The organism is Telluria sp. AZSoR62 (assembly GCF_058111565.1).
In genome coordinates this window covers 1-57,671 of the sequence record NZ_JBYTST010000007.1, presented here as the reverse complement: position 1 = coordinate 57,671, position 57,671 = coordinate 1, and the positions used below count along the sequence as shown (strand labels likewise).

Annotated in this window: 37 protein-coding genes; 21 read left to right on the top strand and 16 right to left on the bottom strand. The window is 65.7% G+C overall.

Going from position 1 to position 57,671, the window contains the following annotated elements:
* Window positions 1–93: 93 nt before the first annotated feature.
* Together AC3XQU_RS12470 and AC3XQU_RS12465 are read right to left on the bottom strand one after the other, a co-directional pair.
* Entirely contained in the window at window positions 94–369 is a 276-nt protein-coding gene (locus AC3XQU_RS12470) for a protealysin inhibitor emfourin (protein WP_489874473.1), read from the bottom strand.
* Window positions 366–1,871, bottom strand: coding sequence for a hypothetical protein (locus AC3XQU_RS12465; protein ID WP_489874472.1), 1,506 nt, complete (start codon window positions 1,869–1,871; stop codon window positions 366–368). The genes AC3XQU_RS12470 and AC3XQU_RS12465 overlap by 4 nt, the downstream gene beginning before the upstream one ends.
* 172 nt (window positions 1,872–2,043) lie before the next feature.
* On the opposite strand from AC3XQU_RS12465, the gene AC3XQU_RS12460 reads away from it, so the two are divergent.
* Complete coding sequence (locus tag AC3XQU_RS12460; RefSeq protein ID WP_489874471.1) at window positions 2,044–2,325, top strand: polyhydroxyalkanoic acid system family protein; 282 nt, start codon at window positions 2,044–2,046, stop codon at window positions 2,323–2,325.
* 54 nt (window positions 2,326–2,379) lie between these two features.
* On the opposite strand, the gene AC3XQU_RS12455 is transcribed toward AC3XQU_RS12460, so the two are convergent.
* Window positions 2,380–2,634, bottom strand: a complete 255-nt coding sequence (locus tag AC3XQU_RS12455) for an acyl-CoA-binding protein (RefSeq protein WP_489874470.1) — start codon at window positions 2,632–2,634, stop codon at window positions 2,380–2,382.
* A 141-nt stretch (window positions 2,635–2,775) separates the two neighbouring features.
* Complete coding sequence (locus AC3XQU_RS12450; RefSeq protein ID WP_489874469.1) at window positions 2,776–3,132, bottom strand: FKBP-type peptidyl-prolyl cis-trans isomerase; 357 nt, start codon at window positions 3,130–3,132, stop codon at window positions 2,776–2,778.
* Between the two features lie 172 nt (window positions 3,133–3,304).
* On the opposite strand from AC3XQU_RS12450, the gene AC3XQU_RS12445 reads away from it, so the two are divergent.
* From AC3XQU_RS12445 to AC3XQU_RS12435, 3 genes are all read left to right on the top strand, one after another.
* Window positions 3,305–4,126, top strand: a complete 822-nt coding sequence (locus tag AC3XQU_RS12445; protein WP_489874468.1) for an EI24 domain-containing protein — start codon at window positions 3,305–3,307, stop codon at window positions 4,124–4,126.
* A gap of 402 nt (window positions 4,127–4,528) precedes the next feature.
* Window positions 4,529–7,714 (top strand): transglycosylase domain-containing protein, encoded by a 3,186-nt coding sequence (locus tag AC3XQU_RS12440; protein WP_489874467.1) that lies wholly within the window; start codon window positions 4,529–4,531, stop codon window positions 7,712–7,714.
* A gap of 38 nt (window positions 7,715–7,752) precedes the next feature.
* Complete coding sequence (locus tag AC3XQU_RS12435) at window positions 7,753–9,114, top strand: TAXI family TRAP transporter solute-binding subunit (RefSeq protein ID WP_489874673.1); 1,362 nt, start codon at window positions 7,753–7,755, stop codon at window positions 9,112–9,114.
* Between the two features lie 4 nt (window positions 9,115–9,118).
* Here AC3XQU_RS12435 and AC3XQU_RS12430 read toward each other — a convergent pair whose 3' ends face one another.
* Window positions 9,119–10,030 carry a LysR family transcriptional regulator gene (locus AC3XQU_RS12430; protein ID WP_489874466.1) on the bottom strand — a complete coding sequence of 304 codons (912 nt, stop codon included), beginning with the start codon at window positions 10,028–10,030 and terminating at the stop codon, window positions 9,119–9,121.
* A 121-nt stretch (window positions 10,031–10,151) separates the two neighbouring features.
* Between AC3XQU_RS12430 and AC3XQU_RS12425 the strand changes: the two genes are divergently transcribed.
* From AC3XQU_RS12425 to AC3XQU_RS12415, 3 genes are all read left to right on the top strand, one after another.
* On the top strand, window positions 10,152–10,898 hold the full coding sequence (locus AC3XQU_RS12425; RefSeq protein ID WP_489874465.1) for an SDR family oxidoreductase: 747 nt from the start codon (window positions 10,152–10,154) through the stop codon (window positions 10,896–10,898).
* Window positions 10,899–10,939: 41 nt separating this feature from the next.
* Window positions 10,940–11,794 (top strand): pirin family protein, encoded by an 855-nt coding sequence (locus AC3XQU_RS12420; protein WP_489874464.1) that lies wholly within the window; start codon window positions 10,940–10,942, stop codon window positions 11,792–11,794.
* 138 nt (window positions 11,795–11,932) lie between these two features.
* On the top strand, window positions 11,933–13,900 hold the full coding sequence (locus AC3XQU_RS12415) for a CocE/NonD family hydrolase (protein ID WP_489874463.1): 1,968 nt from the start codon (window positions 11,933–11,935) through the stop codon (window positions 13,898–13,900).
* A gap of 1 nt (window position 13,901) precedes the next feature.
* On the opposite strand, the gene AC3XQU_RS12410 is transcribed toward AC3XQU_RS12415, so the two are convergent.
* From AC3XQU_RS12410 to AC3XQU_RS12400, 3 genes are all read right to left on the bottom strand, one after another.
* Window positions 13,902–14,582, bottom strand: a complete 681-nt coding sequence (locus AC3XQU_RS12410; protein WP_489874462.1) for a hypothetical protein — start codon at window positions 14,580–14,582, stop codon at window positions 13,902–13,904.
* A gap of 2 nt (window positions 14,583–14,584) precedes the next feature.
* Window positions 14,585–15,043: a rhodanese-like domain-containing protein gene (locus tag AC3XQU_RS12405; RefSeq protein ID WP_489874461.1), complete on the bottom strand. Its 459-nt coding sequence runs from the start codon at window positions 15,041–15,043 to the stop codon at window positions 14,585–14,587.
* A gap of 188 nt (window positions 15,044–15,231) precedes the next feature.
* Entirely contained in the window at window positions 15,232–15,432 is a 201-nt protein-coding gene (locus tag AC3XQU_RS12400; protein WP_489874676.1) for a hypothetical protein, read from the bottom strand.
* On the opposite strand from AC3XQU_RS12400, the gene glnA reads away from it, so the two are divergent.
* The 6 genes from glnA to AC3XQU_RS12370 all read left to right on the top strand — a co-directional run bounded on the left by glnA (window position 15,334) and on the right by AC3XQU_RS12370 (window position 22,398).
* Entirely contained in the window at window positions 15,334–16,749 is a 1,416-nt protein-coding gene (gene glnA / locus AC3XQU_RS12395) for a type I glutamate--ammonia ligase (RefSeq protein ID WP_489874460.1), read from the top strand. The genes AC3XQU_RS12400 and glnA overlap by 99 nt on opposite strands.
* Window positions 16,750–16,906: 157 nt before the next feature.
* Complete coding sequence (locus AC3XQU_RS12390) at window positions 16,907–17,446, top strand: DUF4124 domain-containing protein (RefSeq protein WP_489874459.1); 540 nt, start codon at window positions 16,907–16,909, stop codon at window positions 17,444–17,446.
* Entirely contained in the window at window positions 17,443–18,537 is a 1,095-nt protein-coding gene (gene glnL / locus AC3XQU_RS12385; protein WP_489874458.1) for a nitrogen regulation protein NR(II), read from the top strand. Before AC3XQU_RS12390 ends, glnL begins: the two co-directional genes overlap by 4 nt.
* A 72-nt stretch (window positions 18,538–18,609) precedes the next feature.
* Window positions 18,610–20,082 carry a nitrogen regulation protein NR(I) gene (gene ntrC, locus AC3XQU_RS12380; RefSeq protein ID WP_489874457.1) on the top strand — a complete coding sequence of 491 codons (1,473 nt, stop codon included), beginning with the start codon at window positions 18,610–18,612 and terminating at the stop codon, window positions 20,080–20,082.
* Window positions 20,083–20,149: 67 nt separating this feature from the next.
* Window positions 20,150–21,118, top strand: coding sequence for a magnesium/cobalt transporter CorA (gene corA / locus AC3XQU_RS12375; protein WP_489874456.1), 969 nt, complete (start codon window positions 20,150–20,152; stop codon window positions 21,116–21,118).
* 299 nt (window positions 21,119–21,417) lie between these two features.
* Window positions 21,418–22,398: a hypothetical protein gene (locus AC3XQU_RS12370; protein WP_489874455.1), complete on the top strand. Its 981-nt coding sequence runs from the start codon at window positions 21,418–21,420 to the stop codon at window positions 22,396–22,398.
* Between the two features lie 88 nt (window positions 22,399–22,486).
* Here AC3XQU_RS12370 and AC3XQU_RS12365 read toward each other — a convergent pair whose 3' ends face one another.
* Window positions 22,487–23,356 (bottom strand): EamA family transporter, encoded by an 870-nt coding sequence (locus tag AC3XQU_RS12365; RefSeq protein ID WP_489874454.1) that lies wholly within the window; start codon window positions 23,354–23,356, stop codon window positions 22,487–22,489.
* Window positions 23,353–24,969: an NAD(P)/FAD-dependent oxidoreductase gene (locus AC3XQU_RS12360; RefSeq protein WP_489874453.1), complete on the bottom strand. Its 1,617-nt coding sequence runs from the start codon at window positions 24,967–24,969 to the stop codon at window positions 23,353–23,355. Before AC3XQU_RS12360 ends, AC3XQU_RS12365 begins: the two co-directional genes overlap by 4 nt.
* Window positions 24,970–25,751: 782 nt before the next feature.
* On the opposite strand from AC3XQU_RS12360, the gene AC3XQU_RS12355 reads away from it, so the two are divergent.
* Window positions 25,752–28,664 carry a TonB-dependent receptor gene (locus AC3XQU_RS12355; RefSeq protein WP_489874452.1) on the top strand — a complete coding sequence of 971 codons (2,913 nt, stop codon included), beginning with the start codon at window positions 25,752–25,754 and terminating at the stop codon, window positions 28,662–28,664.
* Window positions 28,665–28,935: 271 nt separating this feature from the next.
* On the opposite strand, the gene AC3XQU_RS12350 is transcribed toward AC3XQU_RS12355, so the two are convergent.
* Window positions 28,936–29,667, bottom strand: a complete 732-nt coding sequence (locus AC3XQU_RS12350; RefSeq protein WP_489874451.1) for a 16S rRNA (uracil(1498)-N(3))-methyltransferase — start codon at window positions 29,665–29,667, stop codon at window positions 28,936–28,938.
* 125 nt (window positions 29,668–29,792) lie between these two features.
* Between AC3XQU_RS12350 and tkt the strand changes: the two genes are divergently transcribed.
* The 3 genes from tkt (at window position 29,793) to AC3XQU_RS12335 (ending at window position 36,081) form a co-directional block, all read left to right on the top strand.
* Window positions 29,793–31,790 carry a transketolase gene (gene tkt, locus AC3XQU_RS12345; RefSeq protein WP_489874450.1) on the top strand — a complete coding sequence of 666 codons (1,998 nt, stop codon included), beginning with the start codon at window positions 29,793–29,795 and terminating at the stop codon, window positions 31,788–31,790.
* An 82-nt stretch (window positions 31,791–31,872) separates the two neighbouring features.
* Window positions 31,873–32,883: a type I glyceraldehyde-3-phosphate dehydrogenase gene (gene gap, locus AC3XQU_RS12340; RefSeq protein ID WP_489874449.1), complete on the top strand. Its 1,011-nt coding sequence runs from the start codon at window positions 31,873–31,875 to the stop codon at window positions 32,881–32,883.
* A gap of 300 nt (window positions 32,884–33,183) precedes the next feature.
* Window positions 33,184–36,081, top strand: a complete 2,898-nt coding sequence (locus AC3XQU_RS12335) for a TonB-dependent receptor plug domain-containing protein (RefSeq protein WP_489874448.1) — start codon at window positions 33,184–33,186, stop codon at window positions 36,079–36,081.
* A gap of 83 nt (window positions 36,082–36,164) precedes the next feature.
* Here the strand turns inward: AC3XQU_RS12335 and map are convergent, their stop codons facing one another.
* The 4 genes from map to glnE all read right to left on the bottom strand — a co-directional run bounded on the left by map (window position 36,165) and on the right by glnE (window position 46,258).
* Window positions 36,165–36,929, bottom strand: a complete 765-nt coding sequence (gene map / locus AC3XQU_RS12330) for a type I methionyl aminopeptidase (protein ID WP_489874447.1) — start codon at window positions 36,927–36,929, stop codon at window positions 36,165–36,167.
* 141 nt (window positions 36,930–37,070) lie between these two features.
* A complete protein-coding gene (locus AC3XQU_RS12325; protein ID WP_489874446.1) occupies window positions 37,071–39,974 on the bottom strand; it encodes a TonB-dependent receptor domain-containing protein in 2,904 nt (967 codons plus the stop codon).
* 302 nt (window positions 39,975–40,276) lie between these two features.
* Complete coding sequence (locus AC3XQU_RS12320) at window positions 40,277–43,180, bottom strand: TonB-dependent receptor domain-containing protein (RefSeq protein WP_489874445.1); 2,904 nt, start codon at window positions 43,178–43,180, stop codon at window positions 40,277–40,279.
* A gap of 324 nt (window positions 43,181–43,504) precedes the next feature.
* Window positions 43,505–46,258, bottom strand: a complete 2,754-nt coding sequence (gene glnE / locus AC3XQU_RS12315) for a bifunctional [glutamate--ammonia ligase]-adenylyl-L-tyrosine phosphorylase/[glutamate--ammonia-ligase] adenylyltransferase (RefSeq protein ID WP_489874444.1) — start codon at window positions 46,256–46,258, stop codon at window positions 43,505–43,507.
* 176 nt (window positions 46,259–46,434) lie between these two features.
* Here glnE and AC3XQU_RS12310 point away from each other — a divergent pair, with 176 nt between their 5' ends.
* The 3 genes from AC3XQU_RS12310 (at window position 46,435) to tldD (ending at window position 53,106) form a co-directional block, all read left to right on the top strand.
* The gene (locus tag AC3XQU_RS12310; protein ID WP_489874443.1) at window positions 46,435–50,610 is read left to right on the top strand and encodes a YhdP family protein; all 4,176 of its coding nucleotides are present in this window, start codon (window positions 46,435–46,437) and stop codon (window positions 50,608–50,610) included.
* Between the two features lies 1 nt (window position 50,611).
* On the top strand, window positions 50,612–51,415 hold the full coding sequence (locus tag AC3XQU_RS12305) for a carbon-nitrogen hydrolase family protein (RefSeq protein WP_489874442.1): 804 nt from the start codon (window positions 50,612–50,614) through the stop codon (window positions 51,413–51,415).
* Window positions 51,416–51,645: 230 nt separating this feature from the next.
* Entirely contained in the window at window positions 51,646–53,106 is a 1,461-nt protein-coding gene (gene tldD / locus AC3XQU_RS12300; RefSeq protein ID WP_489874441.1) for a metalloprotease TldD, read from the top strand.
* 197 nt (window positions 53,107–53,303) lie between these two features.
* Here tldD and AC3XQU_RS12295 read toward each other — a convergent pair whose 3' ends face one another.
* Entirely contained in the window at window positions 53,304–55,979 is a 2,676-nt protein-coding gene (locus AC3XQU_RS12295; protein WP_489874440.1) for a TonB-dependent receptor, read from the bottom strand.
* Window positions 55,980–56,501: 522 nt separating this feature from the next.
* On the opposite strand from AC3XQU_RS12295, the gene aroG reads away from it, so the two are divergent.
* Entirely contained in the window at window positions 56,502–57,560 is a 1,059-nt protein-coding gene (aroG, locus tag AC3XQU_RS12290) for a 3-deoxy-7-phosphoheptulonate synthase AroG (protein ID WP_489874439.1), read from the top strand.
* The last annotated feature ends 111 nt before the right edge of the window (window positions 57,561–57,671 follow it).

Here is a 57,671-nt window from a genome sequence, read left to right as displayed (position 1 = left end):
CGCTTTCCGACAAATTGGCCTTATACACAATATATATAAGCAAATGTTGGCCATGACGGCGCACAGCAGGGCGTCAAGACACTGAAAACCGCCTCAGGCGGCGCTGCGCAGGCGCTCCAGCAAGGCCTGCCAGTCGCCGCCGCTGCCGTCCTCGCGCACGAAGACCGTATGGCAGCGCGGTCCGTCCTCGACCGTGATTTCCCAGCGCGGCATGTCGGCCCCGACCGGGCAGCTTGGGGCGGCCGAAAAGAAGTCGAGCCGCCCCAGCAGGTTTTCCAGCTCGCCGCCGGCCGGATGCCGGGCGGTGTCGAGGTCGTAGGCGTGGGCCAGCCCCGCGAAGCCGCCGCACGAACGCGCGCTGATCTTCATGATGGGTCCGCCACCGCGGCCACCGGCACGGCGGCCGGCGCCACGCATTCGCCCATGCGACCGTTGGCGGCGCACCAGCGCGCCAGCGCCCGCGCTTCGCCGTCCAGCACCTTGTCCACCTTGTGGTATTCGGGCAGGTTCATGGTGCCGCAGCAGGCGCGCCGGTCCTGGCGCGCGCCGGGGGCGTCGCACACCTTGGGCGCCAGCTTCTCGCCGCCGATGGAGGCCGCCGAGCCTTCCGGCGGCTGCTCGACGACATCGCGGCGCGCGAACTGGTTGCGGATGAAGGCGGCGTAGCTGGCGGGCTTGCCGTCTTCCCCGACGATGCGCAGCATCTCGTTGACCACGTCGACATAGGTGGCGGCGCGGTCCGGCGCGGCAATCAGTGCGCGCAGCAGCACGCCGCGCAGGTAGGCCGCTACCCGGTGCAGCACGGCGGCGCAGTCGTCGAACTGCGGGTTGCGCTCGTAGGCGAACATGTCGGCCAGCACGTCGTACATGGCGCCGGTGAAGACCTGCGAGATCGCATGCACCTGGGTGCCGGCCTGGCCCAGGGTCAGGTCGTTGTCGGCGTTGCGCAGGCCGGTGGCACCGCCCAGCGCCAGGCCGAACTGCTCGGCGATGTCGGCCAGGTAGGTCTTGTCGTGCAGGTGGGCCTTGGTCTGGGCCACCACGGCTTCGCACTGGTCCAGCTGCGACAGCGCCAGGAAGATCGCGGTCAGGTCGCCGAAGGCTTCGTGCAGGCCGCCGGTCTGGGGCGGGGCGTCGGCCAGCAGCCATTGCGGCTTGAGGCCGTCGAGCACCGCGTGGGCGGTCTCGTGGGCGACGATGTCGAAGGAGCGGCAGGTGTAGATGCGCGCCTCCTCGCCGGTGGCGCCGTTCGGGATGAAATCGCCGAACTTCAGGCAGCCCTGGCTGCGGCTGTAGAAGGCGTTCATCACGTTAGGCAGGCCGTAGGGGAAGACCGCCAGCGGGCGCGTGTCCATGCTGGTGTTCCACTGCCAGGGCAGGGGCATGTCCAGGCCGGCGCCAAGCAGGGCGCGCTGGTACATGGTCAGGGTCTGGCGCACCACCGAGAAGGTATGCACCGCGTCGAATTGCGGGGTGTCGGGCTGGGTGACGAAGTCGCCGAAGGCGTTCGGCTCGACCGGGTCGATGCCGGGGCTGCCGGGCGCGATCCGGGCGTCGCGCGGACCGGCCAGGACCGGGCCGGGCAGGTAGGCGCGGCGGGTGCCGATCTCGCCGACCGAGGGGTCCTGCTTCCACATCAGCACGCGCGCACCAAAGGCATGGGGCAGGGGCGGGGCTTCGGCCGACACCTCGTCCTCCACCGTATCGTGCAAGGCGTCCGGAGGGGATTCGGGCGCCGCCGGCTGCTCGAGCAGCCGCGCGGCGCGGTGCTCGCGCTGGTAGGGAGCGCTGGGCGTGGGGATGAAGCGGGCCGGCGGCTGGTCACGGTCGAGCGTGGCCAACGCATCCGGCAAGGGGGCACCTGGTTCCATGACGGCTCCTTGCGAAATGTCGGGCGGCTCGACCATGTTCGCGCGCTGAGCAATGCGGATATTGACCGCTATCAATTGATCTGGAACGGAGGCGGTGCAGTGTGGCGGACTGGCCGAGTTCGCTTCCAACTGGCATCATGGCGGACTGTCTCGCAATGAAAGAAAGTCCAGCATGTCGGAAATCAGCATCGTCCAGGAACACAGCCTCAGCCCGGAACAGGCGCGCGCAGCGGCCCAGCAGGTGGCGCAGCGCATCTCGACCGAATACGGCCTGGAGTGCAAGTGGGAAGGCGACGTCCTGCGCTTCGAGCGCAGCGGTGTGGAAGGTGTCCTGACCCTGGACGGCGGGCGCGCCGCCATGCGCATCCGCCTGGGTTTCTTCATGAGCGCGTTTGCCGCGGCCATCGAGGCCAAGGTGGCGGAGAAGATGCGCAAGGTCTTCGTACCGGCTTGATGCATTTGTTGCCCGCCATGGCGGGCAACATGTGGAGACTTGGGCGGCCCTGCTTCAGCCCTTGAGTTCTTCGATCAGGTCGATGTACTGCTGCATCGCTTCGTCCTGCGAGGTGCCCTTCAGGGCGGCCCAGGCGTCGAACTTGGCGCGGTTGACGAAATCGGTCATGCCCGGACGCTCGCCGGTGGCGTCGCCGCTCGAACCCTGCTTGTAGAGCGCGTAAATCTTCAGCAAGGTCATGTTGTCCGGACGTTCCGGCAGATTCTTGGATTCGGCCTGGGCCTGGGCGAACTGTTCTTGCAAGCTCATGAATACTCCTGTGGTGGTTGCGTTGGCAATATGGAAATGCCGGGGCATCTTAGCGCAGGAGGAGCGTGTTCACGCCCGAATGGGGCGAACTTTAGAGGGGATGCTCGGGCAGCGCCCGGGGCGGGCGCTGCCGGACAGGTCTTAGACGGCGAGCAGTTCGACGTCGAAGATCAGGGTCGCGTTCGGCGGGATCACGCCGCCGGCGCCGCGTGCGCCGTAGCCGAGGCTGGCCGGGATGGTCAGGCGGCGCTGGCCGCCGACCTTCATGCCCTGCACGCCTTCGTCCCAGCCGCGGATCACATGGCCGGCGCCCAGCGAGAACTGGAAGGGGTCGTTGCGGTCCTTGCTCGAATCGAACTTGGCGCCGGCGGTGCCGTCGTCGTTGCGCAGCCAGCCGGTGTAGTGGACGGTGACGTGCTGGCCGGCTTTCGCCTCGGCGCCGTCGCCGACGACGGTGTCTTCGTATTGCAGGCCGGAATCAGTGGTATTGGTGGACATGGTCTTCCCTGTTGTTCAAGTTGAACGGCGATTGTAGTGCATCGCCGGAAGGCCTGCCAATGGCGGGGCCGTCGCCTGCAGCGGCCGGCGATGTGCGTAGAATGATAATCATGCAAACCAAGCAAGGAGCCGCGATGCCGTTTTCCCTCCAGACGCCGTACCGGGTGGCCCGATGAAAGGCGTCGGCCTGGCCTACCGCCGCGCGCTGCGCGCCCAGTTCTCGCGCCGCATGCTGCTGCTCTCGAGCGCGCCGCTGGCGCTGTCGCTGGTGTTGTGGGGCGCGCTGCTCTGGACCGGCCTGCAGCCGCTGCTCGACTGGCTGCACGGCGCCTTCGCCGAATACGAAATCTTCCAGCAGACCGGCAGCATGCTGGCCATGCTCGGCCTGGGCGTGCTGAAGGTGATGGTGGTGCCGCTGCTGGCCATCGCGCTGCTGCTGCCCCTGATCATCGGCTCGGCGCTGCTGTTCATGGGCGTGATCGCGATGCCGGTGATCGAGCGCCATGTCGGCAACACCCAATATCCGAAGCTGGAGAAGAAAGAGGGCGGCTCGTTTATCGGCAGCGTGGCCATCAACGTCGGCAGCACGGCGGTGTTCGCGGTGCTGTGGCTGCTCACCCTGCCGCTGTACGCGGTGCCGCCGCTGGCCTGGCTGGTGCAGGCCTGCCTGTGGGCCTGGGTGACCTCGCGCGTGATGAGCTACGACGCGCTGGCCGCGCATGCCAGCCCCGGCGAGCGCCACGAACTGATGCGCCGCCACCGCGGCGCGCTGCTGGCGATCGGCTTCGCCTCGGGCCTGGCCGGCGCCTTGCCCGGCATTGCCTGGATGGGCGGGGCGCTGCTGTCGGTGGTGCTGTTCCCCTTCCTGGCGATGCTCTCGCTGTGGCTCTACATCATGATCTTCCTGTTTGCCGGGCTCTGGTTCCAGTACTACTGCCTGGGCGCGCTGGAAGAGATGCGGGGGACCGGGCTGGCGCCGGCGGCGCAGGCCTGAACCCGCGGTCGGACAGGCTTGTCGGGCGACGGCGGAAGGCTTTGTAGGACAGCATGCCGCCCAGATAACTCTGCCGTTGTTTTTTTGCGAAAATAGATCGCGCGGATCAAAATTGTTAAACCGCGCCTCGCGCATCACGTATTGATGTGGTGGAATGATACCTGTGGTGGTGCAATCTGGAGTGAGTTTGCGCCGCCCGTTTTTGCGAACTGACGACGACGCAATCACTCGAACAAACCAGCAGCAACGATGGCGAGCAGGTTGGCGGGGATTGACGGCAGCATATTGAATCAAACCGGTTGAGCCATCATGGAAAGTATTCGCCGTTTAGGACGGCCTAGTAATGTATTCCGCGCGGTCGGCAAGTGGCGCGGACGTTCCGCCCCAGCGGGCGGCGCACCTGTGCTCGCATCCGCGGGCGGCAGCGATGTTCCCCTGTACGAAGCCTTCCCGCACCTGGCCGTGGCCGGTGGCGGAGGTGCGTCCGGCGGCGAACCGCTGCCTCCGCCCGAGCCGCCCGAGGGCCGTGATTCGCCTGAGCGCGCGCCCGAGCCGGCGCCGCGCAAGCGCAATTTCAAGCTCTGGCTGTACTGCACCTTGCTGGTGCTGGTGGCGCTGATCGCCCTCTGGACCGTGCTCGAGGTGCGCACCTCGCGCATCCAGGCCAAGATCTTCGCCGGCATGGCCGCCGACCTCGACTTCCGCATGGAGAAGGGCAAGAGCCCGTCGATCCGCTTCCCGGGCGCGAGCCCCTACGACACGCGCCTGGGCTATGCCAGCCTGCCGAGCTACCTGCAAAAGCTCGAGTCGCGCGGCTACCTGGTCGATTCGCAGGCGCGCATCTCGCCCAAGATGGTCGAGATGGCCGACCGCGGCCTGTACGCCACCTACCACGAGAAAACCAAGGTCGGCCTCGAGATCCTCGATTGCCGCGCCCAGCCCCTGTTCGCCTCGCGCTTCCCCGAGCGCTTCTATCACAAGTTCGACGACGCGCCGTCGCTGCTGGTGCAAAGCCTGCTGTTCATCGAGAACCGCGAGCTGCTCGATCCGGCCTACCCGCACCGCAACCCGGCCATCGAATGGGACCGCTTCTCGAAAGCGGTGTTCGACAAGACCCTGAGCAGCGTCGGCCTGGGCGGCGCCGGCCGCGTGGCCGGCGGCTCGACGCTGGCCACCCAGATCGAAAAATACCGGCACTCGCCGGAAGGCCGCACCGGTTCGCTGCACGACAAGATCATCCAGATGTCCTCGGCCACGCTGCGCGCCTACCAGGATGGCGAAGACACCACCGGGTCGCGCCGCCAGATCGTGCTCGACTACCTCAATACCGTGCCGCTGTCGGCCAAGCCGGGCTACGGCGAAGTCAACGGCATCGGCGACGGCATGTGGGTCTGGTACGGCCGCAATTTCGACCAGGTCAGCCGCACGCTCAAGGGCCCGATGAACACCCTTGACGCGGTCACCGTCTACAAGGAAGCGCTGTCGCTGATGATCGCGCAGCGCCGCCCGGCCTACTACCTGGGCGCCGGCGAGAACGACCTCGAGACCCTGACCAACAGCCACCTGCGCGTGCTGGCCCAGGCCGGCGTGATCTCGCCGCAGCTGCGCGACGCCGCCCTGAATGTACAGCTGCGTCCGTCCCAGGCCTCGGGCGTGGCCGCGCCGGGCGCCGACGCGTTCGTGTCGCGCAAGGCCGCCAACGCGGTGCGCAACCACCTCGGCTACCTGGTGGGCGACTCGCGCCTGTACAACCTCGACCGCCTCGACCTGTCGGTGATCTCGACCCTCGACGCCAAGGTGCAGGCCGACGTCACCGCGGCGCTGCGCAAGCTGACCGACGCCGAGCACGCGCAAGCGGCCGGCCTGACCGGCAAGGGCCTGCTCGGCAACGGCGACCCGGCCCAGGTGGTGTACAGCTTCACCCTGATGGAGCGCGGCGAGCACGTGAACTACCTGAGGGTCCAGACCGACAACTACGACCAGCCGCTCGACATCAACGAAGGCGCCAAGCTCGACCTGGGCTCGACCGCCAAGCTGCGCACCCTGGTGACCTACCTCGACATCGTCGACCAGCTGCACAAGCGCTTCGAGCCGATGGACAGAATCGGCCTGATGGGCGTCGAAGTCGATGCGAAGGACCGCATGTCGCAATGGGCGCTGGAGTATTTCCGCACCATGCCCGAGCGCGGCGACCGCGGCCTGGCCGCGATGCTGGCCGCCGCGATGGAGCGCAAGTATTCGGCCAACCCGGGCGAAGCCTTCTTCACCGGCGGCGGCCTGCACACCTTCGGCAACTTCAGCAAGCTCGACAACAGCAAGATCATGACGGTGACCGAGGCGCTGCGCCAGTCGACCAACCTGGTCTTCGTGCGCATGATGCGCGACGTCGTACGCTACTACATGTTCCAGCTGCCGGGTTCCTCGGCCCAGCTGCTGGCCGACGCCGACGATCCGCGCCGCGCCGAATACCTGGCGCGCTTCGCCGACAGCGAAGGCAAGGTGTTCATGGCCAAGTTCTGGAACAAGTACAAGGGCAAGACCCCGGCCGAGGTCGAGGCGCTGCTGTTCTCGACCGTGCGCCCGATGGCCTCGAAGCTGGCCGCGGCCCACCGCACCATCGCCCCGAACGCCACGCTGGCGCAGTTCGCCGAGTTCATCGACAAGTCGCTGCCGACCGCGAAAGAGATGGACCCGGACCGCATCCCGAAGATGTACGAGATGTACGACCCGCGCAACATGTCGCTGGCCGACCGCGGCTACGTGGCTTCGGTGCACCCGCTCGAGCTGTGGCTGGTGAGCTACCTGCGCGTCCATCCGAAGGCCGGTTGGACCGAAGTGACCAATGCCAGCGTCAAGGAGCGCCAGGAAGTGTATTCCTGGCTGTTCAAGACCCACCGCAAGCATGCCCAGGACAACCGCATCGCCGGCCTGCTCGAGGTCGAAGCCTTCCTCAAGATCCACGCCCAGTGGAAGAAGATGGGCTACCCGTTCGACTCGCTGGTGCCGTCCTACGCCACCACGCTGGGCGCCTCGGCCGACCGTCCGGCCTCGCTGGCCGAGCTGATGGGCATCATCGTCAACGGCGGCGTGCGCAAGCCGGTCGAGCGTATCGATTCGCTGCACTTCGCCAAGGACACGCCTTACGAAACCCTGGTCAAGCGCAGCAAGGGCGGCGGCAAGGAACAGGTCCTGTCGCCGGAAGTGGCGCGCGCGGTGGCCGACGCCATCCAGGGCGTGGTCTCGGACGGCACCGCCAAGCGCGTCAAGACCGCCTTCGTGCAGTCCGACGGCAGCGTGATCGCCCTGGGCGGCAAGACCGGTACCGGCGACCAGCGTTTCGAGGTGTATGCCCGGGGCGGCCGCGTGCTCGAGTCGCGCTACGTGAACCGTTCCGCCACCTTTGTCTTCAACATCGGCGAGCGCTTCTTCGGCAGCATGACCGCCTATGTGCACGGCCCGCAGTCGGGTAACTACGACTTCACCAGCGCACTGCCGGTGCAGCTGCTGGTCACGCTGGCGCCGAGCCTGATGCCGCTGATCGAACCGCCTCCGGGCAGCATCGCCGCCCAGCGACAGTGCGTCCGCTGAAAGCCGGGAGCACTGCCGTCAAGCATGCGGTGACGCGCATGCGCCAGTTCTCGATCGTGTCCCTGCGCGACCTCCTGGTCGCGTCGGGGCCGACGCTGCTGGCGGTCGTTGCGGTGGCGGTGCTGGCCTACCTGTGGGTGGACCCGGCCCCGCCGCGCAAGCTCACCATGGCCACCGGCCAGTTCAACAGCGCCTACGAAGACTTCGGCCGCAAGTACGCGTCGCTGCTGGCGCGCGACGAGATCGCCTTGACGCTCCAGCCTTCGCTCGGCTCCCACGACAACCTGCAGCGCCTGATCGACGGCCAGGTCGACATCGCCTTTGTCCAGAGCGGCTCGACCGAAGACGGGCAGGGCGCCGCGCCGCGCGACACCACCGGCCTGGTCTCGCTCGGCAGCCTGTTCACCGAGCCGGTCTGGCTGTTCCTGCGCGACGGTGCGCGCATCGAGCAGCTCACCGATCTGAAGGGCAAGCGCATCAACCTGGGGCCGGAAGGCACCGGCGTGCCGCGCCTGTTCCGCCAGGTGCTCGACGCCAACGGCATCGCGCCCAATGAGCTCAGGATCGGCGCGCTGGAAAACACGCCGGCCACGATGGAACTGCTGGCCGGGAAGATCGACGGCCTGGTGTTCAGCTCGGCCCCGGAAGCGCCGCTGATCCAGATGCTGCTGCAGACGCCGGGCATCAAGCTGTTCAACTTCACCCAGGCCGACGCCTATACCCGGCGCCTGCCTTTCCTGACCCATGTGGTGCTGCCGCGCGGGATCGTCGACCTCGGGCGCGACATCCCGGCCCAGGACTACCACCTGATTGCACCGACCGCGACCCTGGTCGCGAAGGAAAGCCTGCATCCGGCGCTGGTGGGCCTGCTCGTGAAGTCGGCCGGCGAGATCCACGGCAAGGCCGGCTGGTTCCAGCAGCAGGGCCAGTTCCCGTCGCCGAAATACACCGAGATCCCGGTGGCGCGCGAAGCCGCCCGCTACTACCGCGACGGCCCGCCCTTCATGCAGCGCTACATGCGCTTCTGGCTGGCCAACCTGTTCGAGCGGCTGTGGGTGGTGGCGGTGGCGCTGGCGGCGCTCCTGATTCCGCTGTCGAAGATCGTGCCGCCGATTTACGTCTGGCGCGTGCGCTCGCGCGTCTACCGCTGGTACGGCGAATTGCGCAAGGTCGAGCAGGAGCTCGAGGCGACCTTGCCGGAAGCGCGCGAGGCCGCGCGCGCAGGCCTGATGCAGCGCCTGGACGAGATCGAGGAAAGCGTCAACCACATTTCGATCCCGCTGGCCTATGCGGAAGAACTCTACCGCCTGCGCAGCCACATCAACTTCGTGCGCGAGCGGGTGCGCGGCACGATCGACCAGCACGGCATCGCGACTGCAAGCCCGGCTTCGCGCCAGTAGGGCCTTACAGGACCGCGTCGCCGGACGCGAATGCGCGGGAAGAATGCGCGGCCAGATGCTCGATGAAGTAGCGCACCTTGGCCTTGACCGGCATCTGTCCCGGAAAAATCGCATGGATGTCGCGGCTGGCAATGGTCCAGTCGGCGAGCACCCGCACGAGCGAGCCATCGGCGATGCCGGGGGCCGTCAGGAAGCCCGGCAGCATCGCCACGCCCAGCCCCCCGATGGCTGCATCGCGCAGCAACTCCATGTCGTTCACCTGCAGGAAAGGCTTGAACCTGACCATGGCGTCGGAGGTCCCATTCGAGAACGACCATCGGTGGTCGGCCTTGTCTTCGCCGTTCGCCAGGCAGGGGAAGTCGGCCAGCTCGTGGGGGTGGGCCGGCTGGCCGAGCCGCGCCAGCGCCGCCGGGCTGGCCACCAGCGTCAGGCTGGCCTGCGCCACGACCCTGGCGCGCAGCGTCGAATCGGCCAGCGGCCCGATGCGAAAGGCCAGGTCGACATGCTCGTCGATCAGGTCCACCAGCCTGTTGGCAAGCACCACCTCGACCCGTGTCTCGGGAAAGCGCGTGCAGTAGTCGACGATGACGGGGCCCAGCACGCTGCGGCCGAAGGCGATGGGCGCGCTGATGCGCAAGCGGCCCTTGGGGACGGCCTGCAGATCCTGGATCGAGGTCTCGGCGCCCTCGATGTCGTCCAGCACGTCGCGGCAGTGTTCGTAATAGAGTGCGCCGGCGTCGGTCAGGTTCAACCTGCGGGTGCTGCGGTGTAGCAGCTCGACGCCGAGCCGGCGCTCCAGGCTCGCGACCGCCCGGCTGACCGAGGAGACGGGCATGCCGAGGCTGCGCGCGGCGCCGGAAAAGCTGTTGGCTTGCACGACCTTGGTAAAGACCGCGATTTCATTCAGGTCGATCATTTTTGCGCCGGTGGAAAGATCATTTGCGATTTCACAGGCTACTGCACATTCACCGCCGTCGCTACCATTTCTCTCACGGTTCGGCACTTCGCCGAATCGCCAACCAGAGCGAGGAATCATCATGAACGGCAAACTGAATGGAAAAGTAGTCCTGATCACCGGCGCATCGCGCGGCATGGGCAAGGCGATGGCGCTGCGCGCTGCGCGCGAAGGCGCCAGCATCGTGGTCCACTACGGCACCCGTGCCGCCGAAGCCGAGGCGGTGGCGGAGCAGGTGCGCGCCCTGGGGGGCCGGGCGGTCACGGTCAGCGCCGACCTTGGCGGCGGCGCAGCCGGCATCGGCAAGATCTTCGCCGCAGCCGATACCCTCGGCCCCCTGCACGCGGTGGTGCTCAACGCCAGCGCCGCGATCGTTCCCAAGACCCTGGCCACCGTCTCGGAAGAAGAGTTCGACACCACCTTCGCCGTGAACGTGAAGGGCTCCTTCCTGCTGCTCAAGGAGGCGGCGCAGCGCCTGGCCGACCATGGCCGTGTCATCGGTTTGTCCACGCCCTACGTCGTGCAGCCGACCCTGGAGCGGGGTGTCACCGCCGCCTCCAAGGCGGCGCTCGACGCCATGGTGCTGTCCCTGTCCAGGGAACTCGGCCCGCGCGGCATCACCGCCAATGCCGTGCTGCCGGGAGCGACCACCACCGAGTCCTTCCTCGAGCAGGTGCCCGAGGCCTACCACGAGCACATCAGGAACCAGATCCCGCTCGGGCGCCTGGGACGCGCCGAGGATGTCGCCGACGTCGTCGCCTTCCTGCTGTCGGACGACGCCCGCTGGATCACCGGCCAGACCCTGCGCGTGACGGGGGGCCTGCTGTGAGCCCGGGCCTGAACGGAGCGCGCATTCCCGCGCGGGAAACGGTGGGTCCCGGGCTGGCGCTGACCACGCTGGTGCCGGCCCCGCACGCGCGGCAGCTGGGCAGCTTCGTCTCGATCGCGCGTTTCTCGATGTCGGGGCGGGTGTTTCCGCCGCATCCCCATGCGGGCTTCACGGCGATGACCTACCTGCTCGAGGATTCGCCCGGGGCGATGATGAACCGCGACAGCCTGGGTTACAGCGATGTCATCGAGCCCGGCGGCGCATACTGGACCATCGCGAACGCGGGGATGATGCACGAGGAGACTCCGCTGGAAGCGGGGCGCACGGTGGAGGGGTTCCAGATCTTCATCAACCATCCGGCCGCCGACAAGATCAAGCCGCCGGCCCGCCTTCACCTGCGGCCTGGCGAGCTGCCGGCCTGGCCGGCCGGCTCGAGCATGCACCTGCGGCTGGTGCTGGGCCAGTACGGCGGACGCAGCGCCACGCCCGTCATGCCCGGAGAGGCGCTGATGCTGCAGCTATCGTCCGGGCATGCGGCGTCCGGATCCTTGCAGCGCCCCGGCTCCCAGCAGGCCGCGTTGTTCATCGAAGGCGGCGACCTCAGTCTCGACGGTGGCGAGTCCTTCCATCCGGCCGGCGCATGGGTGCCATGGGCGCCGGCGCAGCCGGAGCTGGACATCGTCTCGCGGGGCGCATTCGAAGCCTATGTCTTCGCCGCCAGCGAACTGGGAGAGCCCTCGGCCGCGCGCGGTCCGTTCATCATGAGCGACCAGGCCCAGCTCGATGCCGCGTTTGCGCGCTTCAGGGCCGGATCGATGGGCAGTCTCTCGGCACGCGAGGCAGCGCCAGGGGCCGGATCCGGCGCCAGGCGCCAGCCAAAGGCCGATGGGCGCTAGGGTGCGGCCTGCGGGCCGGCATCGTGCCGCCCTTGCTGGCCTGGCCTGGCGGGGACCTTGCTCCACCTGCCGAAATAGCAGGACGCAGCCGGAAACGGATTACACTGGCGGACTTTGTCCAGATTCCCCGAGGAAGCCATGATCCGTCGTCCCTTGCCCGCGATTGCGCTGGGCCTGCTGCTGGCCTGCGCCGCCGGCGCGCAAGCCGCCAACCAGTCCAGCGCCGCCGCTGACGCACCCGTGCAGAAGCGCACGCCGCGCGAGGCCTATACCAAATACGAATACCGCATCCCGATGCGCGACGGCGTCAAGCTCTTCACCGTGGTCTACGTACCGAAGGACGCCACCAAAACCTATCCCTTCCTGGTGCAGCGCACGCCCTACAGCGCGGCCGTGCAGGCCCAGGGCGAGCAGCGCTATGGCGTGGACTGGTTCCCCGCGGCGCTCAGCCCCACGCCCGAGCTGGAAGACGCCGGCTACATCTTCGTGACCCAGGACGTGCGCGGGCGTTTCATGTCCGAAGGCGCCTGGCAGGAGATGACTCCGCACCTCAAGGCCAAGCGCGCGCCCGGGGAGGGGCAGGAGAGCGCCGACATGCACGACACGGTCGAGTGGCTGCTCAAGCACGTGCCCAACCATAACGGCCGGGTCGGCATCTGGGGCATCAGCTACCCGGGCTTCTACACCGCGGCCAGCATCATCGATTCGCACCCGGCGATCAAGGCCGCTTCGCCGCAGGCGCCGATCGCCGACCTGTACATGGGCGACGACTCCTACCACGGCGGCGCCTTCATGCTGGCGGCGAACTTCGACTTCTACGCCTCCTTCCTGCCGATGAAGAACCCGGCCTTGCCGCCGAAAGAACGCGCCGGCTTCGACTACGGCGTGGCCGATGGCTACGACTTCTTCCTCAAGCACCTGACGCTGCCGAAGATCCTGGCCACCATGAGCGACGAGCAGCGCGAGCTCCTCGTGCCGACCATCGAGCACGATACCTACGACGAATTCTGGCGCTCGCGCGACATCACGCCGCACATGAAGAACGTCAAGGCGGCGGTGCTGACGGTGGGCGGCTGGTTCGACGCGGAAGACCCGGCGGGGCCCTTCGCCATCTACAAGGCGGTGGGCAAGCACAACCCCGGCACGGCCAATGCCCTGGTGATGGGCCCCTGGGTGCATGGCGGCTGGGCGCGCAGCGACGGCGCCCGCCTGGGCAACGTGTCCTTCGATGCGAAAACGAGCGAGTACTTCCGGCGCGAGATCCAGTTCCCCTTCTTCGAGCAGCACCTCAAGGGCGTCAAGCCGGCGCGCAGCCTGCCTGCGGTGACGGCCTTCGAGACCGGCACCAATGTCTGGCGCACCTACGCGGCCTGGCCGCCGGCGCCGGCCAAGGCGCGCACGCTCTACTTCGGGCCGAACGGCACGCTGGGCTGGCAGCAGCCGGCAGCGAGCGGCGCCGGCTTCGACGAATACGTGGCCGACCCGCGCAAACCCGTGCCTTACATCGGCTATGCGGCCACGGGCGTGCCGCGCGAATACATGGTCTCGGACCAGCGCTTCGCCGCGACCCGTCCCGACGTGCTGGTCTACCAGAGCGAGGTGCTGGAAGAAGACGTGACGATCGCCGGCCCCGTGGTGCCGAAGATGTTCGTCTCGACCACCGGCACCGACGCGGACTGGGTGGTCAAGCTGATCGACGTGTATCCGGCGGCGTATCCGACACCGAGTGCGGAGCGCAAGGGCAACGACGTGGGGCCGCCGGCGCTCAACATGGGCGGCTTCCAGCAGCTGGTGCGCGGCAATCCGCTGCGCGGCAAGTTCCGCAACAGCTACGAGAAGCCGGAGCCGTTCACGCCCGGCAAGCAGGAAGCGCTGTCGTTTGAACTCGGGCAGGTGAACCACACCTTCCGGCGCGGCCACCGGATCATGGTGCAGGTGCAGAGCTCATGGTTCCCGCTGGTGGACTTGAATCCGCAGACCTTCACGCATATCCCGAAGGCGAAGCCGGAAGATTTCGTGAAGGCGACGCAGCGGGTGTACCGTGCGCCGGGAGCGGCGTCGGGCGTACAGGTCCTCGTGATGCCCCAGGTTAGGCGGGAGCCGTAGCCTACGATGAGAGGGCGGCGCGCACCGCCCGCCGCACCGTCGTTGCAGGAATCAGGTCCACCGCCAGCTTGCGCAGGCGCGCCGCTTCAAGCTGCCGCCCGCGCTGCTCGAGCACCGCCAGCACCTGCCGCACGTCGTTCGCATAGATGTCGATCTGCGCCGGGATATACATGGTGCGTCCATGCTGCCGGCGCCAGCGCGAGAACGCCTTCATCAGGAAGCGGCCGCGCTCGCGGATGGTGTCCTCGGGCGCGGGCAGCAGGCGCTCGGCCAGCACGTAGTCGCCGGCGGCAATGATGGCCGGCAGCGCAATATCGGCGCAGGCCAGCAGCAGCTCCGGATCTGCGCGCTCGAGCGCCACGCACAGGGCATGCGTTTCCCCGCCTTTCCCCAGCTCGTCATTGATGGCCACCACGTCGTGGAACAGCCCGCGCTTGCCCTGGCCTGCCAGCAGCAGGGCCGCATCGCGGTCGCGCACCGCTTCCAGGGCGCTGAGTGCGGGCGGATAGTCCTGCCCCAGGTCGACCCAGGCGTAGAGCGCATACGACAGGCGCACGCCATACAGCGACGGGTCGTGTTCCAGCGCGTGGTCGTGGAACCACTGGAACTCGCGCAGGGCTGCCTCGTACTGGCCGTCGCCGGCAAGCTCGCTGGCGGCGTCCAGCCGTGCCTGTGCATCCATGCTCACGCCCCGAGCCAGGGCAGCCCGGCCTTGCACCAGCCGCCGATCGTCTTGCGATGGCCCTCGGCATCGCGGTCGCCCTCGAAGCCTTCCAGGATGTCGTAGGACTCGGCGAAGCCGTGCTCGGTGGCGACGCGCGCGCTGTGGCGCGAGCGCACGCCCGAGCGGCACAGGAACAGCAGCACCTCGTCCTTGCGCGCGACCTGCTCGAGCTGCGCACCGAATGCGGGATTGGGCTGGCCGCCGGGATAGGTGGCCCACTGCACCGCCACGTGCTGGGATTCGGGCACGGCGGCGCGGCCGACCCAGTCGCGCTCGGCATTGGTGCGCACGTCGACCAGCTTGGCGCGCGGGTCGAGCTGGAGCAGGGCGAACGCCTCTTCGGGCGTGACCGCGCCGGCATAGGGCTGGCCGGCGGCGCGTTCGCGGGCGGCGGCAAGAATGGCCTCGGGTGTGCTCATGGTGGTTGATCCATCCTGGACAAGAAAAAGCGTTGCACCAACTTGGTTCGGTGTATCCTGCGCTGCGATGGTGCAAGGTGGGTTAGTTTGCACCAAATCGGTGCATTCGTGCACCGGCACGCAAGCGCCGGCTCGTGACGATTGTATGGCCAATCCTGCATGCTTCCAACGAAGCAGTTGGCATGTACTCATAACGGCAGCTTGGCACAGTTCATGCTTTTAGGTACATCACGTTGTCGCGCTAGCGAAGATATCCAGCGCGGCACCCCCTTTTCAATCAGGAGATACGAATGGCAAAGACGGCTGCAGACGTAGTGCAAATGATCAAAGACAACGAAGTCAAGTTCGTTGATTTCCGCTTCGCCGATACCCGCGGCAAAGAGCATCACGTGACCGTTCCTGTCTCGCACTTCGACGAAGACAAATTCGAGTCGGGCCATGCATTCGACGGTTCGTCGATCGCCGGCTGGAAGGGCATCGAAGCCTCGGACATGCTTCTGATCCCGGATCCGCTGACCGCCAACATCGACCCGTTCATGGAAGAGACCACCCTGTTCATGCAGTGCGACGTGATCGAACCGTCGGACGGCAAGGGCTATGACCGCGACCCGCGCTCGATCGCCAAGCGCGCCGAAGCCTACCTGAAGTCCTCGGGCATCGGCGACACCGCCTACTTCGGCCCGGAGCCGGAATTCTTCATCTTCGACTCGATCCGCTGGAAGATCGACATGTCGGGCTGCTTCGTCAAGATCGACTCGGACGAAGCCTCGTGGTCGACCGACAAGGAAATCGAAGGCGGCAACCCCGGCCACCGTCCGACCGTCAAGGGCGGCTACTTCCCGGTCCCGCCGGTCGACAGCTTCCAGGACATGCGCTCGGAAATGTCGCTGATCCTCGAATCGATGGGCATCCCGGTCGAAGTGCACCACCATGAAGTGGCCGGCCCCGGCCAGAACGAAATCGGCACCAAGTTCTCGACCCTGGTTGAGCGCGCCGACTGGACCCAGAACATGAAATACGTGATCTGGAACGTGGCCCACAGCTACGGCAAGACCGCGACCTTCATGCCCAAGCCGATCAACGGCGACAACGGCTCGGGCATGCACGTGCACCAGTCGGTCTGGAAAGACGGCAAGAACCTGTTCGCCGGCGACGGCTATGCCGGCCTGTCGGAGACCGCGCTGTTCTACATCGGCGGCATCATCAAGCACGCACGCGCGCTGAACGCAATCACCAACCCGGGCACCAACTCGTACAAGCGCCTGGTGCCTGGCTACGAAGCGCCGGTCAAGCTGGCCTATTCGGCCCGCAACCGTTCGGCCTCGATCCGCATCCCGCACGTGGCCAACCCGAAGGGCCGCCGCATCGAGACCCGTTTCCCGGATCCGCTGGCCAACGTCTACCTGTGCTTCGCCGCGCTGCTGATGGCGGGCCTGGACGGTATCCAGAACAAGATCCACCCGGGTGAAGCGGCAACGAAAGACCTGTACCACCTGCCGCCGGAAGAAGACAAGCTGATCCCGACCGTCTGCTCGTCGCTGGAAGAAGCGCTCGACGCCCTGGACAAGGACCGCGAGTTCCTGACCCGCGGCGGCGTGTTCTCGGACGCCATGATCGACGCCTACATCGAACTGAAGATGCAGGAAGTCCAGCGCATGCGCATGACCCCGCACCCGGCCGAATTCGACATGTACTACTCGGCATGATCAGGACGACAAGCCGCTTGTCGCGCTAGCGCATCAAGTGGTGTAAGAGCCTGTAACAAACGCGGGGAAAGCGAGGGCTTTCCCCGCGTTTTTTCATGCTTGATGTATAGTCGGGCCGGACTACAATGGCTGCACGTTTATTGTGCAAATTATTCTGATGGGAACGACAATTACTCCATTCCGCCGTCTCGCCAGCCTGCTGGCCTTCCTCGCGTCCGGCCTGGCGCTGGCGCCCGCCGGCCAGGCCCAGGTGTTCAAGTGCGTGGACGACCAGGGCCGCGTCGAATTCACCGACCAGAACCGCCGCGGCTGCAAGCAGCTCGAAAGCTACACGCCCTCGGCCTCCACGCCGGCGCCGGTGCGCGCGTCGGCGCCGATTCCCGCGGTGCGCCCGCCCAACGCCGGCAGTTCAACGCCTGCCGCGGCCGCGACCCCGGCCAGCTTCCCGCGCGTCGATACCGCCCAGCAGCGCGCCCGCGACGACGACCGCCGCGAAATCCTCAACGACGAGCTGCGCCTGGAAGAAAAGAAGCTGGCCGACCTGCGCCGCGACTTCAATGGCGGCGAGCCTGAGCGCCAGGGCAACGAGCGCAACTACGCCAAGTACCAGGAGCGCGTGGCCAGCATGCGCGACGAGATCGGCCGTACCGAGAACAATATCGCGGCGCTGCGGCGCGAGATCGCCAATATCAAATGAGTTCGACGAGCCAGTCCGCCGTCCCGGCGCGCCCCGGCGCCAGGTATGCAGGCCTGGACCTGCTGGCGTCCAGCGTGCTGCTGGTCGGGCCGCACGGGGAAGTGCTGTATGCGAACCCGGCGGCCGAGAACCTGCTCGAGCTCTCGCTCAAGTCGCTGCAGCGCTGTCCCTTGCCGGAGCTGTTCGCCAATGGCCCCGAGCTGGCCGCCCTGTGCGCCCAGGCGCTGGCGCACCAGTATGCCGACCTGCGCCAGGACCTGACCCTGCAGCGCAGCGGACGCGAGCCGCTGCACGTGAACAGCATCGTCAGCGCGCTCGGCGCGGGCGAACTGCTGATCGAGCTGCGCGAGAACGTCCAGCAACTCAAACTCGACCGCGAGGAACGCATCCTCGACCAGAGCCAGGCCAACAAGGAACTGATCCGCAACCTGGCCCACGAGATCAAGAACCCGCTGGGCGGCATCCGCGGCGCGGCCCAGCTGCTCGAGCTCGAACTGCCGCCGCTGCACGCGGCCGAGCTGTCCGAATACACGCAAGTGATCATCAAGGAGGCCGACCGCCTCCAGACCCTGGTCGACCGCCTGCTGGCGCCGCACCGCAAACCCCATATCGTCGGCGACGTCAACATCCACGAAGTGTGCGAGCGCGTGCGCAGCCTGATCCTGGCCGAGTTCCCGGTGGGCCTCACCATCCGGCGCGACTACGATGCCTCGATCCCCGAGTTCAGGGGCGACATGGAGCAGCTGATCCAGGTGGTGCTGAACATCGCCCACAACGCCGCCCAGGCCTTGAGAAGCCGGATCGCGGCGGGCGACGCCGAGATCGTGCTGCGCACCCGGGTGGCGCGCCAGGTCACCCTGGCCAAGGTCCGTTATGGGCTGGCATTAGACTTGCATATCATCGACAATGGACCGGGCATCGCGCCCGAGATCCGCGACCGCATCTTCTACCCGCTCGTGTCGGGCCGGGATGGCGGCAGCGGCCTCGGGCTGACGCTGGCGCAGACCTTCGTGCAGCAGCACCTGGGTGTGATCGAGTGCGAAAGCCGGCCTGGACTGACGGATTTCCGGATACTGCTGCCCCTGCCATAAGCAGGCGCAGGCGGCCATCCGCCGTGAGTCCCCATTGAACCGACCTGCGTGACCGACGGGAACCACGACTACATGAAACCAATCTGGATTGTCGACGACGACGCATCGATCCGCTGGGTGCTGGAAAAAGCGCTGGCGCGCGAGAGCCTGGAGACCCGCAGCTTCGCCAACGCGCGCGAGGCCATGGCCGCCTTTGAAACCGACACCCCGCAGGTGCTGGTGTCGGACATCCGCATGCCGGGCGAATCCGGCATCGACCTGCTGGGCGCCGTCAAGGCGCGCCATCCCGGCCTGCCGGTCATTATCATCACCGCCTTCTCCGACCTCGATTCGGCGGTCGCCTCGTTCCAGGGCGGCGCCTTCGATTACCTGGCCAAGCCCTTCGACATCGACAAGGCCGTCGCCCTGATCCGGCGCGCGCTGGAAGAGAGCCTGCGCGAAGCCAGCGTGGAAGCCGCGCCCGCCGAGACCCCGGAGATCCTCGGCCACGCGCCGGCGATGCAGGAAGTCTTCCGCGCCATCGGCCGCCTGTCGCAGTCGAACGTGACGGTGCTCATCACGGGCGAATCGGGCACCGGCAAGGAGCTGGTGGCGCGCGCCCTGCACAAGCACAGCCCGCGCGCCCAGCAGCCCTTCATCGCCCTGAACACGGCGGCGATCCCGAAAGACCTGCTCGAATCCGAACTGTTCGGCCACGAGCGTGGGGCCTTCACCGGCGCGCAGGCGATGCGGCGCGGCCGCTTCGAGCAGGCCGAGAACGGCACCCTGTTTTTAGATGAGATCGGCGACATGCCCTTCGATTTGCAGACCAGGTTGCTGCGGGTGCTGTCGGACGGCCACTTCTACCGCGTGGGCGGGCACCAGCCGGTGAAAGCCAATGTGCGCGTGATCGCGGCCACCCACCAGAACCTGGAACAGCGCGTGCGCGACGGCCTGTTCCGCGAAGACCTGTACCACCGCCTGAACGTGATCCGCCTGCGCCTGCCGTCCCTGCGCGAACGCAGCGAGGACATCCCGGTGCTCGTGCGCCACTTCCTGGTGCAGAGCGCACACCAATTGGGCGTCGAGCCCAAGCGCATGAGCGAGCCGGCGATGCGCTACCTGGCCGGGCTCGAACTGCCCGGCAACGTGCGCCAGCTGGAAAACCTGTGCAACTGGATCACCGTGATGGCGCCGGGCCAGACGGTCGAGGTCAAGGACCTGCCGCGCGACCTGACCCAGAGCCAGGCCGCGCCAGGCATCGTGCCCGAGGGCGGCGCGGACGGTGCGCCGGTGGCGGCGCCGGGCGCGGCGCCCGCGCGCACGCCGGCGCTGCCGGAAGGCTGGATCGGCCTGCTCGAACTGCAGGCCGCGGGCATGCTCAGCGCCGGCCAGCTCGATGTCATGGACACGCTCGGGCGCCAATTCGAATCGGCCCTGATCAAGACCGCGCTCAAGCACACGCACGGGCGCAAGAACGACGCCGCGATGCGGCTCGGGATCGGCCGCAACACGATCACCCGCAAGATCGTGGAACTCGGGATCGACGGCGCACGGGAAGAGTAGGCGGATGGTGTAAGCTGGCGCATCCGCGCTCGTGCGTCATCATCACGCTTTCACCCATTCCAGATCCATGCTGATTAATTGTGTCGCCTACCAGGAAGGCAAGAAGCTGTCCGACATTCCGGTCGAGGACATCAGCGAATACCTGAAACTCCCGGATGCCTTCGTGTGGGTCGCCCTGCGCGATCCGGACGAGCAGGAAATCGGCGCCATGCAGGAAGAATTCGCCCTGCACGAGCTGGCCGTCGAGGACGCGGCGCGCGGCCACCAGCGGCCCAAGATGGAGGAGTACGGCGACTGCGTGTTCGTGATCGCCCACATCGTCGAGCTCAATGGCGACGAGCTCAATGCCGGCGAACTGGCCATCTTCGCCGGTCCCAACTACGTGCTGTCGGTGCGGCGCGACGCCAACCAGGGTTTCCTGGGCGTTCGCGCCCGCGCCGAGCGCGAACCGCACCAGCTCAAGAAAGGCTCGGGCTTCGTGCTGTATGCGCTGGTCGACGCCGTGGTGGACCGCTATTTCCCGGTGGTCGACGCGCTCGAATCCGAGCTCGAATCGATCGAGGACCACATCTTCGGCCAGGTCGGCGAGCAGCGCGCGAATGTCGAGCGCCTGTACGCCCTCAAGCGTAAATCCCAGGTGCTGCGCCACGCCGTGATCCCGCTGATGGACGCCATGGGGCGCCTGTATGGCGGGCGCGTGCCGGGCGTGGTGCACGAGACCCAGGACTACTTCCGCGATGTCCACGACCACCTGTTGCGCATCCTCGGCCGGCTCGACGCCGTGCGCGACACCATCAATACCGCGATCCAGGTGACGCTGTCGATGGTGGCGATCGAAGAAAACGACATCAGCAAGAAACTCGCGGCCTATGCGGCGATCTTCGCCGTGTTCACCGCCTTTGCGGGGATCTGGGGCATGAACTTCGAGTTCATGCCGGAGCTGAAGTGGAAGTACGGGTATCCGGCGGCGCTCTCGACGATGGCGGGGGTGTGCTATTACCTGTACCGTCGCTTCAAGAAGGCGGGCTGGATCTAGCTGGCGTCAAAATTGTTGGCGTGGTGCCCATCCTGAACCTATTAGGCCGCGACACGACATAGACGGCACTCAATATTTTCTATGCATTAAGGGATAGCTGCATCCTGATTATTGTAGCGCTTTCAGCAGTACAATCCTCTAAATAGGCAGCGCGCTGGTCCGTTTCGAGTCGGATACTGCCTATTTTCCTGCATTTCGCAATCGCCTAAAGGTTTGAACTAAAGAATTGGATCATATTCTGAATCCGATCGTAAACCTATGGTAATTCTGTTTATCGAAAAATATCTAAGGAGATTTCGATGAAGATGACGTCGAATGTGGCATTTCTAATCGTGGTGAGCTTGACTTTAACCGCAAATGCTCAAAATCTACAGTGTCCTGATATCGCAAAAACATTGAAAGAATATTCAATTAATACATCGTCTTCAAGTTTTTTGAATGCAGTCTTTTCCGAGCATTGCGAGCAAAGTGGCAAAAGAAAATCAAACAGTGCTGCTTTGGGCTTGGATACTGTTGTTAAAGCGATCCCGATAAAATTTTCTGGCTCGTATGGCAGTAATGACGAGGCATTTTCCAATTTTTGTAAATCTTATGCTTCAGTAACTACGTCAAATTCTGCTGCGGATTCATATGAAGAGAAAATCTCTACGAAGGCGCTTGACACCATAAATCAGTGTCTCGCGCTGCAGAGCAGTGGTATACATGTGAATCACAATCTGCTGAATACAGAATCGCTGTCCTTCTATATGAGGTCATCGGTAACACAGTCATTTGAGCTGCAAGGTGTAAGCACAACCGGCAACGTTAGCTGTACTGGTCAAGTGAACGGCAGGAAGAAAGTATTTGATGAGTCGATTTCTGGGAAAATAAAAGCGCAAAGTTTCACCTGTGTTAGACGAGGTGAAAAAAAGAATGACGGGAGGGTATTTTTTGGCGAAGCTACAGTTACGCTTTTAACCAACCAAGGACCGTATTCAGTTCTGTGGCCACTAGACGAACGAGAGCCCATCAATATGGCTGTAGCAATTGATAAGCGCATCACGGATGTTATGGCAGATCTTAATCTGACAAAAACCGCTTTGCAGACTGTTACTGGAGCAAAGCCGATTGCTGTGTATCAATGCCCAGCTGGGACGAAGGACGGTTGGAATCCAGGTGGGGCTTGGGGGTTCTACGGGTGTCAAGGGCAAATCACAACCAGTAATAGTTGCACGAGTATCGAATGGCCACATAGGCAAACCCAAGCATGCACACCAATTGGAAACCTTCGGCCGTATTGAAATCCGAAACGCTCACCTTTAAAACGAAGCCGGAAGGCTTCGTTTTATTGTGCACAGTCATTTAAATATTTTTTGGTTCAACGGGCAATTAGGAAGGACGCTTGTCCGCTGTGGCCGCAGCCCCGCCACAAGCCACCATCACCAGCACGATCGCCAGCCACTGCATGCCGGTCAAGCGCTCCCCCAGCACGACATAGCCCGCCAGCGCCGCGAACGCCGGCCCGGCGCTGACCAATATCCCGAACACGCGCTGCGGCAGCCGCGCGAGCGCCGCCATCTCCAGCGAATAGGGCAGGGCGCTCGAGAGCACGGCCACGGCCAGCCCGCCGGCCAGCACCCGCGGGTCGAGCATCCCGGCGCCGGCGTGCACCACGCCGACCGGCACCGTGAACAGCGCCGCCGCCAGCAGTCCCCAGGCCACCGCCTGGCTGCCGTTCATGCCGGAGACGCGCTTGCCGAACACGATGTACATCGCCCAGCAGAAGGCCGCGCCCAGCGCGTACAGCACCCCGGCCGGGTCGAGCGGCGGCACGCCGTCGTGGAAGGGCGCCAGCAGCCACAGTCCGAAGGCCGCCAGCAGCACCCAGGCAAAATCGCGCACGCGGCGCGAGGACAGCACCACGACGGCCAGCGGGCCGACCACTTCGATGGCCACCGCCACCCCGATCGGAATGCGCGCAAAGGCGCCGTAGATGAGCAGGTTCATGCAGCCCAGCATCAGGCCGTAGACCAGTAGATTGAAGGCGTCGCGGCGCGCGGGGAGGGTGCGCCAGGGCCGCACGATGGCCAGCATCAGGATGGCGGCCAGGCCCACGCGCACGGCGGTGACGCCTTCGCTGCCGACCAGCGGGAACAGCCCCTTGGCCCAGGCGGCGCCGGCATTGACCGACACCATCGAGGCCAGGATCGCCAGGCCGGGGCCGAGCGTGCGGGGCGCGGTTCCCGCGGCGGCGGTCACGCAGCCATCGCCAGCGCCACCGCTTCGGCCACGCGGATGCCGTCCACCGCCGCCGACATGATGCCGCCGGCATAGCCCGCGCCTTCGCCGGCCGGGAACAGGCCGCGCGTGTTCAGGCTCTGCAAATCGCCGTCGTTGCGCTTGATGCGGATCGGCGAGGAGGTGCGGGTCTCGACGCCGGTGAGCACGGCGTCTTCCTTGTAGTAGCCCTTGATCTGCTTGTCGAAGGCCACAAACGCTTCGCGCATCGCCACGATCGCGTATTGCGGCAGCGACGGCGCCAGGTCGGTCAGGTGCACGGCCGGGCGGAACGAAGGCAGCACCGATCCGAATTCCGTCGAGGGTACGCCGCGCACGAAGTCGCCCATCAACTGGCCCGGCGCGTCATAGGTGCTGCCGCCGAGCAGGAAGGCGCGCGACTCGAGCTCGCGCTGGAAGGCGATGCCGGCCAGCGGATGGCCAGGATAGTCCTCGGGCGTGATGCCGACCACGATGGCGCTGTTGGCGTTGCGCTCGTTGCGCGAATACTGGCTCATGCCGTTGGTGACGACGCGGCCTTCTTCGCTCGATGCCGCCACCACGGTGCCGCCCGGGCACATGCAGAAGCTGTAGACCGAACGGCCGTTGGAGGCGTGGTGCACGATCTTGTAGTCGGCCGCGCCCAGGATCTTGTTGCCGGCGTTGGGGCCGAAGCGGCACACGTCGATGAGGGACTGCGGGTGCTCCACCCGGAAGCCGATCGAGAAGGGCTTGGCTTCGATGTAGACGCCGCGCTCGTAGAGCATCTCGAAGGTGTCGCGCGCGCTGTGGCCGATCGCCATCACCAGGTGGCGGGTCGGGATTTCTTCGCCATTGCCTAAGCGCACGCCCTGGACCTGGCGCACGCCGTTTTCCTCGCCCACGTAGATATCTTCCAGGCGGGTCTCGAAGCGGATCTCTCCGCCCAGCGAGATAATCTCGGCGCGCATCTGCTCGACCATCTTCACCAGGCGGAAGGTGCCGATGTGCGGCTTGCTGACATACATGATCTCTTCCGGCGCGCCGGACTTGACGAACTCGGTGAGCACCTTGCGGCCGTAATGCTTGGGGTCCTTGATCTGGCTGTACAGCTTGCCGTCCGAGAAGGTGCCGGCGCCGCCTTCGCCGAACTGCACGTTCGACTCGGTGTTGAGCTTGCGCTTGCGCCAGAAGCCGAAGGTGTCGACGGTGCGCTCGCGCACCACCTTGCCGCGTTCGAGCACCAGCGGGTTCAGGCCCATCTGGGCCAGCACCAGCGCCACGAACAGCCCGCAGGGACCGGTGCCGACCACGATCGGACGCGGCGTGCCGGGCGCCGGCTTGCCGGCGGCGACGAACTTGTAGCCGGTGTCGGGCGAGGGGCCGACGTGCTGGTCCTGCTTGAGGCGCGCCAGCACGGCCGCCTCGTTGCGCAGCTCGGCGTCGATCGAATAGATCAGCACGATCGCCGACTTCTTGCGCGCATCGTAGCTGCGCTTGAAGACCGTGAAGTCGACCAGCTCGTCGCTGGCAATCCCGAGGCGCGCCAGGATGGCGTCGCGCAGGGCCGGTTCGGGGTGGTTCAGGGGGAGTTTGAGGTCGCTGATTCGGAGCATGGGTAGGGGCGTGGTTGCTAGTGAGGCAACAATGAGAGAACGGGCCAAACCGCTATTTTACCGAACTGCCCGGTACTCGGGAGGAATGCGACAGCCAGGGTCCGTTGCTTGCCGCCGCGCGCCGCGTCGCGGTGGGCCTGAGCTCTTCCTTTCGACAGGCCAGCCGATATGTATGCTTTGATAACGTTGTTTGCCTACAACGCCAAATGTGCAAATCTTTGTCGCCTCCAACTCATGCGCACCGAATTATTGTTGCAACATTGACCATTTTGGCTCACATGCAGATCTGGTCTGCATATGGTGCCTAACTACATGCAAACAGCAGCCATCATGCGGCCTGCTGCATGTATTTACCCATGCGCCCTGACATATGCACGGGATCGGGGTTAATACATCAGTTCGTTAGTCATCCTTGAAGATTGAAGCAAATGTGTTGTTTTCGACACTGAAGGCCGCCGGCGCTCAATTGACACTTTTACCAGCGATATGGTTTTATGTATAAATTCAAATAACGTTTTCATTCAATTTACAGTTATTTGAGGCTACCCGTACTAGCGGTCGGAGTACGAAAGAATGGCGCCGCCGAAAAGCGGTGGATATACACATGTAGTGACTTGGCTGTACCAGCAGACATCCTCCAATCCCGCCCGGGAGCAATTCCGGGCAGGGCCCGCAGTCGGTGCCCGGGTTCGATGGAGACAGCCGGCCCCCGGATGGCATGCCAGCCAGGGGCCGGTAAGAAGAAAAACCACCCTAAGAAAAGCCCAGAAGGAGAAGTACTCATGACGTTCAAATTGAAGTCGCTGCCGTTTGCCGTTGCAGCCGTGGTCGCCAGCGGCGCCCTGGTCGCACCAGCCTTTGCGCAGACCACCGACACCGCCGCGCCAGCCCAGCGCGTGGTCGTGACCGGCTCGCTGATCAGCCGTGCCAACACCGAAACGCCGGCACCGGTCCAGGTGCTGACCGCAGCGGACATCCAGAAGAGCGGCAAGACCTCGGTCGCCGAACTGCTGACCGACCTGGCCGCCAACGGCGCGGGTACCCTGGGCACCGGCTTTGCCGGCGCATTCGCCAACGGCGCATCGGGCATCTCGCTGCGCGGCCTGACCGTGGGCGCGACCCTGGTCCTGATCGACGGCCACCGCATGGCGCCGTACCCACTGTCGGACGATGCCCAGCGCTCGTTCGTCGACGTGTCGGCCATCCCATTCGACGCCATCGAAAGCATCGAAGTCCTGAAGTCCGGCGCATCGGCGCTGTACGGTTCGGACGCGATCGCAGGCGTGATCAACATCAAGCTCAAGAAGAACCTGAACGGCACCCGCCTGGCTGCCGAAGTGGGCGACACCCAGCACGGCGGCGGCAAGACCAAGCGCATGTCGATCAGCACCGGCATCGGCAACCTGGACGAAGACGGCTACAACGCCTTCGTGACCCTGGAAGCGCGCAAGCAGGGCTCGATCAAGGTCGCCCAGCGCGAGCAGTTCGGCTACGCGAACCGCGACTGGCGTAGCCGCGGCGGCAACAACATCAACCTGGGTGTGCCGGTTGCCGGCCTCGACGCCCAGGGCAATCCAAGGAGCATCAACAGCTTCCTGACCCCGACCAACACGCCGTTCCTGTACAACCCGTCGAATCCGAACAACCCGGCTGGCGTGAGCAACGTCAACAACCCGGCCAACTACGTGTTCCTGGACCCGAGCAAGTGTAACTTCACCCTGTACCGCGCCGGCGGCTGCCAGGTGAACGACACCGAGTCGAACATCCAGCCTGAAACCGAAAACGTCAACCTGCTGATCGGCATGACGAAGAAGCTGAGCGACAACTGGGAACTGAACCTGAAGGGTTCGATCTTCCAGCGAGACAGCAGCAACAACCGCAACGCCGCTCCGCAAGCGTACAACCCGATCAGCTTCAACGGGTTCACCACCCTGAACAACGGCGTGCTGACCAGCCGCGTGGGCGCGATCCCGAGCACCCTGTTCGCCCCGGGCGCGCAGGTCGGCGCGAACGTCACCAATCCGTTCGCCCAGTCCGCCCGCCTGTACGGCTACATCCCGGACATCGGCCCGACCCTGCGGACCAGCAACAAGGCCACCAGCACCCGCTTCAGCGCCGATATCGTCGGCGAGGCAATGGGCTGGGACGTGCGCGGCGGCGTCGGCGCGACCCGCGTCAAGAACGACCTCGAGATCGGCGGCAACATCAACCGCCAGAACCTCTACAACGCGATCCGCAACGGCAGGTGGAATGTCGTAGGCGGCAACGACCCAGCGCTGGTCGCTGCAGTCGCACCGGAGTTCGGCAACAAGCTGGAATCGACGCTGAACTACGCAGACCTGGTCGGTTCGCGCGAACTGATGACCCTGGGCGCAGGTCCACTGGCACTGGCAGTCGGCGCCCACTGGCACAAGCGTGAGCAGAACGCCCCGGCATCGTCGCTGACCGCCATCGGCGCAGTGAACAACACCTCGGCCTTCACCATCGGCGACGAGACCAACACCGCCGTGTTCGCCGAACTCCAGGCGACCCCGGTCAAGAACCTGGAACTGGGCGTCTCGGCTCGTTACGACCACTACGACACCTACGGCAACTCGTTCACCCCGGCCGCCAACTTCAAGTGGACGCCGATCCAGCAGGTCGCCGTGCGCGGTACCTTCGCACGCGGCTTCCGCGCGCCGAATCCGGCCGAAGTGGGCAACGCAGGTTCGTTCTTCACCTTCAACGCGATCAACGACCCGATCCTGTGCGCTAACGGCAACCAGAACACCGCCGGCAACGTCCCGACCGCCTGCGGCTTCGCCCCGCCGTACGTGCAGACCACCAACCCGGACCTGCAGCCGGAGAAGTCGAAGTCGTACACCCTGGGCATCATCGTCGAGCCGATGCGCGGCCTGAACATGTCGCTGGACTACTACAAGATCCGCATCAATAACCTGGTCGTCACCCAGGCTGGTAACGATCCGAGCTTCGTCCCTACCTGGGTCCGTGGCCCGGCAGCACCGCTGGACATCGCTACCGGCGTGGGCACCGGCCGCGTCGTCGGCACCCCATCGGTCGGCCCGATCCTGTACGGCCTGTCGCCGTACATCAACGCCGGCAGCACCGAAACCCACGGCATCGAAGCGGACGTGCGTTACCGCTGGCGCCTGGCCAACGACATGGGCACCGTGTCGGCCAACCTGAGCGCAGCGCACACCTTCGGCTACGTCACCTCGATCGGCGACACCTCGTACCAGCTGGCTGGCACGCAAGGCCCATCGTCGGTGGGCGGTGCCACCGGTAACCCGAAGCAGCGCGCACAGTTCACCCTGGGCTATGCCCGCGGCCCGCTGGACGTGACCGCCACCGTGAACTACACGAGCGGCTTCTCGACCAAGGATCCGGCACTCGGCGAGGAAGATTGCGCGAACACCGCGGAACACGTTGGTGGCCGTACCTACTTCCAGGGCCTGATCCAGCCTGCGAACTACTGCGACGTGTCCTCGTTCACTTCGACCAACCTGAACATCTCGTACAAGATCACCCCGAACCTCACCATTCGCGGCGCGATCCTGAACCTGTTCGACAAGGAAGCACCGTACGACGTCGCAACCTACGGCAACTCGGGTGCAGGCACTTCGTACAACGCTTCGCTGCACCAGCCTGGCGCCGTCGGCCGCTTCTTCAGCCTCGGCCTGGCCTACGCGTTTTAATTAGCTGAACATGGCAGCGGCGGCAACGCCGCTGCCTGCAAAGCACAAAGCCCCCGCAGCAGGCGTTCCTGCTGCGGGGGCTTTTTTCATTTGTTCGCGCCGTCCGGGACCCGTAGGGTGGGCAGGGCAAAGCAGTCCAGTGGACTGTTTTGCGCCCACGCGTTCAAATCACGTATGAAATGCCTGCTCGGTCATTCTTGCGCTGGTTGAACGCGTGGGCAAGAAATTTGCCCACCCTACGGATTACCAGCGGATCAGCCTTCGCGATACTTTACATTCCACCCCAGATCCCACCCAGCATCGCCAGCGCGGCCAGCGCCGCCGTCTCCGTGCGCAGCACACGCGGCCCGATCGACAAGGCCAGCGCGCCGGCAGCCAGGGCCGCCTCTTCCTCTTCCTGTGTGAACCCGCCTTCCGGGCCGACCATCAGGGTCAGCGTCTGCGGCCCGCTCGCCTGGGCCCAGCCGGCCAGCGACTGCGTCGCGCGCGGGCTGAGCAGGATGCGCGGCTGGTCGGGCAGGGCAGGGGCCGCCAGCCAACGGCCGAAGTCGGCCACCGGGGCCAGGCTGGCCAGCCGGTTGCGCCCGCACTGCTCGGAGGCGGCCTCGATCACCCCCTGCCAGTGGGCGTGGCGTTTCTCGGCGCGTTCGCCGGAGAGCCGCACCACGCTGCGCCGGGCCGCCAGCGGCTGCACGCTGGCGACGCCCAGTTCCACAGCTTTTTCGATGATCCAGTCCATTTTCGCGCCCTCGGGCAAGCCCTGGGCCAGCGTGACGGCATAGGGCAGCTCGACCTCGACCGCATCAAAGTCGCCCACGGTGGCGCTTGCGCGCTTCTTGCCGATCTCGGCCAGCAACGCCGCATACTGGCCGCCGCGGCCATCGAACAGGGTCAGGGCGTCGCCTGGTTGCATTCTTACAACGTGCAGGTGGTGGGCGATGGATTCGGGCAGGTCGACGGTGGCGCCGCTGGTGAGCGGCTCGGGCGAATAAAAACGGGGCATGCGGTTCCTGGTGGAGAGCGGCGACAAACCTGCATTTTAATTCGGCAGCAAGGTGCTCTGGTAAAATACCGGGTTACGGCCAGCCGCATCGCCACCGCTTCCCAATCCAGACCCTACGTACTTCCATGAAATCTACGCAAACCACCACCCTGATGGCCAACGCGATCCGCGCGCTGGCGATGGACGCTGTCCAGAAAGCGAACTCCGGCCACCCGGGCATGCCGATGGGCATGGCCGAGATCGCCGTTGCGCTGTGGGACAAGCACTACCGCCACAACCCGGCCAATCCGGGCTGGATGAACCGCGACCGCTTCCTGCTCTCGAACGGCCACGGCTCGATGCTGCACTACGCGCTGCTGCACCTGGCAGGCTACGATGTCTCGATGGACGATCTGCGCGACTTCCGCCAGCTCCACTCGAAGACCCCGGGCCACCCGGAAGTGTTCATCACCCCGGGCGTGGAAACCACCACCGGCCCGCTCGGCCAGGGCATCGCCAATTCGGTCGGCATGGCGCTGGCCGAGTGGCTGATGGGCTACGAATTCAACCGGCCTGGCTTCGACGTGGTGGACCACTACACCTACGCCTTCCTGGGCGACGGCTGCCTGATGGAAGGCATCTCGCACGAAGTGGCGTCGCTGGCCGGCACCCTGCGCCTGAACAAGCTGATCTGGCTGTACGACGACAACGGCATCTCGATCGACGGCCGCGTCGAAGGCTGGTTCACCGACGACACCCAGAAGCGTTTCGAAGCTTACGGCTGGAACGTGATTCCCGCGGTGGACGGCCACAACGTCGCCGCGGTGTCCGCCGCGATCGAAGCGGCCAAGGGCTCGGACCGTCCGACCCTGATCTGCTGCAAGACCATCATCGGCAAGGGCGCCCCGAACCTGGAAGGCGGCGACAAGGTCCATGGCGCCCCGCTGGGCGACAAGGAAATCGCGGCCGTGCGCCAGCACCTGGTCTGGGACCCGATCCCGTTCGACATCCCGGCCGAGCTGTACGAAGCCTGGGACGCGAAGGAACGCGGCGCCAAGCTGGAAGCCGACTGGACCGCCATGTTCGCGCAGTACCGCGCCAAGCACCCTGAGCTGGCCGCCGAATTCGAGCGCCGCATGCTGGGCGAACTGCCGGGCAACTTCAACGCCGTGCTCGATGCCGCCATCGCCGCCTGCGTCGAGAAGAAAGAGACCATCGCCACCCGCAAGGCCTCGCAGAACGCGATCCAGGCGCTGGCCCCAAGCCTGCCAGAATTCCTGGGCGGATCGGCCGACCTGACCGGCTCGAACCTGACCAACTGGAAAGAGTCGGTCGCGGTGCGCTCGGGCATCCCGGGCAACCACATCAACTACGGCGTGCGCGAATTCGGCATGGCCGCGATCCAGAACGGCGTGGCCCTGCACGGCGGCTTCATCCCGTTCGGCGCGACCTTCCTGACTTTCTCGGACTACAGCCGCAACGCCCTGCGCATGGCGGCGCTGATGAAGATCCGTTCGCTGTTCGTGTTCACCCACGATTCGATCGGCCTGGGCGAAGACGGCCCGACCCACCAGTCGGTCGAGCACGTCTCGTCGCTGCGCCTGATCCCGAACCTGGACAACTGGCGTCCATGCGACACGGTCGAGTCGCAAGTGGCATGGGGCGCGGCAGTGCAGCGCAAGGACGGCCCGTCGACCCTGATCTTCTCGCGCCAGAACCTGCCGTTCATGGAGCGCGACAGCGCTACCGTCGCCAACGTGGCCAAGGGCGGCTACGTGCTGCGCGAGGCGGCCAACGCACAAGTGATCCTGATCGCCACCGGTTCGGAAGTCGAACTGGCGATGAAGGCGGCCGACGCACTGGCAGGAGAGGGCGTTGCCGCGCGCGTGGTCTCGATGCCGTCGACCGACGTGTTCGAGCGCCAGGAGGCCGCCTACAAGGCGAGCGTGCTGACCCGCGGCGTGCCGCGCGTGGCGATCGAAGCCGGCGTGACCGACTTCTGGTACAAGTATGTGGGCCTGGAAGGCGCCGTGGTCGGCATCGACACCTTCGGCGAATCGGCGCCGGCGCCGGTGCTGTTCAAGCACTTCGGCTTCACCGTCGAGAACGTCGTGGCAAAAGCCAAGGCCGTGATCGCGGCATAAGCGTTTCTTCGGGCTGCCTCGTGGCGGCCCGTTTTGCATTCGAGGTATGAAAAAAGTTTTTTTCTAATCAGGAGCCAAAGCAATGACGATCAAAGTTGCAATCAACGGTTATGGCCGCATCGGCCGCAACATCCTGCGCGCTTTCTACGAAGGCGGCAAACAGCAAGACATCCAGATCGTGGCGATCAACGACCTCGGCAATGCCGAATCGAACGCCCACCTGACCCGCTACGACACGGCCCACGGCAAGTTCCCGGGCACCGTCACGGTCGAAGGCGACAACATGGTCGTCAACGGCGACAAGATCCGTGTGTTCGCCACCCGCAACCCGGCCGAGATCCCATGGGGCGAGCTCGGCGTGGACGTGGTGCTCGAGTGCACCGGCTTCTTCACCACCAAGGAGAAGGCATCAAGCCACCTGAAGGGCGGCGCCAAGAAAGTCATCATCTCCGCACCGGGCGGCAAGGACGTCGACGCCACCATCGTCTTCGGCGTGAACCAGGACGTGCTGAAATCGACCGACACCGTGATCTCGAACGCGTCCTGCACCACCAACTGCCTGGCCCCGCTGGTCAAGCCGCTGAACGACGCCCTCGGCCTGGAAACCGGCCTGATGACCACCGTGCACGCCTACACCAACGACCAGGTGCTGTCGGACGTGATGCACGAAGACCTGCGCCGCGCCCGTTCGGCCACCATGAGCATGATCCCGACCAAGACCGGCGCTGCCGCCGCGGTCGGCCTGGTGCTGCCCGAGCTGAACGGCAAGCTGGACGGCTTCGCGATCCGCGTCCCGACCATCAATGTCTCGCTGGTCGACCTGTCCTTCATCGCCAAGCGCGACACCACCGTGGACGAAGTCAACGCCATCCTCAAGACCGCCTCGGAAGGCGCCCTGAAGGGCATCCTGACGTACCAGACCGAGCCGCTGGTCTCGATCGACTTCAACCACAACCCTGCCTCGTCGAACTTCGACTCGACCCTGACCAAGGTGTCGGGCCGCCTGGTGAAAGTTTCGTCGTGGTACGACAACGAGTGGGGCTTCTCGAACCGCATGCTCGACACCACTGTCGCACTGATGAACGCGAAATAAAGCTTTTACCCGACGTTTTTAGATGTTTTAAAGCGCCCCGCAGGGGCGCTTTTTTTATGTCCATATCCAGCAAATGCCAAACAAAATTCGGCGTTAAAGAAATACAACAGATCTCAAGCTTTTTCCTAATTCTCAAACAAAAACTATTTTCTTTGTTGCAAGCCTCTGCGAGACTCTACTCTGTATGCATGAAATGCATATGTGATGCATAAAATTCATGCGCATGTCATGAACGCCATGCACGGGGCATGGGTTCCATGCAGAAGGCATGAAATAACTAAAATCGTAGGACGGGAAAACGTGAACAAACCACAATTGAAATACAGCGTCGTCGCAGTCGCCATGGCCATCGCAGCCGCGCCATTCGCCCAGGCGCAGACCACCAGCTCGGAAGCGCCGGCCACCGTGTATGTGACGGGTTCGAACCTGAAGCGCACCGACAAGGAAGGCACCCAGCCGATCCAGACCATCACCGCCAAGGAAATCCGCGAGTCGGGCGCCGCCACCGTGACCGAGCTGATGCGCCTGGTCCCGTCGATGGGCACCGACCAGAACCTCGACACCAACGACGGCGGCTTCTCGCGCGGCGTCTCGACCGCCTCGCTGCGCGGCCTGTCGTCGACCTCGACCCTGGTGCTGCTCAACGGCCGCCGCATGACCCCGTCGGCCTACGCCGACCCGAACAACGGCAACTCGACCCTGTACGACCTGAATTCTATCCCCCTGGCCGCCCTCGAGCGCGTCGAGATCCTGAAGGATGGCGCATCGGCCGTGTACGGCTCCGACGCGATCGGCGGCGTGATCAACTTCATCACCAAGGCGAACTACCAGGGCCGTGAAGTGTCGGCCCGTATCAGCGCCAACGACAGCGGCAAGTTCAAGCGCAAGGGCGTGAACTTCTTCGCCGGCACCGGCGACCTGGAAGCGGATGGCTACAACGTCTTCGTGACCGGCGACGTGTCCGAGCGCGACCGCGTCCTGCGCGCCGACGTCAAGGACATCAAGTTCGACGAATACAAGCGCCTGCAGAACCGCTATGCCACCCCGTACGGCAGCACCATCTCGAACTCGCCGATCTTCTACCGCGAGTCGGCCCCGAATTCGGGCGTGTTCAGCGCCACCCAGGCCAATGCCGCCGACCGCCTGCGCGTGACCCTGGGCTGCGATCCATCGCGCGTGCTGACCGGCTCGACCGCCATGGGCCTGGCCGCGACCAGCGTGTTCATCAACCGCCAGTTCTGCAACTACGACCTGAACCAGCACCTGGAAGGCATCAGCGACGGCCGTGAAGGCAGCCTGATGAGCCGCGGCGTGTTCAAGCTCGGCGCCACCACCCGCGCCTTTGCCGAAGTGGCCTACGCCCGCACCGAGCGCGCCTACGACTCGACCCCGATCACGATCAATACCACGCCGGTGACCAACTTCACCGCCACCGGTATCGCGCCGAGCTACCAGACCGTGCTGCCGATCGGCCACCCGAACAACCCGTTCCCGAACGCGCGCGCGTCGGTCGCCTATCGTTTCGAGAACGCACCGCGCGGCACCGAGACCACCAATGAAAACGGCCGCCTGCTGGCCGGCCTGCAGGGCACCAACTTCAACTGGGACTGGGAAACCGCCTTCCTGTACAACGAAGCGCGCCGCAACGACAGCTACAAGGGCCGCCTCTACCTGCCGGCATTGCGCCGCCTGAACGCCGGCTCGACGCTGGCCCAGGTTGCCGCCGACCCGGCGATCTTCCGCAGCACCGAGTCGAACGACAAGGCATCGATCGCGCAATTCGACGTCAAGGCCAACACCACCGTCGGCAGCCTGCCAGGCGGTGCGATCGGCGTGGCAGTCGGCGCCGAAGCACGCCGCGAGACCCTCAAGATGCGTCCGGATGCCGAACTGGCCGCCGGTAACATCTACGGCCTGGCCAACACCGTCATCGACGGCGAACGCGACGTCAAGTCGGGCTTCATCGAAGTCCGCACCCCGTTCCTGAAGAACTTCGAGATGGACTTCGCGGGCCGCTGGGACAAGTATGAAGGCATGGACGCCAACTTCGTGCCGAAGGTCGGCGCCAAGTGGACCGCCACCAACACCCTGGCTTTCCGCGGCACCTATGCCGAAGGCTTCCGTGCACCGGCGCTGTCGCAGGTGACCCCGGGCGGCGCCCAGTTCTTCCTGTCGGGCCTGTTCGATCCGAAGCGTTGCGAAGCCGACGAGCGCACCCCGAAGCCAAACGCCACCGAAGCGGACTGCAACAAGTCGGCATCGGGCACCGGCGGCGCCAACCCGGACCTGAAGCCGGAAACCTCGAAGAGCTATTCGTTCGGCATCCTGTTCTCGCCGAATACCAGCTGGGACTTCGGCATCGACGCCTACAAGATCCGCAAGGAAGGCGAAGTGGCACTGGGCAGCGCCTTCGACGCACTGCGTAACGAAGACACCAACCCTGGCCTGATCGTGCGCGACCAGAACCCGGCCAACTTCATCACCGATGCACAAGGCCGTCCGATTCCCGGCACCGGCCCGCTGCTGATGGTGCGCGAGCCATGGATCAACCAGGGCGCCGTCGAAGTGCGCGGTATCGACCTGGACGTGGCTTACCGCAAGAACCTCGGTTCGCTGGGCAACTTCAGCGCCAAGCTGACCTCGGCCTACATCCACTCGTACACGCTGCAGCAGGAACCGGGCGACGCCGAGCACAACCTGGCAGGCTATAACGCCGGCCTGGTCGACTGGAACCTGTCCAGCAGCATGGACCTTCCACGCTGGAAGACCTCGATCTCGGCGTCGCTCAGCCGTGGCGCCCACGCGTTCAGCGGTAACATCAACTACACCGGTCCGGTGTCGCTGATCCGCAAGTTCGACAACAAGACCACCTACGCGATGCCGTTCTGCCACTACGCACCGGCCGTGAATGCCGGTACCGCGGCGAACTTCCCGAGCGCCAGCGCATCGGTGCCTGGCTACCTTGCAGCCTTCCCGGATTGCTCGGTCAAGGAATGGATCCGTGTCGGCGTGGGCTACACCTACACCGGCGTCAAGAACCTGGCCGTGACCTTCAACATCCAGAACCTGTTCGACGAAGCCGCACCGTACGATCCACGCTACGGCGCAACTTCGGGCCAGCCACTGGCCGGCTACAACGAAGGGCTGCACAACCCTTACGGCCGTTACTTCACGCTGTCGGCGAAGTACTCGTTCTAAGCATTACGCTGCAAACAAAAACCCGGCCTCGGCCGGGTTTTTTTTTCGCCTGCCGCGTGGCGCGGTCCAGGGCAGGGGAGTGCTCAGGCCTTGGGCCAGGGCGTCAGGATCTCGGCGCCGTTCTTCGTGACAGCGATCATGTGCTCCCACTGGGCCGAGAGCGAGCCGTCGGCGGTGACGACGGTCCAGCCATCCTCCAGCTGGTCGACGTCGGCGCCGCCCAGGTTGATCATCGGCTCGACGGTGAAGGTCATGCCTTCCTTGAGCAGCAGGCCGGTGTTGGGGCGGCCGTAGTGCAGCACCTGCGGCTCTTCGTGGTAGACGCGGCCGATGCCGTGGCCGCAGTATTCGCGCACCACCGAATAGCCAGCGCTCTCGGCCAGCTTCTGGATCGCGTGGCCGACGTCGCCCAGGCGCGCGCCGGGGCGCACCGCGCGGATGCCCGCCATCATGGCTTCATAGGTCGTGTCGACCAGCTTCTGCGCCTCCGGGCGCGGGGTGCCGGCGAAATACATGCGGCTGGTGTCGCCGTGCCAGCCATCCTTGATCACGGTGACGTCGATGTTGACGATGTCGCCGTCCTTGAGGACTTCTTTCTCGCTCGGGATGCCGTGGCAGACCACGCCGTTGACCGACGTGCACAGGGTCTTGGGAAAGCCGTGGTAGCCGACATTGGCCGGCGTGGCCTTCTGCACCTTGCGGATGTATTCGTGACAGCGGCGGTCGAGCTCTTCGGTCGACACGCCCGGCACCACGTATTCCTTGATCATGTCCAGCACTTCGGCGGCCAGGCGGCCGGCCACGCGCATCTTGCCAATGTCCTTGTCGTTCTTGAGTTTGATTGCCATTGTTCGTGTCGGTAATAGCGGCCGCGCCGCCCAATCCGCCATGATACCCCAAGCGGCGCAGGCATAAAAAAATGCCCGCCAGGCAAAGCCGGGCGGGCATCAGGTCAGCTCTTCAGGACAGGGCCGCGAGGCCCCGTGCCATTAGAACGACTGGGTGTAGCGGACGTAGATGAAGCGGTCCAGCAGCTGGTCGACATCGACTGCGGCGGCGCTGGCCTGGGTGCTGTAGGCAATGCGTGGCTTCTTGTCGAAGGCGTTGTTCACGCCCAGCAGGATGCGGCCGTTCCACGAGGTCTTGTAGCCGACGCTCAGGTCATGGATGGTGACCGAACCGAGCTTGTTGGCGCCGGTGCCGAAGCTGGCGGTTTCGACCTCAGGCATGTTGCACTCGACACCTGCATCGACGTCCCAGCACTGGTCCTTGACCGGGCTGAAGTAACGGAAGCCCCACGAGGCGCTCCAGTTACCCATGTTCCAGTCGAGGGTGTTGTTCGACTTCACGCGGTTGTAGAAGTAGTCGCCGGCGTACTCGTTCCATTCCTGGTCCGCGGTGCTGCGGGTGCGGTACTTGTCGGTGTACGAGGTTTCGCTGCGCACGCCGAACTGGCCGTAGGCGGTGCGTGGGAAGCGATAGTTGATCGCCAGGTCCAGGCCTTCGGTTTCCACTTCGCCCAGGTTGGCGTTGCCGCGTGCCAGCTGGTTGATCTGGCCGGTGACAGGATCACGCTGGATCGAGGTGCAGAAGTTCGAGATGCCTTCGATGAAGCACTGGTTGGCAACGTAGGTCGCGCTGATCGCGGTGATGCGATTGTTGATCTTGATGTTGTACCAGTCCAGGCCCACGCTGAAGCCAGACAGGAACGATGGGCTGTAGACGAAGCCCGCGGTCTTGGTGACTGCGGTTTCCGGCGACAGGAAGGCATTGCCGGCGCCCGACTGGAAGGCGACCAGCGACTGGGTGCCGTTGGTGCTGGTGATCGGGGTGCCTGCTTGCAGCTGCTGGCGGTAGTTGGCCGGGGTGCCGCGCACGCCTGCGAAACCGCTGGCGCAGCGTGCCGCCACTGCCGCATTGCGCGATGCTTCGCCGAAGCGGGTGTCGCATGGATCCAGGAAGGTGTCGAAGGACTGCGAACCGCCGCCTGCCAGGTCGTCCAGGGTCGGTGCGCGGAAACCTTCCGCCCAGGTACCGCGGAACAGCACGTCCTTGACCGGCTTGTACATGAAGCTGGCCTTGCTGTTGTTGGTCACGCCGAAGTTGCTGTAGTCCGAGTGGCGGGTGGCCAGGTTGAAGCTCAGCAGGTCAGCGAAAGGCTGGCCCTTGAACACCGGGATGTTCACTTCAGCGTACGCTTCGCGCACGGTGTAGCGGCCGTAGGTCGGCAGGCCCGACAGGTTGGTCGAGTAGCCCGACTGCGAGAACTGGTCCGGCACGTCCGAACCCTTGACTTCGCGGTGCTCGACGCCCACTGCAACGCCCAGCGCGCCGGCCGGCAGTTGCCACACTTCGCCGCCGATGTTGGCGGTAGCGCTGTTGATGGTCGAACCGTAGGTCTTGGCGCCCGAGGTGTTGACGTAGTTCAGTGCTGCAGCGGTCGATGCCGATGGGCCGCCCAGGATGTCGAACGGTACGCAATCAGCCAGCGGGACCGGCGAGGCGGCGGTGCCGCACTGTACCTGGCCCGAAGCGTTCATGAACGACGGACCGAGGGCGCGCTTGAGGGTCAGCAGGTTGATGTTGCCGCTGTCGCGCGAGATGCCGGAGACCTTGTTGTGGTTGAAGCCGATGTCCCAGTTCCAGGCGCTGTTACGGATGTTGAATTCGCCTTCGAGGGTCGCATCGATGTGCAGCGTGCGGTTCTCGTTTTCGGTAACGCGTGGCAGCTCGATCGTGCGGCGGTAGAAGTACAGGTCCTGGCCAAGGCCGGCGCCGGCCACCTGGTTGCCGAACGGGTTGTAGTAGCTGTCCTTGTCGATGTAGACCGGGAACTTGGCCTGGCTTGCCGATTGCAGCGGATAGCCGGCGATCTGGCGGGTCGACTCACGCTGCGAGTACATCGCAGTGGTCTTCAGGCGCATGTCTTTCGGCAGCGCGATCTCGCCCTTGACGAACAGGGTGTCCAGCTTGTTCGGGGACAGCAGGTCCATGTCCTGGGTCGAGTTGTAGGTATCCTCGATGGCGCCGGTGTAGGTGTGGTAGCTGTTCGGGTTGCGCGAAGGCGAGCTGGTGCCCTTGCCGTCGTAGGTGCCGGTGTGGTTGATCATCCGGTTGAAGCCGGTTGGGCTGCCGCCTGGGGTCAGCTGGCGAATACGGCCCCATGGGGAGGTGCCGAAGCCGTCGCCGAAGTGCGCAGGACCGTAGGAGGTCGCGGTGATTTCGCGGTCCTGGGTGCCGACGCGGCCCTGGGTGGTGTGCGCCAGGCCGAACATCAGCGACGCCTTGTCGTTGCCGGCGCCGTAGGTCAGCGAGAAGTCCTTGTTACGGCCATCGCCTTCTTCGAAAGCGCCGGTGTACAGGTTCAGCTGGCCGCCTTCCATGTTCTTTTTCAGGATGATGTTGACCACGCCCGCGATTGCATCGGAGCCGTAGATCGACGAAGCGCCATCCTTCAGGATTTCCATGCGCTCGATCATGGCCGACGGGATGGTCGACAGATCGGTGAAGCCGGCAACGGTCTGGGTCCAGCGCTTGCCGTCCACCAGCACCAGCAGGCGGTTCGAACCGAGGTTGCGCAGGCTGACGTACTGGCCGCCGGCTTCGGTGTTCGAGGTCAGCGAGCCGCTGCGGCTGAAGTCAGGCGCGCCGGCCGACGACAGGTTGTTCAGGATGTCGCCGACGGTCACGAGACCGGTCTTCTGGATCTGTTCCTGGCTCAGGACCTGGATCGGCTGGGCGGTTTCCAGGTCAACCTGGCGGATACGCGAACCGGTCACTTCAACGCGCTGCAGCGGAGCCGAGGCTTCCTGTGCGATAGCGGCGGTCATGCCGAGGGTCATGCCGCCCAGGCAGATCGCACGGATCGAACGGGACAAGAGTGTTTCCATCATGTTGCAAAACTCCTTGGGGTGTAAAAGCGGCTGCAATTGGATGCAGTCCACAGGGAAGGTCGCTGAGCGACTACGCAAAAACAGTCTGATGTTTCCGTCAAACTTATTTTCAAGTAGGCAATAGAATCATTTGGGACCGTTCCCTGTCAATTGAACGCGCCTAGAAACCTTGTAACTGTTGCTAATATGTGTATTTACTAAAAACAATGGATTTAACCATTGACGGATGCATATTCTTTGGTTCAAACGAAAAAAACCCGCCCGGCTTGCGCCGGACGGGTTTTTGCCGCAATTAAATTGCGTTAGAACGCTTGGTTGTAGCGAACGTAGAAGAAGCGGTCGATCGGCAGGTCGGCATCGACGAAGGTTGCCGAAGCGGCGCCCAGCACGGTGAAGCGCGGTGCCTTGTTGAACACGTTGTTCACGCCGACACGCACATTGCCGTTCCATGGGAACTTGTAACCGACGCTCACGTCGTGGTAGGTCAGCGACGGCAGGCGGTTTGCGCCGGCCGAGGTTGCGCCTGCACGGAAGGTGCCTGGCTCGTTGCATTCCCAGCCGCGCGGGATGTTCAGGCACTGGTCCAGCACCGGCGACAGGTAACGCAGGCCCCAGTTGGCGCTCCAGTTACCCAGCGACCAGTCAACCGTGAAGTTCGACTTCCAGCGGTGGTAGTCGTATTCACCCGAGAAGTCGATCCACTGCGAGGTGGCCGAGCTCTTGGTCGAGTACTCGTCGAGGTAGGTGGTTTCGCTCTTGAAGCTGAACTGGCCGAACGAGAAGCGCGGCGCGCGGTAGCGCATTTCGAGGTCGACGCCTTCGGTCTTGATCTGGCCCAGGTTGGCGTTGCCGCGCGACAGGTCGATGATGCCGCCGGTGGCAGCGTCGCGACGAATGCCCGAGCAGAATGCCGGCAGGCCCTGGGTGTAGCACTCGCCCAGGATGTAGTTCGCCGAGACGCCGACGATGCGGTTGTCGACCTGGATGCTGTACCAGTCCAGCGCAGCCGAGAAGCCCGGTACGAACGATGGGCTGAACACCAGGCCCAGGGTACGCGTGGTCGCGGTTTCCGGCTGCAGGAACGAGTTGCCGGCGCCTGCGTTGAACGGGACTGCGGTCTGGGTGCCGCCGCTCGAGGTGATGGTCGCGCCGGTCTGGCCGCGCTGGCGGAAGCCCGCTGCGGTGCCGCCGATGCCGCCGAAGCCGCTGTTGCAGCGTGCCAGCACGGCCGGGGTACGGGCAGCTTCGCCGTACACGGTGTCGCATGGATCCAGGTAGGTATCGAAGGCTTGCTGGCCGCCGCCGAAGGTGTCGCCCACGGTCGGTGCGCGGAAGCCTTCAGCCCAGGTGCCACGGGCCAGCAGGTCCTTGATCGGGCGGTACACGAAGCTGAACTTGCTGTTGTTGGTCGAACCGAAGTTGCTGTAGTCCGAGTAGCGGGTCGCCACGTTGAAGCTCAGCGACTCGACGAACGGCAGGCCTTTCAGGACCGGCACATTGACCTCGGCGTACGCCTCGCGCACGGTGTAGCGGCCGGTGGTCGGGTTGCCGGCCAGGTCGGTCGAGAAGCCCGAGCGTTCGAACTGGCCCGGCAGGTCTTCACCGGTCACGGTGCGGTGCTCGATACCGGCTGCCACGCCCACGGCGCCAGCTGGCAGGGTGAACAGTTCGCCGCCGATGTCGGCGGTGGCGCTGTCGACCTTGCTGCCGAAGGTGTAGCCGCTGACCGACATGACGTAGTTCAGGGCTTGCGGGGTCGCGGCCGATGGGCCGCCCAGGATGTCAAACGGTACGCAATCTGCCAGCGCGATCGGGGCGGCGGCGGTGCCGCACTGGATGGTGCCGGAAGCATTGCGGAACGATGGGCCCAGGGCGCGCTTCAGGTTCAGCAGGTTCAGGTTGCCGGTGCCCATGGTGCCGCCGGAAATCTTGCTGTGGTTGTAGCCGGCGCTCCAGTTCCAAGGCAGGCCGCGCAGCTCGAATTCGCCTTCCAGGGTCGCGTCGATGTGCAGGGTGCGGTTGTCGTTCTCGGTCACGCGCGGCACTTCGATGGTGCGGCGGTAGAAGAACAGGTCGCGGCCCTGGCCGGCGCCGGCGACTTGGTTACCGTACGGGTTGAAGTAGTTGTCCTTGTCGATATAGACCGGGTACTTCGACTGCGAGGTCGACGACAGCGGGTAGCCGGCGGTGGTCGAGACGCTCTTGCGCTGCGAATACATCGCGGTGGTGACGAAGCGCATGTCCCATGGCAGCTCGATCTCGCCCTTGGTGAAGATGGTGTCGAGCTTGGACGGCATCGCGAACACCATGTCCCGGGTGGTGTTCCAGTTGTCGGCCGGGATCGGGGTCAGGGCGACGACATCGTGGTAGTTGGCCGGATTGCGCGAATCCTGGCCGACACCGGCCATGTTCTGGTCGCCGGTGTGGTTCAGGATCCGGTCGAAGCCGGTCGGGCCGCCGCTGGCGCTGACCTGGCGGATACGGCCCCATGGACCGCCGCCGAGGTTCTCGAGCGGGAAGTTCGGGCCGCGCGCAAAGCGGGTGCTTTCGCGGTCGCGTGCGAACACGGCGCCCGATTCGGTGTGCGACAGGCCGAACATCAGGTTGGCCTTTTCGCTGCCGGCGCCGTAGCTCAGCGAGAAGTCGCGGTTCTTGCCATCGGCAACTTCTTCGTTACGGCCGGCGTACAGGCTCAGCTGGCCGCCTTCCATCGACTTCTTCAGGATGACGTTGACCACGCCGGCGATCGCGTCGGAGCCGTAGATCGACGAGGCGCCGTCCTTCAGGATGTCGATGCGCTCGATCATCGACGACGGGATGGTCGACATGTCGGTGAAGCCGGCGGTGGACTGGGTCCAGCGCTTGCCGTTGACCAGCACCAGCAGGCGCTGGCTGCCCAGGTTGCGCAGGTTGACGTACTGGCCGCCGTTTTCACGGTTCGAGGTCAGGGCGCCACCCTTGCTGAAGGACGGCGAGCCGGCCGAAGACAGGTTGTTGATGATGTCGCCGACAGTCACCAGGCCGGTTTTCTGGATCTGCTCCTGGGTCATCACCTGGACCGGCTGGGCCGTTTCCAGATCGACCTGGCGGATACGCGAACCGGTGACTTCCACGCGCTGCAGGGGAGCTGCTGCATCCTGCGCGACGGCGGCCATCGAGTGGACGGCAAAGGCGACCGCCAGAGCGATCTTGGTACGTTGTTGCATGTGTTCTCCATCTCGCGCCGCCCGGGGTGGGGCAGCGGGGCTTGTTGTAATAAAAAGTGGCAACCTGTGCGACCGGCACACCGCTGGTGGCGATATTGCCGAGGTACATACACATCTGCATCAGATCATTCACCGTTGATATGTGTCAATATGCCCAGAGGTAATATCTGTCCGAAAAACAACAGTTAATATAAAGAAATTTCTGACTGAAAAGTCAGCAGGGGCAGCGTGCACGACGAGGGTGCGCAGGAGGTGGGAAAAGACTGGAGGTGGTGCGCCCGCACCAGGATGGCGCGGGCGGGAAAAGGGCACGTATCGGGGGAATCAGTCGCCGAAACAGGCTTGCCACAAGCGCAGCACGCTGTCCGGGTGGGTGCCGAGCAGGGCAGGTTCGACCCGGGCCTTTTCCTGGCCCTGCAGGCGCACCTGGTGCTGGAACTTGCGCATCGCGCGGTAAGCCGCGGCGACCGCGGCAGCGAGGTCCGCATCGATCAGGCCAAGCCCGCCGCACATGCGCAGCAGGGCGATGTTGCCGGCATTGGCGGTCAGCTGGGGGTAGGTCGCCGCATGGCGCAGCACCAGGTACTGGACGATGAACTCGATGTCGATCATGCCGCCCGGGTCGCCCTTCAGGTCGAACATGTCGGCGCGGCTGCCGCCGGCCTCGCGCATGCGCTTGCGCATGGCGCGCACCTCGTCCTTGAGCCTGGCCTCGTCGGCGCTCCTGTCCTTGCGCAGCACTTCCTCGCGGATGGCTTCAAAGCGCGCGCCGATGGCGGCGTCGCCGGCGCAAAAGCGCGCCCGCGTCAATGCCTGGTGCTCCCAGATCCAGGCGCTGCCGGCCTGGTAGCGCTCGAAGGCGCCGACCGAGGACACCAGCATGCCGCTGGCGCCGTCCGGGCGCAGGGCGGTGTCGATGTCGAACAGGATGCCGGCCGCCGTGTGCGCGGTGTTCCAGGTGATGAAGCGCTGCGCCAGCTTCGCGTAGTTGGACGGCGCCATGTCGTCCTCGTCGTCGAACAGGAAGATCACGTCGAGGTCGGAGACGTAGCCGAGCTCCTTGCCGCCCAGCTTGCCGTAGGCGATGACGGCGAAGCGCGGTTCCTCGCGGTGGCGGGTGGCGATCGCGCGCCAGGCGTGCTTGATGGTGGCGCCGACCATGGTGTCGGCCAGGGCCGAAAGGTGGTCGGCCAGGCGCTCGACCGACAGTTCGCCGGCCAGGTCCAGGGCCAGCAGGCGGAACAGCTGGGCATGGTGGGTCTCGCGCAGGATGTCGAGCTGGCGCTCGGTGTCGCCGGCCGCTTCCAGCAACTGGGCGTCGAGGTCGAGGCTCAGGCGGGCCAGCTGGCCCGGGTCGCCGGCGCCCTCGTTGCGGTCGTCGAGCAGCTCGTCGAGCAGGATCGGGTGGCTGGTGAGAAAGGTCGCGGCCCAGCCGCTGGCATTGATCATGCGGATCACGCGCTCGAGGGTGTGCGGGTATTCGGTCAGCAGCGACAAATAGGCCGAGCGGCGTGCGATGGCTTCGAAAAAGTCGAGCAGGCGCCCGAGCGTGGCGGCATGGCTGCCGATGCCGGCTTCCCGCACCACGGTGGCGATCTGGCCGAGCGCCGCATCGCCCAGGGCCAGCAGGCGGGCACGGCTGGCGTCGGGCAGGGCGGCCAGGCGCGGGCCCTGCAGGGTCGCCACCAGGCGGGTGGCGGCGCCGACCGGCTCGTCGTAGCCCAGCTCGAGCAGGCGGGCGGCGATGGCGTCGCGGTTTTCCGGGTCGTCGGCCAGCAGCGGCACATCCGGATCGGCGGTGTCGGCCTTGTCCGCGAAGATCGCGTCGAACTGGGCCGCCACATAGCTGCGCTGCTCGTCCAGGCGCGCCAGCAGGGTGGGCACGTCCGGCAGTCCCATCATGCGCGCCACGATGGCGCGGTCTTCCTCGCTGGCGGGCAGGGTATGGGTCTGGGCGTCTTCCAGGTATTGCAGGCGGTGCTCCAGGTTGCGCAGGAAGGTGTACGCCTCGAGCAGGCGCTCGACGGCGTCCTGCGGCAGCAGCTCGCGCTCGGCCAGCAGGCGCAGGGTCTGGCGGGTGGAGCGCTCGCGCAGCGCCGGGTCGCGCCCGCCGCGGATCAGCTGGAAGACCTGGGCCAGGAATTCGATCTCGCGGATCCCGCCGCGCCCGAGCTTGACGTTGTGGCTGCGCTCGGGGTGCAGGCGCTCCTGGCGCTTGACCTCGGCGCGGATCTGGGCGTGCATGTTGCGGATCGCGTCGATCACGCCGAAATCGAGGTAGCGGCGGAACACGAAGGGACGCACCACGGCGTCGAGCGCGGCAATGTCCTCGGGCTCGCCGGTGACTGCGCGCGCCTTGACCCAGGCATAGCGCTCCCATTCCCGGCCCTGCACAATGAGGTATTCCTCGACCATGTTGAGGCTGGCGGCGAGAGGCCCTGAATTGCCGTTGGGACGCAGCGCCATGTCCACACGGAAAGTAAATCCATCCTCGATGACTTCGGCCAGCGCGGCGATCAGCTTGCGGCCCAGGCGCACGAAGAATTCGTGGTTGGACAGCTGGCGCTGGCCAGGGGCGGCGGCAGTGTCGCCATCCTCGGGGTAGACGAAGATCAGGTCGATGTCGGACGAGACATTCAGTTCGCCGCCGCCGCCCTTGCCCATGGACAGCACCATCAGGTGCTGGGGCCGGCCGGAATCGTCTCCGGTAGGCATGCCGTGGATGGCCACCAGCTCCCCGGTCAGGGCGGCGACATGGGTACGGATGGCGAAGTCGGCAAAGGCGGTCATGGCGCCGACCACCTCGTCCAGGCTGGCGCGGCCGTCGAGGTCGCGCTGGATGATCGCGCAGATCAGCAGGTTGCGCAGGCGGCGCATGGCGCGCGGCAGGGGCAGGCCGGCAGAGAGCTCGCGCGCCAATGCCGCGCCGAGGTCGGCGTCGGCCAGCGATAATCGGGCAAAGTCCTCGAGCAGGGCGGGTCGGGCCGGGTCGGCGTGCAGCCAGCGTTGCAGGAAGCGCGAGCCGTCCGGCGCTCCGTGCGAGGCCGGCGCCGTGGTTGCTGGTGCAGCAGGGGTCATGGTGTGCGATCCGTTGGGCGTGTTGGCGTCCGGTTTTGCCGTCCGGCAGGCGTTCGTGCGGTAGAATTGCCCGCCGTGCTGCCCCGGTCAGCATGATGGTAAGGTAGACGCCGCAACCCTTGCAAGCGATCTGTTATCAAAGTTTTAATTTACGGCGGCCTTTGTTGAGTACCTTGATGGACAATCCGGAACCGCAGGCGGCGCAGGCACAGGGCGGGCACCTGCCGCTGGCCGTGCGCTGGCGGCGCCTGCGTGCGGCCTATCGCTATGCGAACCTGGCTTCGCACCATGTCCTCGGTTTCACCATCAAGCTGGTGCTGTTCATCTATTTCGCGCTGGCCCTGCTGTTCCTGGTGCTGCGCTACGCCATCCTCCCGAATATCGGCCTGTACAAAGGCGAGGTCGAAGCCGCCGCCGGGCGCGCGCTCGGCAACCGCGTCACGATCGCCCAATTGTCGGCCTCGTGGCGGGGCATCCATCCGGCCCTGCAGCTGGGCGACGTGCGCCTGATCGACGCGCGCGGGCGCCAGGTGCTGGCGCTGCCCGAGGTCTCGGCCACGCTCTCGTGGTGGAGCCTGGCCGCTTTCGAGCCGCGCCTGCACGCGCTCGAGGTGCACCGTCCGCAGCTGGACGTGCGGCGCGGCCTGGACGGCGTGCTGACGGTGGCCGGCGTGCGGTTCGACCCGAACAAGCGAGACGATGGCCGCGGCGCCGACTGGTTGCTGCGCCAGCGCGAGATCGTGATCCGCGACGGCCGCGTCGACTGGACCGACGAGCTGCGCGACAGGCCGGCCCTGCCCCTGACCGGGGTCACCATGGCCCTGCTCAACCGCTTCGGCGGCGGCCACCAGTTCGCCCTGCGCGCCACCCCGCCGCGCGCCCTCGGCCGCCCGCTCGACCTGCGGGCGCGCTTCCGTCACCGCTTCGGTGCGCGTCCTTCCGACGTCCGGCGCTGGAAGGGCGAGCTCTACGCCGACCTGCGCGACGCCGACCTGGCGGCCTGGAAGCGCCATGTGGACCTGCCTTTCCAGCTCGCCAGCGGGCGCGGCTCGGTGCGCGCCTGGCTCAACTTCGACCATGCCCGCGTGGCCGGTTTCACCGCCGACCTGGCGCTGGCCGGGGTCAATGCCCGCCTGGGAGCGGGCCTGGCGCCGCTTGAACTGGCGCGCGTGCGCGGCCGCCTGGCGGCGCGCGAAGAAATGCTGCAGGGTAAAGAAGACGGCAAGCCGACCTTCGGCGCCCACGGCCACACGGTGAGCCTGACTGGTTTCTCGGTTACCACCCGCGACGGCCGCACCCTGCCGCCGGCCACGCTCGAGCAGAGCTGGCGCCCGGCCCGGCCCGGCCGCCCGGAGCAGGGCGAGCTCAGCGCACGCCAGCTCGACATCGGCGCGCTGTCGGCCCTGGCCGGCTACCTGCCGCTGCCGCCGCAGCAGCGCCAGATGCTGGCGGACTACGCGCCGCGCGGGCGCCTGCTCGACCTGTCGGCCCAGTGGGAAGGGCGCTATCCGGCGCTGCGCTCGTTCCGCGTGCGCGGCGACATGGCGGGCCTGGCGGTCAACGCGCGCCCGGCGCGGCCGGCCCAGCCGGCCCGCGCGGGCCTGCCGGCACTGCCGGCGCGCCCGGCCACGCCCGGCTTCCAGAACCTGAGCGGCCGCCTCGACGCCAACGAGCGCAGCGGCAGCGTGACCGTCGATTCGCAGGCTGCCGTCCTGCTGTTGCCGGCCTGGCTCGCCGAACCCATGATGCCGCTCGACCGACTGGCCATGAAAGCGCGCTGGACCTACGACCCGGGCCAGCAGTTGCTGGTCGAAGTGGAGAACCTGCAGTTCGCCCAGGGGGCGTTGACTGGCCAGCTGTCCGGGCGCCACGCGCTGCCGCTGCAACAGGGACGCGGGCCCGGCGTCGCCGATTTCACCGGCAAGATCGACGGTTTTCCGATCGGCCAGGTCGGGCGCTTCCTGCCGCTGGCCACGCCCGAAGGCTTGCGCGGCTGGCTGACCGGCGCGCTGCAGGGCGGCAGCTTGCGCGACGCCACGCTGCGCCTGCGCGGCGACCTGGCTGCTTTTCCTTTCCGCGCAAATAACATGCTGGAGCGCGCGCGCGGCGAATTCCGCGCCGCCGGCCGCCTGGAGGACGCCCGCCTCGAATATGCGCCGGGCCACCGCCACCCCGACGGCGCCCCATTGTGGCCGCTGGCGGAACACATCGACGGCCGCATCGAGTTCGACCGCGCCCGCATGGAAATCCGCGGCGACAGCCTGCGCACGATGGGCGTGGCGCTGTCGAACGTGAAGGCGGTCATCCCGGACCTCGGCGCGCACGACCTCAAGATGCTCGAGATCGACGGCAGTGCCAGCGGCCCGCTGCAGGAATTCCTGAACTACGTGGCGGCCAGCCCGGTGCCGGGCTGGATCGGCCACTTCACCGACGACACCCGTGCCGGCGGCAATGCGCGCCTGGGCCTGAAGCTGCGCATGCCCCTGGCGCGCCTGGAAGACACCAAGGTGGTCGGCAGCCTGCAACTGCTGGGCAACGACATCAGCCTGTTCCCGGAACTGCCGCCCTTGCAGGCGGCGCTGGGCCGGATCGATTTCTGGGAGCGCGGCGTCAACCTCAATGGCGTGGGCACGAGCTTCCTGGGCGGGCCGCTGGCGCTGTCGGGCGGCACCCAGAAGGACGGCAGCATTGCGATCCGTCTGGGCGGCACCCTGTCGGCCGACGGCATGCGCCGCACCGCCCCCATGCCGGCCCTGCAGCGCCTGGGCGCGCGCCTGTCCGGCAGCACGCCCTATACGGGCGCCGTGGTGGTGCGCGACGGACGGCGCACGGTGAGCCTCGAATCGAACCTGGCCGGCCTGGGAATGGAGCTGCCGGCGCCCTTGAACAAACCGCAGGCCAATGCGCTGCCGCTGCGCTTTTCCCTGGCCGGCGAGCCGACCGTGAACGGCGTCGCGCGCGACGAGATCCGGGTGGCGCTGGGCGATGACCTGGCGGCGCGCTACCTGCGCGAAAAGCAGGGGCGCGGACCCTGGCTGGTGCAGCGCGGCGGCATCGGGGTGAACGTGCCGGCGCCCGAGCCGGACAGCGGCACCATGATCCATGTGAACATGCGCGCCCTGAACGTGGACGGCTGGATCGCGGCCGGCAAGGCGATTGCCGGGGCGGGAGGCGAAACTGCAGGCGCGGGGGCCGCGGGCGGCGAGTTCGCGCAGTACGTGGTGCCGGACGTGATTGCCGGGCGCGTGTCCGAGCTCACCGTGGGCGAGCGCCGCCTGGCCGATGTGGTGCTGGGCGCGACCCACCTGAAGGACACCTGGCAGGCCAACCTGAATTCGCGCCAGGTCAGCGGCTACGTGACCTGGGCCGAATCGGGCAGCGGCCAGGGCCTGGGCAAGGTGACGGCGCGCCTGGCCTCGCTCGTGATTCCCGAATCGAGCGAAGAGGAAGTGAAGAACCTGCTCGAATCGCCCCAGGGCGGGGGCGCGACCATTCCTTCGCTCGACATCGTGGCCGAGAACTTCCAGCTGTTCGACAAGCGGCTCGGCCGCCTGGAGTTGCAGGCCAACAACGTGCCGGCGCTGGCCGGGCGCGAGTGGCGTATCAACCGCGTGACGCTCGACAGCCCGGACGGCCAGCTCAAGGCCAACGGGCGCTGGCTCACCAAGGATGGCAAGAGCAATACCAGCCTGAATTTCATGCTCGACATCCTCGACGCCGGCAAGCTGCTCGACCGCCTGGGCTTCCCCGAGACCCTGCGCCGCGGCAAGGGCACGCTGTCCGGCGATATTTCCTGGAGCGGGTTGCCGTATGCGATGGACATCCCGAGCCTGTCGGGTCAGGTCGAGCTCAACGTCGAATCCGGCCAGTTCCTCAAGCAGGACCCGGGCGCGGCCAAGCTGCTGGGCGTGCTCAGCCTGCAAGCCTTGCCGCGCCTGCTCAAGCTGGACTTCCACGACGTGTTCTCGCAAGGCCTGGCTTTTGACGGCATCAGCGCCAACGCCATGATCCAGCGCGGCGTGCTGCGCACCGACAACCTCAAGATGCACGGGGTGGCGGCCACCATCCTGATGGACGGCACGGCCGACATCGCCAACGAAACCACCAATTTGCGCGTGGTCGTGATCCCGGAATTCAACCTCGGCACCGGGCCGCTGGTGTACGGCCTGGCGGTCAACCCGGTGATCGGCCTGGGCAGCTTCCTGGCCCAGCTCTTCCTGCGCGCGCCGATGATGAAGGCGCTGACTTACCAGATGCAGATCGCGGGACCGTGGAAGTCCCCGGTCATCACCAAGCTCGACAACCCGCCGCCGGCGCCGGCCGCCGCGCGCGCCAGTGCAAGGAAGGAGTGACATGAACAAGGCCAAGGTCGCCGCAGTACAGATGGTATCCACCCCGGAGGTGAGCGAGAACCTGGCCACCGCGCGCCGCCTGGTGGCGCAGGCTGCCGGCGAGGGCGCCGGCTTCGTCGCGCTGCCGGAATACTGGCCGATCATGGGCATGAGCGACCGCGACAAGGTGGACCATGCTGAGCAGGAAGGTTCCGGCCCGATCCAGGATTGCATGGCAGGCCTGGCGCGCGAGCACGGCATCTGGCTGGTGGGCGGCACGCTGCCGCTGGTATCGCTTGATGCCGGCAAGGTGCTCAACACCACCCTGGTCTACGACCCGCAGGGGCAGGCGGCCAGCCGCTACGACAAGATCCATTTGTTCGGCTTCAACAAGGGCGACGAATCCTACGACGAGGCGCGCACCATCGTGCCGGGGGAAAGCATCGGGGCCTTCGAGGCACCGTTCGGCCGGGTCGGCCTGTCCGTGTGCTACGACCTGCGTTTTCCCGAGCTCTACCGCGCGATGGGCGAGTGCGCCCTGATCGTGGTTCCTGCCGCTTTTACCCACACCACCGGACTGGCGCACTGGGAAGTGCTGCTGCGCGCGCGCGCCATCGAGAACCAGTGCTACGTGCTGGCCTCGGCCCAGGGCGGTTTGCACGCCAACGGCCGCCGCACCTTCGGCCACAGCATGCTGGTCGACCCCTGGGGCGAGGTGAAGGCCGTGCTGCGCGAAGGCGAGGGCGTGATTAGCGGCGAGCTCGACGCCGCTTTCCTGGCCGGCGTGCGCGAGAGCTTGCCGGCGCTGAAGCACCGCAAGCTGTAGGCCGGCTTGAGCTGCGGTATGGCGGGGCTGCGTTGGCTAGCCCGGCCATGTTGCCACTAGTGCAAGCAGCACGCAATGGGTCCAGCATGCAGCGCGCGTCCAGCCGCCCGGCAGGCTGATTTCGGCGGCTCCCAGCGCTTGCGCAAGCTGCGCTTCCCCATTCGGCGTGTCCGCGTACGTCGCGTCTGGATATGGCACAATGGCCTATCCATACGAACACCGAACACAAAATGAAACCATTCGAACCGAACCTTTCCTCCCTCGCGGTTGCACGCGACGTGTTGCTGACGCCATTCGGCCTCGACGAGGGCAAGCTCTTGAATGCGCTGGGGTCGATGTTCACGCACAAGGTCGATTACGCCGACCTGTATTTCCAGTTCACCAAGAGCGAGGGCTGGAGCCTGGAAGAGGGCATCGTCAAGACCGGCAGCTTCTCGATAGACCAGGGCGTCGGCGTGCGCGCGATTTCCGGCGACCGCACGGCCTTCTCCTACTCCGACGACATTTCCGAAGCGGCGCTGCTCGATGCTGCGGCGGCAACGCGCACGATCGCGCGCGCCGGTTCCGGCAAGATCAAGATCGCCAGCGCGGCGCGCCCGACTGGCGGCCGCTCGCTCTACCTGCCGCACGATCCGCTCGCTTCGCTCGATGCGACCGCCAAGGTGAAGCTGCTCGAGCGCGTCGAGAAGATGGCGCGCGCCAAGGATCCGCGCGTGGTGCAGGTGATGGCGGGCCTGGCCGGCGAATACGACGTGGTGCTGGTGGTGCGCAGCGACGGCGTGCTGGCGGCCGACATCCGCCCGCTGGTGCGCGTGTCGGTCACCGTCATCGCCGAGCAGAACGGCCGGCGCGAAGTCGGCTCCTCCGGTGGCGGCGGGCGCTACGACTACGGCTATTTCAGCGACGAATTGCTCGACAAATACGCGACCGAAGCCGTGAAATCGGCCTGCGTGAACCTGGAAGCGCGCCCGGCGCCGGCCGGCCCGATGACCATCGTGCTGGGCCCGGGCTGGCCCGGCGTGCTGCTGCACGAAGCGGTCGGCCACGGCCTTGAAGGCGACTTCAACCGCAAGGGCTCGTCGGCCTACGCCGGCCGCATCGGCGAGCGCGTCGCAGCCAAGGGCGTGACCGTGGTCGACGACGGCACCCTGCAGGACCGCCGCGGTTCGCTGAACATGGACGACGAAGGCAATCCGACCCAGTGCACCACGCTGATCGAGGACGGCATCCTGAAGGGCTATATCCAGGACACGATGAATGCGCGCCTCATGAAGATGCCGGTGACCGGCAATGCGCGCCGCGAGTCGTTCGCCCACCTGCCGATGCCGCGCATGACCAATACCTACATGCTGGCCGGCGACAAGGATCCGGAAGAAATCCTGGCGTCGGTGAAGAACGGTTTGTATGCGGTGAACTTCGGCGGCGGCCAGGTCGACATTACCAACGGCAAGTTCGTGTTCTCGGCCAGCGAAGCCTACATGATCGAGAACGGCAAGATCAGCTATCCGGTCAAGGGCGCGACCCTGATCGGCAATGGCCCGGAAGTGATGAACAACATCTCGATGATCGGCAACGACATGCGCCTGGATTCGGGCGTGGGCGTGTGCGGCAAGGAAGGCCAGAGCGTGCCGGTGGGCGTGGGCCAGCCGACGCTGCGCATCGATGGCGTGACCGTGGGCGGAACGGGCTGAAGTTCAGCCTCATCAACAGTGGAAGCCGACCTCGAGGTCGGCTTTTTTTTGTTCCTTGTTCCGCGGCATCGGCATGCTGCAAATTATCAGCATGCTGCAAACTTGGGCCCCGGCCTTCGCCGGGGCGATGGTTTTTAGCGCAACAATGCCGGCTCTTTTACCGTGGCGTCTTTTACGCTGGGCCGCCCGCGCGGCGCCTAGTTGAACTTGTACGTCACACGCGCATACACCGTCAGGCCCAGCGGATCGGTATAGCGCGGGTCGTAGCCCAGCTGGAAGTTGGTAAGCTGGTTCGTGAACGGCGGCTCCTTGTCGAACAGGTTCTTGATGCCGGCGGTGAACTCGGCGCGCTTGTTGCCGGTGTAGGTGGTCGACAGCGACCAGGTCGAGTAGTGGCCCACCGTGTTGAAGAATTCCGGCTCGACCGCCGAGTTCTGATCAAGGTAGTGCGACATGTAGCGGTTGGCCAGGTTCACCGTCCAGTCGCCGCGGCTCAGCGAGAACAGCAGGTTGTGGCGCCAGCGGAAGACCGGTGACTCGTCGGCATAGCGGCCGGCATTCTGGGTGAACGGCCCGCCCGGCTCGTTCTGGTAGTCGTATTTGTTGACATAGGTGCCGTCGAGGTTGACCGTGAAATTGCCGAAGCGGGTACGCGGCATGCGGTAGGCGATCGACAGGTCCAGGCCCCGGGTCTTGACTTCGCCGAGGTTGTCGGTGATGGCCAGCACGTAGAGCAGGTTGGTGCCGCTGGCGTCGTAGACGAACAGGTCGCGGTATTTCGCGAAGTTGCCGAACAGGGTCTGCTCGGCCAGGGAGTTGAGCTGGTCTTTCAGGCGGATGTTCCAGTAGTCGAGCGACAGGGTCAGGCTGGACACCGGCTCGAACACCACGCCGACGCTGTGCGTGCGCGAGCGCTCCGGCGACAGGTCCGGATTGCCGCCCAGGCGGATGAACTGTTGCTGGCCGCAGGAGACGTTCGGGTTGGCGCCGGGCACCGGCGTGCCGCCCGGGCAGAGCAGCGGGTCGTCGTAGGTATCCGAGCTGAAGGTGGTCGACTGCGGGCCGTACAGGTCGAACAGCGTGGGGGCGCGGAAGCCCTTGTTGAAGGAGCCGCGCACCAGCACCTGCCGGGTCGGCTGCCAGCGCAGCGCGACCTTCGGGTTGAAGCTGCCGCCGACGTCGCTGTAGTGGTCGTAGCGCGCAGCGAAATTGAGTTCGAGGTCCTTGATGATGGGGACGTTGAGTTCGCTGAACACGGCCCAGATGCTGCGCGCGCCGGCCTGGTCCTGGGCGTCCTCGTAGCCCGAGCTGGAGGCCTGCGAGGCCAGGTCGCGGTTGACGAAATACTTGGCGCGGTCGCGCCGGAACTCGGCGCCGACGGCAAAGCCGAGCGGCCCGCCCGGCAGGGTCATGAGATCGCGGCTGGCGCGGGCGTCGACGGCGGCGCTGTGGATGCGCGCGTGCAGGTATTCGCCCGACAGGATCGAGTTGTTCAGGTATTCGGCCCCGGCTGCGTCCTGCAGGCCGAAGGGATTGAGGATGCCGGCGCCGACGCCGTCGATGATGCGCTGGTCGATGAGGTAGCCGCCGTTGAAGATGCTCTTGGCCTTGCCCAGCGAATATGAGATGCCGGTGTTGTAGTCCCAGCCGGCGATCGTGCCCTCGAGGCTGGCCAGCAGGCGGTCGGTGATGCTGGAGTCGAAATTATTGCGGCGCCCGGTTTCCAGCGGCCGCCAGGAAATGTCGAGCGGTTCGCCCGTGAGACCGGGGAAGGCCGGCACCCGGCCGTTGCCCGGATAGAAGGGGCTGTCGCTCGTCATGATTACGCCGATGTTCGACATCGGCGGCGGCGCTACCCGGGCCTCGTTGGTGCTGCGGCCATGCACGAATTCGAGGCTGGCGACCTGCGCGCCGAACTTCTTGTTGAGCTTGGCCATCGCGCTGAACTGGCGCGTCTCGGGGATATTGTCGACGAAGCGCGTGTAGTCGAAGGCGCACAGGGGGTCGTCCGGCTGCGGCACCGAGGCCGGCGGCTGGCAGGTGGGGTAGAGCGGGTTGCCGCTGATGCCGAGGTCGGAGAAGAAATTGGCGGGGAAGGTGGTGCCGCTGACTTCGAACAGGCCGCGCTCGGGGCGGATGCCGGTGGCCGAGAAGCTGCGCTCGTCGGCGCGCAGCGCCGATTGCTGGTGCCAGTCGATCACGCCCCAGGCGCTGAAGCCATCGCGCTCGAGCTCGCCCCAGCCGCCGGACAGGTTCAGGCGCTGTTCGCTGCCGCCGCCGTTGGCCCAGGGCTCGTAGCCTTCGAAGGTGAGCGCGGCGCCCTGCACCGAGCGCTTGGTGATGAAGTTGATCACGCCGCCGATGGCGTCGGTGCCGTAGATGGCCGAGGCGCCGTCGCGCAGCACTTCGACGCGTTCGAGCGCCGCCACCGGGATGATGTTGAGGTCGACGGAGTCGGCGAAGTACGGGTGGTTCGCCAGCCTGCGCCCGTTGAGCAGCACCAGGGTCTTGTCGCCGCCCAGGCCGCGCAGGTCGGCGGTGGAGCGCCCGCCGGTGCCGGCGCCGACCGCCGACGAGCCGACTTCGGACGACTGGTTCATTGGGATCGAATTGAGCACCTCCTGCGCCGTGGACAGGCCCTGCTTGGCGAAGTCGGCCGCGCGCACCGTCGTGATCGGCAGCGAGCTTTCCGCGGCCAGCCGCCGGATCGAGGAGCCGGTGATCTCGACGCGCGCAATGGGGGCGGCCTGCGCGGGGGGAGGCGGCGCCTCCTGCGCCAACAGGCTGGATGGCGCGGCCAGCAGCGCCAGGCCGACGGCGCCGCCGCCGGCGAAGATGCGCCGCACGGCGCGCGAGAGCAGGGTTTCGATCATGTCCGGACTCCAGAGGTGAGGGAATTCCCGCAGTCTGACCAGGCTTGTTGAGTACGATCAAATGACTCAAAGACTTTTCTTGTGAGAACACAAGCCGGGTACAGGACGAGCAGGGCGTTGGTGCGACTTTTGCACCATGCGCGCAAGCGCGTCTGATTTCAGTCAAGGAGCGAAGAAGGCGGCCAAAACGCTGTGGGATTGGCGCAACCAGTTGCCAAACCAGGGCGTCGCAGGCGGCGCAGCAGCGGCAAAAAAGGCAGGCGAAGTTGCTTGCCAATTTTCATGCTATATTGTTATAGTCAATTCAGACCTTACTGACCGGGCAGCCGGATCCTCATGCGCCAGCACGTTTTCTTTACCTGCTATTTTTACTTTAGCCATTCCAGCCCCTTGGCGGTGGAGTAGCGGCAGGTTCACGCGACATCAGAACAGTCCGACACAATCCAGACAAACCGCCAGCGATGGCGGTTTTTTGTTTTCAGCCCAGCTTTCAGCCCAGACCCATACAACACGGAGTACAGCATGCCCCGCACCGACGATCTACGCATCCGCGAAATGAAGGAACTGACGCCGCCCTCGCACCTGATCCGCGAGTTCCCGGTGACCCCGGCCGCCGAGCAGACCGCGGCCGGCGCGCGCGTGGCGCTGCATCGCATCCTGCACGGCCAGGACGACCGCGTGATGGTGGTGGTCGGTCCCTGCTCGATCCACGATCCCCAGGCCGCGCTCGAGTACGCGCGCCGGCTGGCCCCGCTGCGCCAGCGCCTGGCCGGCGAGCTCGAGATCGTGATGCGGGTGTACTTCGAGAAGCCGCGCACCACGGTCGGCTGGAAGGGCATGATCAACGACCCCTACATGGACAACAGCTTCCGCATCAACGACGGCCTGCGCATGGCGCGCGAGCTGCTGCGCGGCATCAACGAGCTGGGCCTGCCGGCCGGCACCGAATTCCTCGACGTGATCAGCCCGCAGTACATCGCCGACCTGATCAGCTGGGGCGCGATCGGGGCGCGCACCACCGAGTCGCAGGTGCACCGCGAGCTGGCCTCGGGCCTGTCCTGTCCGGTCGGCTTCAAGAACGGCACCGACGGCAACATCAAGATCGCGGCCGATGCGATGAAGGCCGCTTCGCAGCCGCACCATTTCCTGTCGGTGACCAAGGGCGGGCATTCGGCCATCGTCTCGACCGCCGGCAACGAGGATTGCCACATCATCCTGCGCGGCGGCAAGACGCCGAACTACGACGCGGCCAGCGTCGAGGACGCGTGCAAGCAGCTGGCGGCCAACGGCCTGGCCAGCCGCCTGATGATCGACGCCTCGCACGCCAACAGCAGCAAGAATCCGCAGAACCAGGTGCCGGTGTGTGCCGACATCGCGGCCCAGATCGCGCTAGGCGACGACCGTATCGTGGGCGTGATGATCGAATCGCACCTGGTGGCGGGACGCCAGGACCTGGTGCCGGGCAAGGAACTCGTGTATGGGCAATCGGTGACCGATGGCTGCATCGACTGGGACACCAGCATCGGCGTGCTGGAGGGGCTGGCGGCGGCGGTGGTACAGCGCCGGCTGCGGCGCGACTGAAGCCGGCTCGCAGCTTTCCGTGGCAGGATAAAAAGGCGCTGTCACTGCAAGCTGTAGAAATTGAACTGCCGAGTTCTGGAGCGGTCAAACGATGATCTGATCGATTGTCGA

What these genes read in the sequence shown, in the direction of transcription:
- AC3XQU_RS12470 (WP_489874473.1), bottom strand. Translation starts at nt 369, where the DNA reads ATGAAGATCAGCGCGCGTTCGTGCGGCGGCTTCGCGGGGCTGGCCCAC.
- AC3XQU_RS12465 (WP_489874472.1), bottom strand. Translation starts at nt 1,871, where the DNA reads ATGGAACCAGGTGCCCCCTTGCCGGATGCGTTGGCCACGCTCGACCGT.
- AC3XQU_RS12460 (WP_489874471.1), top strand. Translation starts at nt 2,044, where the DNA reads ATGTCGGAAATCAGCATCGTCCAGGAACACAGCCTCAGCCCGGAACAG.
- AC3XQU_RS12455 (WP_489874470.1), bottom strand. Translation starts at nt 2,634, where the DNA reads ATGAGCTTGCAAGAACAGTTCGCCCAGGCCCAGGCCGAATCCAAGAAT.
- AC3XQU_RS12450 (WP_489874469.1), bottom strand. Translation starts at nt 3,132, where the DNA reads ATGTCCACCAATACCACTGATTCCGGCCTGCAATACGAAGACACCGTC.
- AC3XQU_RS12445 (WP_489874468.1), top strand. Translation starts at nt 3,305, where the DNA reads ATGAAAGGCGTCGGCCTGGCCTACCGCCGCGCGCTGCGCGCCCAGTTC.
- AC3XQU_RS12435 (WP_489874673.1), top strand. Translation starts at nt 7,753, where the DNA reads ATGCGCCAGTTCTCGATCGTGTCCCTGCGCGACCTCCTGGTCGCGTCG.
- AC3XQU_RS12430 (WP_489874466.1), bottom strand. Translation starts at nt 10,030, where the DNA reads ATGATCGACCTGAATGAAATCGCGGTCTTTACCAAGGTCGTGCAAGCC.
- AC3XQU_RS12425 (WP_489874465.1), top strand. Translation starts at nt 10,152, where the DNA reads ATGAACGGCAAACTGAATGGAAAAGTAGTCCTGATCACCGGCGCATCG.
- AC3XQU_RS12415 (WP_489874463.1), top strand. Translation starts at nt 11,933, where the DNA reads ATGATCCGTCGTCCCTTGCCCGCGATTGCGCTGGGCCTGCTGCTGGCC.
- AC3XQU_RS12410 (WP_489874462.1), bottom strand. Translation starts at nt 14,582, where the DNA reads ATGGATGCACAGGCACGGCTGGACGCCGCCAGCGAGCTTGCCGGCGAC.
- AC3XQU_RS12405 (WP_489874461.1), bottom strand. Translation starts at nt 15,043, where the DNA reads ATGAGCACACCCGAGGCCATTCTTGCCGCCGCCCGCGAACGCGCCGCC.
- glnA (WP_489874460.1), top strand. Translation starts at nt 15,334, where the DNA reads ATGGCAAAGACGGCTGCAGACGTAGTGCAAATGATCAAAGACAACGAA.
- AC3XQU_RS12390 (WP_489874459.1), top strand. Translation starts at nt 16,907, where the DNA reads ATGGGAACGACAATTACTCCATTCCGCCGTCTCGCCAGCCTGCTGGCC.
- glnL (WP_489874458.1), top strand. Translation starts at nt 17,443, where the DNA reads ATGAGTTCGACGAGCCAGTCCGCCGTCCCGGCGCGCCCCGGCGCCAGG.
- ntrC (WP_489874457.1), top strand. Translation starts at nt 18,610, where the DNA reads ATGAAACCAATCTGGATTGTCGACGACGACGCATCGATCCGCTGGGTG.
- corA (WP_489874456.1), top strand. Translation starts at nt 20,150, where the DNA reads ATGCTGATTAATTGTGTCGCCTACCAGGAAGGCAAGAAGCTGTCCGAC.
- AC3XQU_RS12370 (WP_489874455.1), top strand. Translation starts at nt 21,418, where the DNA reads ATGAAGATGACGTCGAATGTGGCATTTCTAATCGTGGTGAGCTTGACT.
- AC3XQU_RS12360 (WP_489874453.1), bottom strand. Translation starts at nt 24,969, where the DNA reads ATGCTCCGAATCAGCGACCTCAAACTCCCCCTGAACCACCCCGAACCG.
- AC3XQU_RS12355 (WP_489874452.1), top strand. Translation starts at nt 25,752, where the DNA reads ATGACGTTCAAATTGAAGTCGCTGCCGTTTGCCGTTGCAGCCGTGGTC.
- AC3XQU_RS12350 (WP_489874451.1), bottom strand. Translation starts at nt 29,667, where the DNA reads ATGCCCCGTTTTTATTCGCCCGAGCCGCTCACCAGCGGCGCCACCGTC.
- tkt (WP_489874450.1), top strand. Translation starts at nt 29,793, where the DNA reads ATGAAATCTACGCAAACCACCACCCTGATGGCCAACGCGATCCGCGCG.
- gap (WP_489874449.1), top strand. Translation starts at nt 31,873, where the DNA reads ATGACGATCAAAGTTGCAATCAACGGTTATGGCCGCATCGGCCGCAAC.
- map (WP_489874447.1), bottom strand. Translation starts at nt 36,929, where the DNA reads ATGGCAATCAAACTCAAGAACGACAAGGACATTGGCAAGATGCGCGTG.
- AC3XQU_RS12325 (WP_489874446.1), bottom strand. Translation starts at nt 39,974, where the DNA reads ATGATGGAAACACTCTTGTCCCGTTCGATCCGTGCGATCTGCCTGGGC.
- AC3XQU_RS12320 (WP_489874445.1), bottom strand. Translation starts at nt 43,180, where the DNA reads ATGCAACAACGTACCAAGATCGCTCTGGCGGTCGCCTTTGCCGTCCAC.
- glnE (WP_489874444.1), bottom strand. Translation starts at nt 46,258, where the DNA reads ATGACCCCTGCTGCACCAGCAACCACGGCGCCGGCCTCGCACGGAGCG.
- AC3XQU_RS12310 (WP_489874443.1), top strand. Translation starts at nt 46,435, where the DNA reads ATGGACAATCCGGAACCGCAGGCGGCGCAGGCACAGGGCGGGCACCTG.
- AC3XQU_RS12305 (WP_489874442.1), top strand. Translation starts at nt 50,612, where the DNA reads ATGAACAAGGCCAAGGTCGCCGCAGTACAGATGGTATCCACCCCGGAG.
- tldD (WP_489874441.1), top strand. Translation starts at nt 51,646, where the DNA reads ATGAAACCATTCGAACCGAACCTTTCCTCCCTCGCGGTTGCACGCGAC.
- AC3XQU_RS12295 (WP_489874440.1), bottom strand. Translation starts at nt 55,979, where the DNA reads ATGATCGAAACCCTGCTCTCGCGCGCCGTGCGGCGCATCTTCGCCGGC.
- aroG (WP_489874439.1), top strand. Translation starts at nt 56,502, where the DNA reads ATGCCCCGCACCGACGATCTACGCATCCGCGAAATGAAGGAACTGACG.